The organism is Methylomonas aurea (genome assembly GCF_024505045.1).
Classification (GTDB): domain Bacteria; phylum Pseudomonadota; class Gammaproteobacteria; order Methylococcales; family Methylomonadaceae; genus Methylomonas; species Methylomonas aurea.
The window spans coordinates 57672-115342 of record NZ_JANIBM010000011.1; the positions used below are offsets into that span (position 1 = coordinate 57672).

Consider the following 57671-nt stretch of genomic DNA (forward strand, 5'->3'; position numbering starts at 1 on the left):
GGTGACCGTAATAGCGTTTGCGCGACAGGCGCATGACTTGGTAACCGGGGCCTTGCAACGGCAGCGTCGCCGCGCCGGCAATGCAGCCGGCAGTATAGCTGCCAATACTTTGCCCGCCATCGGCACTGGTGCTGGGGTGGCTGATCGCCGCCCAGGTGGCGGCCTCCGACCCGGCGGCAGCGGCCGGTATCGCTAGCGATGAGTTCAGGAAAAAACACAACAGGCCGACACGGTAGCGGGACGAATTTAGATGTTTCATGGGTAGGCGCAAAAATTGAGTCTATCGGTTTTGGGGTTTTACTGCGGCGAAGCGCCGGTTGGGCCTTCGCAAGCAATGATAAATCACGGCAGCGGGCAATTGCACAGCATTGCCCGTTTTATGCCGCCCGGTCCGCGGGTTAACAGGGCTCAGTCATCCGGTTAAAACCGTTTGCGGGCGGCGAGGGCGTGGTCGCCCAAGGCTTGCAGATTCTCCAAGCCGCGAATTTCGCAACGGCCGCCGCGGGCAGCGTAATCCATCCGGTATCCGTCGATGAATTCCATGACGGTGTGGTCGATTAAGTCGGCATCGCTCAGATCGAAGATCACGGTTTTGCCGTCGCCGAGCGCGGCCAGCTCGCTTTTTAACGCCAAGAAATTGGAGAACAACGCCGAGCCGTCGACTTTGACGGTCCATTGTTCGTTGCTGTCCGCTCGCAAGTGGTAAGACAGGCTCAACAGGTGGGCCAGCGGCACGCCGCGGCCCAGGTGCAGCAGAACCTTCGCGCCGATGCCGATCACTACTCCGGAGAGCAAGTTGCCGACCAGGATCGCGATGATCGTGATCAGAAATAAGGCCAATTGCTCCTTGCCCAAATCCATGCTTTTGGCGAAAACCTTGGGCGAAGCCAGGCGGTAGCCGGTATAGACCAGCAGCGCGGCCAGCGATGCCAGCGGTATGGCGCCGATCCAGCTCGGAAACAGCACGACGAATAACAACAAAAAACCGCCATGAAAGAAATTGGCCCAACGGCTGCGGGCGCCGGCATCGATATTGGCCGAGCTTCTGACAATTTCGGTAATCATCGGTAGACCGCCGAGCATGCCGGAGACCACGTTGCCGGCGCCGATCGCCGCCAATTCCCGGTTCAAGTCTGAGTAACGTCGGGCGGGATCGAGCTTGTCGACCGCGGCTGCGCTGAGCAGGGTCTCCAGGCTGCCGATCAGGCAAATGGCAATAACGCTTTCCCAAAACGCCCAACTCGCCAATTTGCCGAAATCGGGTTGTTGCAGGCTATCAGCCAGACTGGCCGGAAGCGCCACCAGAAAATCCGCGGCAAACGCGAGGTCCGGTGGCAATACGAAGGCGCGTTCGGGTTGCGGTTGGTCGAGCCCGAAGAGTTTGCCGAGCAACACGCCCACACCGATCACCACTATGGGTGCCGGAATTCGCCGAAACCAGCGATGCCGCAAATAGGGCCAGGCCAACAGCGTGACGATGCCGGCCAAGCCGATCAGCCCGGTGGTCGGGACAAAAAAGGTCAGGATTTGCGGTAACAGGCCGATGTTTGCCAGCAGGTCGCCGCCATGGGTTTGCAAGCCGGCGATGACCGGCAATTGCTTGACGATGATGATCAATCCGATCGCGGCAAGCATGCCGTGCGCCACCGAGGCCGGAAAAAGCCGGCCAAGCGGCCGGCCTTGAAATAGCCGAGTACGATTTGCAGCAGGCCGGCCACTACTACCGCCGCCAGCGTGTAACGGTAACCGGCCCAGTGGTCGCCGCCGCCCAAGCTTGCCACCGCATTGAAAATCACCACGATCAAACCGGCTGCCGGTCCGGTGATGGTCAATTGCGAACCGTTGATGCGGGATACCAGCAGTCCACCGACGATGGCGGCAATGATGCCCGACATCGGCGGAAATCCCGAGGCCGTGGCGATGCCGAGGCACAGCGGCAACGCAATCAGAAATACGGAAAAGCCGGCATATAGGTCGCTCAGCCGGTTTGCGGATGCAGACTCCTTCCCGGAACGATTTGCTTGATGAATTGGATTTGCCATGAATGCTCCGGAAATGAGAGGGCGGACCCGGTTGGGCAACCTTGAGAGGTCGCTCTTCGCTATGCGCTGAATCGGCGCAATGATAACCGGTTTTCTTCGACACCAGGCCGGCTTGGCCGATTCTGGCTAAGAATCGGCGATTCGGTCCTGTCGGGTTTTAATGTCGATTCGCCTTTATGTCGATTGGGCATTGAGGTTGTCCAAAGGCGGCTGGATTTTGGGTAGCGCGTTGTTTGCCCGCTTCCGGTTTTTTTGCGTCACGGCCGCCCTTGGTTATCGTCCGTCGGCGGCGGAAAATAAAAATCAGGCTAAAAAAGGCCGTTCGGGTAAAATGCGCCGTCCATTTTCGGCCCGCGCGGCTCGCGTGCCGGCCGTTGCCAATTCTTACTTTCCGCTGAAAACCACTTTTAATGAACATGCGCCTTATTGCCGGGATATTTTTTGTAATCGCCTGCTGGATTGCCGGGCCGTTGCAGGCTGCCGATTCCGCCAATTCCAGTTTCATTGTGTTGAATTACCACGATATTCTGGAGGAAGAAGAAAGAGTTCCGCCGTTCGACCGGATGGCGGTGAATAAGGATCATCTGAACGATCATTTCGCCTGGTTGAAAAATAACGGATACCGGGTGATCAGCATCCAGGATTTGCTGGATTGTACGCAAGGCAAAAAACAGTTGCCCAACAAAGCGGTGTTATTGACCTTCGACGACGGCTACCTAAGCTTCTATACCCGGGCAATGCCGCTGTTGAAGAAATATAAATACCCGGCCACACTGGCGGTGGTCGGCAGTTGGCTGGAACAGCACAATCATGCCGGCACCAACAAACCGTTGATGACGCCGGCCCAAATTCGCGAAGTGGCGAACAGTGGTCTGGTCGAAATTGCCTCCCACAGCTTCAACGCCCATCATGGTATCGTTGCCAATCCGCAGGGCAATGAACAAAGTACGATCACTACTCGGTTGTACAGCAGCGAATACGAGGAATACGAAAAAGACGAGGACTACCGGAAGCGGATTTTCCAGGAACTGGAGAAAAGTTCGGAACAATTGCTGCAGACTTTGGGCAAGCGGCCGCGGGTCATGGTCTGGCCTTACGGCGAATATAACGCGATTGCGCTGGAAGCAGCGAAAAACGCCGGCATGCCGCTGACCATGGGCCTGAACGACGGCGCAAATACGTTGGCGGACGCGGCGGTGATGAAGCGGATGATCATGACCGACGACCCGAACGCGGAGCGTTTTGCCACCATCGTCACCAAGTTGCGTACCGGCCGGGAATTGCGAGTAGCCCACGTCGATATGGATTACATTTATGACGAGGACGAGGAGCAGACCGAGAAAAATCTGGCCGCCGTCGTCGAGCGGATCAAAGCCAGCGGCGCCAATACCGTCTATCTGCAAGCCTTTTCCGACCCGGACGGCGATGGTAATGCCGATAAATTGTATTTCCCGAATCGGCACCTGCCGATGCGGCGGGATTTGTTCAATTATGTTTCCCTAAGGCTGAGAAAGGGTGCCGATGTCAAAGTCTACGCCTGGATGCCGATGATGGCGTATAAGGCCGACGTACCATTGAAATGGTACGTCAAGGAATGGCGCGACGGCGAACCGCAGTTGTCGCGCCACATTTATACCCGCCTGTCGCCGTTCAATCCGGAGGCTCGCCAGTTCGTCGGCGAGATTTATGAAGATCTGGCCAAATACTGTGACTTCAACGGCATTCTGTTCCACGACGACGGTATCTTGTCGGATTATGAGGACGTATCGCCGCTGGCGATGGAATTCACCAATAAGGTCTGGGGCTTGCCGGCCGAGTTCGATACCATTCATTCGTCCAGCGAGTTGCGCCTGCGCTGGGCTCAGCACAAGAATGAGTTGATGGGTCAATTCACCGATTATCTGACCAATAAGGTGCGTTTTTATCGGCCATACATCAAAACCGCGCGCAACTTTTACTCGTTGCCGTTGTTGAAGCCCTATAGCGAAGAATGGTACGCCCAATCGCTGGCCAGCTTTATGAAGCATTACGATTACGTGGCGATCGAGGCGATGCCTTTTATGGAGGACGCCGAGAATCCTAAGCAGTGGCTGGCGGAATTAGTCGAGAAGACCAATCAGTATCCCGGCGCGTTGGATAAAATGGTGTTCGAGCTGCAGGCGGTAAACTGGAAAACGCAACAGGACATCCCGATGTCGGTATTCACCGAACAGTTTCAGCTGTTGAAAAAATTGGGTGCCAAGCATATCGGTTATTACCCGGATAACGTCTTTCACGACCAGCCCAAACTGGCAGAGTTGAAAAAATATTTTCCTGTAGAGATCAAGGATTGAGTCGGCCGTGGACCAACTTTTAGCGCAACCTTGGGTACAACATCTGATCGATCTGTGGCTGATCGGGCGCGAACGGCTGGAAGAGGTGCCCTGGTGGCAATTCAACGAATGGCTTTCGCGCTTCGTGTTTTATTACCCGTTGTTGATGGCTTACGTCTGGATGCTGGGCGGCATCGTCTATTACATTCGCTGGGAACGTAACCGCGGCAACGTGTTGTCGGACTTGCCGGTGTTGGCGGAATATCCGCCGGTGTCGATTCTGATCCCGTGTTACAACGAGGGCGAGAACGTTCGCGAAACCATCGAATATCTGTTGCACCAACAATATCCCAATTACGAAATCATCGCCGTCAACGACGGCAGCAAGGACAATACCCTGGAAATCCTGCACGAACTGGCCGACCGGCATGCGCAAATTCGTGTCGTAAATCTGGCCAGCAACCAGGGTAAGGCGGTCGGTCTGCGCACTGCGGCGCTACTGGCCAACAGCGAAATTCTGATCGGTATCGACGGCGACGCCTTGTTGGCGCCGAACGCGACGGCGTGGATCGTCAAACATTTTCTGGAAGATCCGCACGTCGGCGCCGTGACGGGCAATCCGCGTATCCGCAACCGGTCAACCTTGTTGGGTAAGATTCAGGTCGGCGAGTTTTCGGCCATCGTCGGTATGATCAAACGTGCCCAACGGTCTTATGGACATGTGTTCACGATATCAGGAGTCATCGCCGGGTTCCGTAAGACTGCCTTGCACGATGTCGGCTACTGGAGTCCGGACATGGTGACCGAGGATATCGATATCAGTTGGAAAATGCAGTTGGCCGGCTGGGCGATCCGCTTCGAGCCCAATGCGCTGTGCTGGGTGTTGATGCCGGAAACTCTGAAAGGTTTGTGGAAACAACGCAGTCGCTGGGCGCAAGGCGGTGTCGAGGTGTTGCTGCGCTATTTCCGGCCGTTGCTGCGTTGGCGTTCGCGCGGCATGTGGCCTTTGTATTTGGAATGTTGCATCAGTTTGAGTTGGGCATTTTTGGTAGTTGCGATGCTGGCCTTGGTGCCGTTGGACTGGTTCAGCAGCGAGCCGCAGGAAGCCTTGGAAGACTTATCGCCGCACTGGACCAGCATGCTGCTGTGCGTGACCTGTCTGATCCAGTTTGCAGTCAGTTTGACGATAGACTCGGTCTATGAAAAGAAAAGCGGCGGCTCGGCCCAGCATTACTATTGGATGATCTGGTATCCGATCGTGTACTGGTTGATCAACGTCGGCACCACAATCAACGGTTGCATCAAGGCGTTACGGAAAAAGCGCGGCCAGCGCGCGGTTTGGGTGACTTTGGACAGAGGGTTGCGGCAAAAATGAAAGAGATCATTATCAACCAGCCGCATCTGCAAAGTTTTCAGCAAAAATGCGCTTCGGTCTTGATGGCTTTAATGAGCTGGGTGTTGTGGCTTTATTTTTTGTGGCCATTGTTCACTTTGACGGCTTGGCTGATGGGCTTGAAAAGCTTGTCGGACGAGATCCGCTGGTTCGGCGGTTACAAAACCTTGCTGGAACTACTAGAGCTCTACGGCGAGATCGTGCTGGCGATAGCGCTGTTCTGGCTGTGCTGGACCTTGTTTTTGTCCTGGCGGCATTCGGTGGTGGCGCCGAAACGGAGCGCTCCGGTCACCGACCAACAATTGGCGGTAGCATTTAAAGTCGATTTGGCCGAATTGCGCCAAGCCCGTCAGGGCAAGAAACTGACGGTTCATTTCGACGAACATGCCGGGATTACCGCTATTGGTAACGACTGACGGGGTTACCATATCGCGACTGCGTTTTTGGCGCGGTTGATGTTAAACTGCATGGGGCGTACTTAAGGACTTGGGATTATGCAACTGGCAATTACGGTATTGGGCGAGAAGTCCAACGGTTTTCTTGGGGAAGTTTTGTCGGCGTTAAGTGCCTGCCAATGTAACATTCTGGAACTGCGCACCTCCAATTTGACCGAGCTGACTGCCGCATACCTGTTGATCGACGGTAACTGGAACCATATCGCCAAGTTGGAAGGCATGCTGGATGCGATTAAAACCCGTTTGGAAATCCAGATGAACTTTCTGAGGCCGAGTCAGGAGCCGCAAGCGGTCGAAGGTGTGCCGTACACGCTGGAAACCATCTCCGTCGATAAAAGCGACATCCTGTTTGCCGTGACTTCCTTCCTGTTGGATCGGGGTATTTGTATCGAAGAAATCTCCGCCAGTCGCCACAATGCGGCTTTTTTCAATACGGCGGTATTTTCCACTAAATTCATCTTGTTGGTGCCGCCGTCGGTGCGGATTCTGTCCTTGCGCGAAGAGTTTCTGGATTTTTGCGACAGCTTGAACATCGACGCCATTCTCGAACCCGTCAAAAGGTGATTTCATGACAGCCATAGCCATCGGTGATACCGTTCCCGATTTCGAAGCAGCCGCTACCGGCGGCAAATCCGTCAAACTCAGCGATTATCGCGGTAAAAAAGTCGTGCTGTATTTTTACCCCAAGGACAATACGCCGGGTTGCACCCAGGAAGGGCAGGCTTTCCGCGACAATATCGGCCAATTCGAAGCATTGAACGCAGTGGTATTGGGCGTATCGCGCGATAGCGTCAAAGTGCACGAAGGCTTTAAATGTAAACAAGCGTTTCCATTTGATTTGCTGTCCGACCAGGACGAGAGTCTGTGCCATTTATTCGACGTTATCAGAACGAAGAACATGTACGGCAAGCAGGTGCAAGGGATTGAGCGCAGTACGTTTCTGATCGACGAAAACGGCGTCCTGGTCAAAGAATGGCGCAAGGTGCAGGTGAAGGTCCACGTAGCCGAAGTGCTGGATTTTCTCAAAACGGCTTGATCCAGGCGATCGTCCGTTGCCCACGGAGCACAGTCTTTTCATTTTCGCGGGCCTCATCGAGGCCCGCTTTCTTGTCTAACGCAGGCGCTATAGATTTTGGCTTTTCGAGCTTAGAGTCTTAAACCCTTCAGTTTGCTCGGGATTGTGAAATCCCGCTTATTTGGGCGATAATGCCCGGGCTAAATTTTCAATTGGACGACGTTTATGAACGAAATGCTGTCTGCGGGTATTGAGTTAATGCTGATCGGCATGGGCATGGTTTATGCTTTTCTGGCGATGCTGGTGGTTGCGATCACTGTCATGAGCAACCTGGTCCGGCACTATTTTCCGGAGGTTCCGACCAAATTTCCCGAACAGCCGGTTGTCCCCGGTAACGATAAAGCGGTGGTAGCCGCGATAACCGCCGCGGTTCTGCAGTATCGCAAAAAGCACAAGAACGGATAAATACCCAAAAGGTAAGGTCAGTTAAGACCCCAAAATGTCATTAGGAGATTAAAGAGTGGAAAAGGTGAACAAGCCCCTGGGAATTACTGAGGTGGTATTACGCGACGCCCATCAGTCAATTCTGGCAACCAGGCTGCGTATCGAAGACATGCTACCGATCTGCGATCAACTCGACCAGATCGGTTACTGGTCGATCGAATCCTGGGGAGGGGCGACCTTCGACGCTTGCATTCGCTATTTGGGCGAGGATCCGTGGGAGCGCCTGCGTTTACTGAAGAAAGCTATGCCCAATACGCCTCAGCAAATGTTATTCCGAGGCCAGAATATCCTGGGTTACCGCCATTACGCGGACGATGTGGTCGATAAATTCGTCGAGCGTTGCGTGGTCAACGGTATTGACGTATTCCGGATTTTCGATGCGATGAACGATATGCGCAATATCGAACGGGCCATCAAGGCGGTACTGAATACCGATGCCCATGCCCAAGGTACTATTTCGTACACGACCAGCCCGGTACACACCATCAAGAAATGGGTAGAGCAGGGCAAGCAGATCGAAGACTTGGGCGCCCATTCGATCTGTATCAAAGACATGGCGGGCTTGCTCACTCCTTACGACGCGTTCGACCTGATCGGCAAATTGAAAAAAGCCGTTACGATTCCGGTACATCTACATTGCCATGCGACCACCGGATTGAGCGTTGCGACCTGTATCAAGGCTGTCGAAGCGGGTGTGGACAATATCGATACCGCAATATCTTCGTTGAGTATGACCTACGGCCACACCCCAACCGAAACTATCGTCGCGGCATTGGCCGGGCAGAAACGCGATACCGGTCTGGATTTGGCCAGGCTGGAAAAAGTCGCGGCTTATTTCCGCGAGGTACGGAAAAAGTATGCACAGTTCGAAGGTAGCCTGAAAGGAGTGGATAGCCGGATCCTGGTGTCGCAAGTGCCGGGCGGCATGCTGACCAATATGGAAAGCCAGTTGAAGGAGCAAGGTGCTGCCGATCGTTTCGATGCAGTACTGCAAGAAATACCGCTGGTACGCAAAGATCTGGGCTATATTCCGTTGGTAACGCCGACTTCTCAAATCGTCGGTACTCAAGCGGTATTGAACGTTCTGGCCGGTGAGAGATACAAAACCATCAGTAAAGAAACGGCCGGTGTGTTACGGGGCGAATACGGTGCGACTCCGGCGCCCGTGGATAAGGAATTGCAAGCGCGGGTGTTGAACGGTGCAGAGCCGATCAGTTGCCGGCCGGCGGATTTACTGGAACCGGAGATGGACAAACTGATCGCCGACATCAAAGCGAAAGCGCAGGCCGAAGGTGTCAAGCTGGCCGAGAATGTCGAAGAAGATGCGCTGATCGACGGCCTATTCGCCCAAGTCGGTTGGAAATTTATCCAGAACCGGGGCAACCCGGCCGCGTTCGAACCGGTACCTGCCACCGAGCCAGCCCTTGTTTCCGCAGCGGCGGCAACTAAAGCGGCGGGCGAGGTCGAAACCTACACTGTCAACGTGGACGGCAAAAATTACCACGTTGCAATCGCGCCGGGGAACGGGGAGATTGTCGTCAAGCCGTCCTCGGCTTTGGAAAACGGACCGATGTTAGCATCGACTGCTCCGATCGTCAGCGGCAGCGGTGTCGTCGAGTCTCCGTTGGCCGGCGTTGTATTGAAAGTGAATGTCAACGTCGGCTCGCATTTATCCGAGGGCGATGTGGTGTTAATCATGGAAGCGATGAAAATGGAAACCGAGATTCGTGCCAAAGTCGCAGGTATCGTTAGTGCTGTCAATGTTCGACAAGGCGATTCGGTTGCGGTTGGTGACGTCCTGGTTACGTTGTAACCGACTAAGATTTAACTCGCACCGGTTGCCGCAATGTGGGAGCCGGATGCCTAATATAGAATTCGACGGCCAGTCGTAGCCGTGCTGTCGGCCAAATAAATCGAATAAATCAAGCCATGGAAAATCTCCGACTCTTGTGGGAAAGCACCGGTATTTACAACATTACCCAACCGCAAATCATCATGATGGGGGTGGGATTCCTGTTGTTATATCTGGCGATTAAAAAAGGCTTCGAACCGCTATTGCTGTTACCGATCGGTTTTGGCGCGGTACTCAGCAACATCCCGGTGGCCGGCATGGTCGACGAGGGCGGTATTCTTTATTACATGTATGGAGGTATCAAGGCGGGTGTATTTCCGCTATTGATATTCATGGGCGTCGGGGCGATGACCGATTTCGGGCCGATGCTAGCGAATCCGAAAACCCTATTTCTTGGCGCTGCCGCCCAGTTCGGCATTTTCGCCACATTATTTGGCGCGCTGGCCTTGAATGCAGTGCCGGGCATGGCATTTAGCTTGAAGGAAGCGGCGGCGATTGCCATCATCGGCGGCGCCGATGGCCCGACTGCAATTTACGTTGCCTCCAAACTGGCGCCGGAATTATTAGGCGCAATTGCCGTGGCCGCATACTCTTACATGGCTTTAGTGCCGCTGATCCAGCCGCCGATCATGAGGGCATTGACCAGCGAGGACGAGCGCCGTATCGAAATGCAGCAGCTGCGGACTGTCGGAAAGGCAGAGAAAGTGGTGTTTCCGCTAATGTTATTGATTTTGACAGCATTGTTGTTGCCGTCTGCCGCGCCGTTAGTCGGTATGTTTTGCCTCGGCAACTTGATGAATGCGACCGGCGTGGTCGATCGGCTGAGCAAAACCGCGCAGAACGAGTTGATCAATATCGTCACAATCTTTCTGGGCTTATCGGTCGGTTCCAAGCTTAGCGCAGAGGCGTTTTTGAAAGTACAGACCTTGGGCATCCTGGGCCTAGGCGCCGTCGCGTTTGCGATCGGTACTGCAAGCGGTGTGATCATGGCAAAGGTCATGAATCGTTTCAGTAGCACTCCGATTAATCCTTTGATCGGCGCGGCTGGTGTTTCCGCGGTGCCTATGGCGGCCCGCGTCGCCAACAAAATCGGTCTGGAAAGCAATCCGCACAATTTCCTGCTGATGCACGCGATGGGACCCAATGTCGCAGGCGTGATTGGCTCAGCGGTCGCGGCAGGGGTGTTGTTGAGTTTGGTGCGTTAGCTCTGTCAGGCGGGATCGAATTCAGGGAACCTCCAAAATTCATTTTTTTAAGGAGAGCTGGGCGAGGGAAATAAGCTGCCGATTTAATTCAAAATCATTCCTTTACCTGTATGTGCTTCCGGTATTTATGCCGGGGGTTGGGGGATGAAGCTTTTACTGGTTTTAAGAGATTCCCTAGAATGAGCGACCAGCTTAAGGACGCTAAGCGTACCAAAGTACTCTGGCTCACTTCGAGCTACCCCCGCAATGAAGACGATAGCGCTTCGATATTCCTGCGCTATTTGGCGGAAGCGCTCGCAAACCGAGAACTGGATTTGTTGGTTCTCGCTCCCGATCATCACGAAGTACGCCCGTTTCCCCAACCATACGGTTTGGTTTGTCGCCATTTCCGTTATTTTTTTCCGCGCCGTCTACAATTGTTAGCGTATGGCTCCGGAATCCTGCCAAACTTGAGCGCCGCACCGTGGTTATATTTGCAGGTGCCGTTTTTGATCGTGTCCATGTTCGTCGCTGCCGCACGGATATTGCTTAGCCAACGTCCCGCCTTGATTCATGCACATTGGATATTTCCGCAGGGTACTGTGGCAGTATTGTTGGGGAAGTTGTTTCGAATACCGGTGGTAGTAACTGCTCATGGTAGCGATGCTTTTTTACTAAAAGGAAGACTCCTCGGTTTATTGAAACGCTGGACGGTGAAACAATGCTCTATTTGGACGAGCAACACGCGGGCGACTTCCGGTGCCGTCGGATTCGACGAATTGTCTAAACCGCATATTATTCCAATGGGCGTTGACTATCGGCGTTTTGTGTTAGGTGATCGTAAGTCAATTGCAAAGCAACATAAATTAATTTTGTTGTTTGTTGGACGCTTGGTTGAAACTAAAGGAGTAGCTTATTTATTAAAAGCTTACGCCCTATTGTCCGAGGATTTGCGAGTTAGAACCGAGTTATGGATTATAGGCGATGGAGAGGAGATCGAACGATTAAAATTGTTAGCGATAAAATATAGAATAAGCGATAAGGTCTTTTTCTTGGGAAAGTTGCCGAATGACAAATTGCCTGATTATTACGCGGCAGCGGATATTTTTGTTTCCCCGTCTATGATCGAAGGACAAGGAGTGACATTTTTGGAGGCGCTGGCGAGTGGCGTGCCAATTATCTGCTCTAATGTTGGAGGTATTGGGGAAATTATAAAACATGGAGAAACAGGTTTGTTTGTGAGTCCCAATGATGTTGACGAGCTTTCGGAAGCGATTAATAGATTGATAACCGATAGAGAGTTTAGAATGAATTTGAGTAAAACCGGTAGAAAAATTGCTGAATCCTATGATTGGCAATGTGTTGCTGAACAATTCATCTCGTTGTATATCAGCATCTTGAATACCGCCGAATTTAGATCGTAGTGTTTTAGTTGATGAATATATATTTTCTATGCAAACGCTACTACACAAATAAAGACCTCATCAATGATCGGTTCGGTCGGCTCTATCAATTACCCAAACAGTTGTCTAGCTGCGGACATCGAATTGTAGTCAATGCCTTCGACTATCGAAATCGGACTGATTTATATGTCGCAGATAACGGGGTTTCATTTCAAACCATTCCAGTAAGTCCGGCTAATTTAATTGGCGCGATTTTGCGGACTTATTCGCATGTTAGGAATATAAATCCGGACGTGATTATCGCTAGTGGTGATATCTATATCGGATTGATTGGGCTTCTGCTGGCCCGAAGATTGGGGATAAAGTTTGTATACGATGTGTACGACTATTATCCGGCTTTTCGAATCAACAGATTGCCAGGATTGAAATCGGTATTTAATTATGTTGTCAGAAAATCCAGTCTGGTTACTTGTGCTAGTCAATCGTTGCAGCGCTGGGTCAAAAGTGGGGTTAATCAACGTACATTATTGATTGAGAATGGTGTTGATCGAAACGTATTTTCAGTCGGCGATCGCGTTGAAGCTAGGCTTAAACTAAACCTCCCTTTAAGCAAAGAGGTGATCGGTTATTTCGGCTCGATAAATTTGGCGAGGGGTCCACTTTTGATCGCCGCTTGCAGGCTCTTGAGGGAAACGAAACCCAACTTACATCTTGTGTTTGCCGGACGCGTAGATGGAGTTGAGTTCAACGAAAACTGGATTAAATACTACGGAGAATTACCTCAATCATCCGTACCAAATTTAATTAATGCTTGCGATGTTGTTGTCGTGCCATATGCTGGTGACCAGTTTAATTCTCTGTCAGGTGCTTGCAAAATCGCCGAATACCTTGCATGCGGTAAACCGGTAGTTGCTACAAGGGTATCTGACCATGCAGAAATATTCAAAGAGGCACCGACTTCACTATGCGAGCCTATTGCAGACGATATGGCTCGTGCTATTAAATCGCAACTAGAAAGCCCGAGAATTTTGCAATATCCCGCTATTCTGGATTGGCAATCGATCGGACGGAAACTTCATCAAGAGTTGGCTAAGCTTGTGCCATGAACAGGCTTTTCGTTGTCATCACAGACTTCAACGGATTTGCCCAGACACGTCGTTGCCTGGATGCCTTATATAAAAGCACATATAAAGACTTCACGGTGTTGGTGGTGGACCACGGCACAACAGAAGAGACGCGGATTGGATTGCAGAATGATTATCCCTGCGTGATTCGTTTACCGGGACCTTCAAGTCTTTGGTGGGCGGGAGCGAATAATTTAGGTATACGGTTCGCCATGGATAAGGGTGCAGATTTAATTATGCTGCTGAATAACGATTGTTATGTAACATCTGAAACTATTCAAAAATTGGTTGATATTTTGAGAAACAAATCCGGTGCAATTATTGCTCCGATACAGCGAGACTGGCCTACTGGACGCATTATCAGTATTAATCCTAGGCATAATTTTCTATTAGGATTTCCTACAATTGGAGGGCTAAAAAGTCCGGTTGGAGCCGGGCTAGGTGACGTTATACCGGTAGACCTGATTATAGGCGGCCGCGGTGTCATCATCCCTAAGCATATATTTGCGGAAATTGGTTTGTTCAACGAAGCCCAGTTGCCACATTATGGGGCCGATCATGATTTTTATATTCGAGTAGAGAAAAAATTTGCTTTATATGTGTCGCTAAAAGCCTGTGTTGATGTGGATCCCGCTCAAACCAGTTTGGCTGTTGATATATGTGAGATTGGCTTTAAAACGTTTATTCGAACTTTGATAGATCGAAGATCGCATAGAAATATATACGATATTTCTGTTTTGTTTAAACTCCATTATCCTCTGCCTCGTTTCTATTTAACTGGGGTTGTGTTTTATTATATTAGATATTTTTGTGTTTATTTTATTAATAGATATATATTGGCTAGATAAGGGTTTTTGTTTGTTTGATTCGGGAGAGATTTCTCAAGTCTACATGCTGGGTATAGGCGATGCCAAGAGTTTTTAGGGAGTTCAAAAACAATACTATCCTAAATCGATTTGTCAGGATTATTGGTGTCGATGGTTTTGTGAAGGTGTCAGGTTTTATTTTATTACCAATTTACCTAAAACTAATGACGCAAGAAGAGTATGCGGAATTTAGTTACGTAATGTCCGTGGTAAGTACTTTTGGTTTAATATTTAACTTTGGGCTTTATGTGCCTCAGGTGAAATTATATCAAGATGCTGATGGAAAAGAAAAGGGAAGTGTACTTTTTACTATTAATATTACCCTATTAGTTATGTTGGTCTTGGCTCTTGGGACTTTCTATATTTTTAATCTAGATAATTCTATAATAAATCTATTATTTTCATCTTCGGAGACTTATTTGAGACATAGGGTTCTAATATTAATCGGCTTGGTTGTCTCCGTTTTTTCGTGCATGTTAATTTATTTCTATATCGCGAATGAATTTATCTCAAAGGTACAGGCTTATAATGTATTAAGATTTTTAGTGGGAGTGTCTGTGGCGTTGTTTGGGCTATATTGTGTGTCGGGTAACAAGGCCGATGTGCGAATGAAATCTTATTTGTTTTCAGAAATAATCGTAATACTTTTATTTTTACGCCGTTATGTTAAGGAAATGAAATTAAAGTTTGATATCGATATAGCTATGAGATCATTGCAGTTAGGGGGGCCAATAATGATGTCAGCTATTCTAGGGATATTTGTTAATTTTAGCGACAAATTTTTTATCGAGAAATATTGCTCGTTAACAGATATGTCGGTTTATTATGTCTCTCTCACGTATGGTGGCATTATTACAGCTGTTTTTGCCGCATTTCAAAATGCCTGGCTGCCATTGTTTTTAAAAGAACGAGACGTAATGACTAATTTTTATAAAACAAAAAAAATGCTAAAAACTTTGTTTATTTCATTTATTTTTCTTTCTGTAGTCTTGTGGGTAATGCAGTATGTTTTTATATTGTACAGAATAATTGATGAAAAATATTATCGAGTTCTTATGATATCCCCATTTCAGATGATATCAAGTATGTTTTTAAGTCTTAGCGGTTTGCTAAGTAATTATACGATATATTGGAACATGACATATATTACTACTGTTTTTGGAATTGTCGTGTCTTTTATAGGGGTTCCTTTATACTTTTATGGTGCAAAACTTTATGGTATACAAGGAGTTTCAGTGGCAGGAGTGATTGCTGGTTTTTTATATTTTTCTTTTTATCTGTTATTTGTGTGTTCAAAAATAAATATTTTAGCTCGTCGTTAATTTATGTACTTAAATATATTAAATACGCATTACTGGCTTTTTTGTGTGATTATAAATTAAGTGTGGTTTGGTATTCCCTGCGATATGCATTCCCCGTTTTAAGGTTTTATCAAAATGAAAAGCGTGATCCCATTATTGATGAAAAGCCCTGGATGTCTTTTCCAGTTATTGAGCTTCTTGATAAAATATTGAAAAAAGACCAAATGGTTTTTGAGTATGGCTCTGGCGGAAGTACTCTCTTTTTTTCTAGGAGAGTGAAACTCGTAGTTTCTGTTGAGCATAATCGAGAATGGTATGAATTAGTTGAATCAGAGATAAAGGCAAGAAAATTAAGAAATGTAAAATACGAAATTATCCCTCCAACCAGTTACTCGGATTATTCTAGGGATTTGGCTTCGGTGGCAAGTTCATATGTTTCTGATGACAAAGCATCAGAGGGATTGCGTTTTAAAGACTATGCTGCGGCGATAGATTGCTATCCAGATAGCTATTTCGATCTTGTGGTGGTTGATGGTAGAGTCAGGCCATCCTGTATTCACCATGCACAAAATAAAGTAAAAAGGGGCGGCATTTTGTTGTTGGATCAATCGGAGCGTAAACATTATTCTAAAATTATTGGAGATTTAATGGGAACTGGTAACTGGAAAAAAAAATCTATTACGGGCCCGCTGGCCTATGGTTTACATTTTACTGAGGCTACTTTTTTTTATAGAAAATAATTATTGTGAAAAAAATCGCAAAAAAGATTCTTTCCCTTGCTTTTAACAGATTTCATCGTCCCGACTCTGAGGGCTTTATAGAGGTGTATGATGATATTTCGTGTAGAAGTATTTATCTCTATTGGCGAAATGATAGTTATATAGAGACAGAGATATATAGGCACGGTCTTTACGGTGGCTGGGAAAGGCAATCTTTAGCGCTATGGGCTTATTTGTCAAAGAGATCGAGATGCATATTGGATGTTGGTGCAAATACCGGAATATATAGTCTTATTTCAAAAAGTAATAGTCCTTTCGCTAAAATTATCGCTATAGAGCCAATTGATGTTAATTTTGAGGTGCTGCATAATAATATTATTAAGAATAATTTTTCGATAATTACCGAGAAAGTCGCATTGTCAAATTATCAAGGTAGTGCGACGATGTTTGCGTTGAAGAATAAGCTAAATTATATGACGCAGATTGATAAGAATAGGTACGCGCTTCATCCCGAAATTGCTAAAAACCATGAAATTTCGAAAATTTTAGTCGAAGTAAAATCCTTTGATTATTTTGCTTTTAAATACGACATTGAAGATATTGACTTGATTAAGGTGGATGTTGAAGGTAGTGAGCTTTCAGTCTTGGAAACCCTCTGGCCAATATTGTCGTCTAATTTGCCATCGATCATATTAGAAATAATAGGTAATGATAGTGCCGATCGGATCAACGAATTGCTTAGTACTCTTGATTATGATTATTTTTCAATTGATGAGATCGGTCGTAGAATAACAAAAGTCGATAGATTGTGGGATAATAATCATCAGAATTTTCTTATTTGCAAAGCGGAGATTTTAGAGTATTTAAAGGGCTTTGATGTTGTCATAGGCTAATTGTAGAGGTTATGAAAATAATGATTGTTTCCGAGTGGTATTCCGAGAATATGGGATATGCCGAGAATTTTCTGCCAAAAGCATTTGGCAAATTAGGCCACGAAGTTCATTTGGTCACTTCTGATTTGCAAGTGTATGCAACATCTCCCGATTATAATGAAGTGTATAGGCCTAAGCTTGGGGATGCTAGAGTCAAAGTTGGTATTTTTAAAAAGAACGATTTCACTTTGCACAGAAACAAGTCCTTTTTTTGTCGTCTCGGTATAGAAATCTTGGGGTTGGAAGAAAAGGTTAGGGAGGTGAAGCCTGACGTGATCTATTGCTTTGAAATATTACAAAGAACAACTTTGCTTCTAGCAAAGCTAAAAGTTAAATATAGATATCTTCTTTTTTGCGAAAGCCGATTACACAGTTCAATTTTTAATCCTCCAAGAAATTTATTTTATCAATTTAAGTTTTGGATAAATATAAAGCTAATGGGATTGCCTGTTATTATTGATAACGTGGATAAATTTTTTCCGATAGCTAATGATGTTTTTTATAATATTACTAAATACTACACAATAGCTCATGACAGGTGCGAGATTTCGAGTCTAGCGGTCGAAACCGATCTCTTTAACGCTACATATGATGATTTTAAAGTTAATCAACTAAGGCGTAACCTAGGGTTTTGTGAAGGTGACATCGTTTGTGTTTACACGGGCAGATTTACAGAGGAAAAGTCTCCGTTGATATTGGCCCTGGCGATACAATACTTGCATGAACGAGGCTATCAACGTTTTAAAGGCTTGTTCGTAGGTCGAGGTTCGCTTCAATATAACAGTAAGATTTCGCGTTGCACTGGATGTGTTGTTACTCCGTTTGTTTCTCCTGAATTTTTGCCTACTGTTTATCATGCATCTGATATTGGCGTTTGGCCTTTGCAGGAATCCAATAGTCAGTTGGATGCAATGGCTTGCGGCTTGCCGATTATTATTAATGATTCGGTATGGGATGATGACAAATTCGATGGTTGCGGGTTGAAATTTAAAAAAGGTGATGTTAAGGATTTGGCTGATAAAATACTCTCTCTATCTGGCAAGGAATTGAGGATTAGTATGGGGTGTGTTGGGTCTAGTAGAGTAATTAAGCACTATTCCTGGGAGGCCTTGGCGAAAAAAAAATTGAATAGTTTTTTGTCTTTAACGAGCTGTTGATTAGCACTTGGCAATCATATGAGTCGTGTTTAGAAAAATATTTTCCAATAACAAATATACTGTTAAGAAGCCTCTGATTAATTCATTTTTCAAGAAAAACAGAATCGCAAGTCATTGATTTAATTGATCTCAAAATGCCAGATAGCAAATTAATCAGAGGTTCCGTAACGTAAAGTTCGAAATCGATACTCTGCTTATTATTATACTCGTGAAAATTTCTTCATCATTTCGACAATGGTTTCCACCGATTCTTATCGATACAGTTAACAATATTTTTAGTAATACAATTACATTTAGTAGTCAAGTTAGTAGTTGGGATTTTGCGGTTCGAGACTGCGTTGGTTATGATGCAGCAAGCATATTAAATAACGTCTTAGATTCCACTCTTAAGGTAAAACAAGGTATAGCCTCATATGAACGGGACTCTGTGCTGTTTTACAAATGCGAATACGATTGGTCAATTTTATCGGGCTTAATGTTCGCATCCGCTAGAAATTCCGGACGGTTAAATGTGTTGGATTTTGGTGGCGCTCTAGGCAGCAGCTATTTTCAGCATAGAGATTTTCTAAATGAGTTATCTGAAGTTCGTTGGAATATAGTTGAGCAAGTCCATTTTGTGCAGGCTGGTAGGGACCATATTCAGGACCACATTTTGCGATTTTATTCATCTATACCGGAATGTTTAAGCGAAAACAGGCCTAATGCTATTTTTTTGTCCGGTGTATTGCAATACTTACCTGATCCGTTCGATATCTTAAAATCGCTGATGATCTCCGATGCAGACGTATTGATTATAGACAAAACTATAGTTAACGATTCGCAATCGGACAGGTTATATATCCAACATGTACCGGATTCTATCTATAAGGCATCTTATCCTTGCTGGTCTCTGTCGGAATCTAAGTTGATAAATGCTGTATCCAGTCATTATTCATTAAAAGCCGATTTTCCTAGCTTGAGTTTCCCTGTGCTTAAGCTTATCAAATCTGAATTCAAAGGTTACATTTTTCAACGGATAGTGCCGTGAAAGCTATTGCAAAAAGGATACTGGAGCAGCCCTCGTTCGTTGATAATCCTCCGGTTTTAGTTGATTTGGGGGCGTCGGGCCACCTTCCTAAGCAATGGGAGCTTATCGCTCCGTATTCTATTTGCGTCGGTTTTGATGCTGACACTAGGGAGTTTTCGGTATCGGAAACTGAAAAAAAGGAATGGAAAAAATTATTTTTGATAAACCGTCTGGTAGCGGATAGAGAAAGCGAAGAAATCAATTTTTATCTCACTAAATCGCCATATTGTTCAAGTTCATTGCGTCCCAATAATTTGGCTCTTCAACCCTGGGCATTTAGTTCGCTTTTTGAAATAGAGAAAGTTGATAAGCTTTCCTCGGTACTTTTGGCAGAATCCCTCAGCAAAGTTGGTATTGAATATATAGATTGGTATAAATCCGATACACAGGGAACGGATTTGCGTATTTTCGATTCTTTACCTAAATCTACTAAGGAAAAAATTCTTTTAGCCGAATTTGAGCCTGGAATTATTGATGCTTATTTCGGTGAAGATAAGCTGCATCAACTAATGGCTTATATGGAAGCGATGCCGTTCTGGATTTCTGGTATGGATATCAAGGGATCGCAGCGCATTGATTCATTAGATTTGCGGAATCTTGGTTTTTTGTCGCAGCGCAGCATAGGCTCATTTTTAAAGTCTGCACCTGGTTGGTGCGAGATTGCTTATATCAATACCATGGAAAGTCAAGATTTAACCAAGCGAGAGTGGTTGCTTGCTTGGTTATTTGCGTCCATCAAACAAGAACATGGTTTCGCATTATATGCGGCAAGGCTAGGTGCCAATAAATTCGATGACGAGTTTTTTGATGAGCTTTATGCTATATCCAGTCGTTATCTTTCACCCGGCTATATAAAATATGCCGCCGGAATGATCTGCAAAATTTCTAAGCGTATTAGGCGGAGTATTGCAGGTGCTTGATGGCTATTCAAACAAGCAAGTGTTAATTACGGGGGGGCTGGGTTTCATCGGCTCCAGTCTGGCGCGGAAACTTGTCGCTCTTGGCGCCAAAGTTACGCTGGTAGATAGCCTTATTCCGCAGTACGGCGGCAATCCTTTCAATATAAACGATATTCTCGATCAAGTTCTGGTGAATGTCTGCGATGTGCGGGACCCGTTCGCCATTGCGTATTTGCTCAGGGACAAGGACTATTTATTCAACTTGGCAGGGCAAACAAGCCATTTGGACTCCATGGCCGATCCGCAGACCGATCTGGATATTAACGCCCAAGCCCAACTGTCATTATTGGAAGCTTGCCGTAAGGTTAACACAGACTTGAAAATTGTATTTGCCAGTACTCGGCAAATCTATGGTAAGCCAGATTATTTGCCTGTCGATGAGAAACATCCGATTCGGCCAGTTGACGTAAACGGTATCAACAAACTGGCAGGGGAATGGTATCACCTGCTCTATAACAATGTGTACGGCATTCGCGCGTGCGCATTGCGCCTGACTAATACCTATGGCCCGGGCATGAGAGTAAAAGACGCACGGCAAACTTTCCTCGGGATTTGGGTGCGGCTGCTAATCGAGGGAAAGCCAATCAAGGTTTTTGGCGATGGGATGCAGTTGCGGGATTTCAATTATATCGATGACTGTGTGGACGCTCTGTTACTTGCCGGCGCCAGCGACGATTCGAACGGTAAGGTCTATAACCTGGGTAGCAACGAAGTGATTAGCTTGAAAGAACTGGCCGGATTAATGGTTAGTCTGGAATCTGGCGGCGCTTTTGAGTTGATTCCTTTTCCACCGGAGCGTAAGGCGATCGATATAGGCGATTATTACAGCGATTTTTCGTTAATTAGTCGCGAACTCGGCTGGCAACCCCGGATCGGTCTGAGGGATGGTTTGACTCGAACATTGGCCTACTATCGTGCCCATCATCGTCAATATTGGGACGAAACGTCATGATTTTGATGAACGATTTCAAAGCGGAACCGCCGGAGTTGCACCAGGCTATGCTTGGTGCGGCAAGTCGCGTACTGGAATCGGGGTGGTATGTGCTTGGCCGTGAAGTAGAGGTATTCGAAAGACAATGGGCGGCGGAATGCGGTGTCGCATATGGGGTAGGCGTAGGTAACGGCATGGACGCCATAGAGATCGCCCTGCGGTCACTAGGAATAGGGCCTGGTGACGAGGTCATCACCACACCTATGACGGCCTTTGCTACAGTACTGGCCATTGTCAGAGCGGGCGCTACTCCGGTGCTGGCGGATATCGATCGGCAAACCGCGTTGATGTCCATCGACAGTGCGCGACGCTGCATTACACTGCGAACCAAAGCAATCGTTTTGGTGCACCTCTACGGGCAAATTCGGGCGATGGATGCCTGGACAGAACTCTGTGCCGCTCGCGGTATCTTGCTGGTCGAAGATTGTGCTCAGGCCCATTTGGCGTCGCTCAACGGCAACATGGCAGGCAGTTTTGGCGCGGCCGGGGCGTTTAGCTTTTATCCCACCAAAAATCTTGGGGCTGTGGGCGATGCCGGCATGTTGGTGAGCGATGACGAGGCTCTGGCGCGGAAGGCCGCCAAGTTGCGCAATTATGGTCAAAGCGTACGTTATTACCATCCTGAGATGGGCTTAAATAGCCGGCTGGATGAAATGCAAGCCGCCATATTGGGCGAGCGGTTAAAGTGGCTCCCCGAATTTACGACTCGACGGCGGGAGATTGCCGACGCTTATTTATCCGGCATCGATAATCCTCTTGTCAAATGCATGGCTGTGCCGGAATCGCCGCAAGCCCATGTTTACCATCTGTTTGTCGTGAACTGCGCTCAGCGGGATAAATTGCAAGCCCATTTACGGACGCATCAGGTGCAAACCCATATCCACTATCCGATTCCTATCCACCAACAGGAGTCCTGCCTAAATATCGCCCGCGATCCGTTAGGTTTGGCAAACAGCGAGCACCATGCGGCAACATGCCTTTCCATCCCGTGCCATCCGCAGATGGCGGATGCGGAAGTCGACGTCGTCATCGCAGCTTTGAATTCCTTTTCAGGCGAGTAATGGAACACTATGTAACGTTGTTTGACAGTCTGTTTTTACCTCAGGGATTGGCTCTGCATCGTTCCATGCAACGCCATGCCGGCTCGTACACCCTGTGGATTTTGTGCATGGACGATGACGTTTTTGAGATGTTAGGGGTATTAAACCTGCCAAACGTGCGACTTCTACCACTGAGCAAGCTCGAAACCGATGAATTAATTCGAGTCAAAGCCAATCGCTCCAAGGGTGAGTATTGTTGGACATTGACTCCGTTTTCGCCGCGCTTTGTATTTGAGGCGGACCCATCTGTGCGACGGGTGACTTATTTGGACGCGGATTTATGGTTTCGTAAAAATCCAAGCCCGATATTCCGCGAGTTCGAAGCCTCCGGCAAGCAGGTATTGATTACCGATCATGCTTACGCACCCGAATACGACCGTTCTGAGACTTCCGGCCAGTATTGCGTGCAATTTGTAGTATTTAACCGAGAGGGTGGAGAGCCAGTCAGAGCGTGGTGGGAGGCCCGCTGCGTCGAGTGGTGCTATGCGCGAACGGAAGATGGAAAGTTCGGCGATCAGAAGTATCTGGACGACTGGCCGGAGCGATTTGCACAATACGTGCATGTTTTGGCCGACAAAGAACTGCTGCTAGCGCCCTGGAATGCCACTCGATTTCCATATGGCCGCGGGATTTGCTGGCACTTTCACGAGCTAAGAATTGTGCGTGGGTGGCTGGCGGGTCGATACGCCGTCGACTGTGGCTCTTATCCTCTGCCTAAGCCGGTTAAGCGTTTTATTTATCAGGAATATTTCAAGGATTTGCAGGCGGCGCTAGACACGATGCGCGGCTACGGCTGGCAGATAAGACCGCAGCGAACGCGCTCCATGACCACTAGCGTTATCGAATGTTTTGCGGGGTACTGGCAGCAAATCTGGAGAATCCGCGTGCATTGGCATCAGCCTCTGTAGCCCAAAAATTATTTTTGGGCTCGCTTGCGGCGCGCTTCGTGCTTTTTATTGGTTTTATCGAAACCGGTAAATTTGGTTCTAAACGCTTGAGTTTTGTTTGTTTTGGGCGTGACTTCAGCATCGCCTTTCGGCTGAAAACTCGGCACTAAATGCTGTTTTCCGTTGCCGATCAGATCCGCCCGTCCCATCTCTTTCAACGCTTCCCGCAATAGCGGCCAGTTTTTCGGGTCGTGGTAGCGCAAAAACGCTTTGTGCAGTTTGCGTTGCTTCATGCTGCGCGGGATCGGGATGTCCGGCACATTGCGGCCGATTTTGTGCAGAGTGTCCTTGCCGGAATGGTACATCGCGGTGGCGATCGACATTGGCGATGGCAGAAAGGCCTGGACCTGGTCGGCCCGAAAGCCGTTACGTTTCAACCATAACGCCAGATTCAGCATATCTCGGTCGGTGGTGCCGGGGTGAGCGGCTATGAAATACGGGATCAGGTATTGTTCTTTGCCGGCTTCCTTGGAGTATTTGTCGAACATCGCCTTGAAGCGGTCGTAAGTGCCCATGCCGGGTTTCATCATTTTCGACAGCGGGCCCTGTTCGGTGTGTTCCGGGGCGATTTTCAGATAGCCGCCGACGTGGTGGCTGACCAGTTCTTTCACATAAGCCGGCGTTTCCACGGCAATGTCGTAACGCAACCCGGAGGCGATGAAGATTTTCTTGATACCGGGCAGGGCGCGGGCGCGGCGGTACAGTTTGATCAACGGCGTCTGATCGGTGTTGAGATTTTGGCAGATGCCGGGGTAAACGCACGACGGTTTGCGGCAGGATGCTTCTATTTTCGGGTCCTTGCAAGCCAGACGCCACATGTTGGCGGTCGGTCCGCCCAGGTCGGAGATATTGCCGGTGAAGTTGGGCGAGGTATCGCGGATGGCTTCGATCTCGCGGATGATTGAATCTTCCGAACGGTTTTGAATGATGCAGCCTTCGTGTTCGGTGATGGAGCAAAAGCTGCAGCCGCCGAAACAGCCGCGCATGATCAGCACCGAGTGTTGGATCATTTCGAAGGCCGGAATATTGGCCTTGCCGTAGGCAGTATGCGGTAGCCGCGAATAGGGCAGGTCGAACACGCCGTCCATTTCCGGCGTGGTCAACGGCAGCGGCGGCGGATTGATCCACACCTCGCGGCTGTCGTGGCGCTGAATCAGGGCGCGGGCGTTGCCGGGGTTGGTTTCGCCGTGCATCACTCGCGAGGCGTGGGCATACAAAATAGGGTCGTCTTTGACCGCTTCGTAGCTCGGCAGGCGAATCACGGTTTGTGCCCGATTCTTGTTGGCGATAGGTTTGAACTGAATGATTTTCTCGTTATCGGCCAGACCGCTAGCGGCCGCTGCCGGCGCCGATTCGCAACTCGGCATTTCCTGATACGGATTTTGGTGCACGATGGCCTGGCCGGGCTGGTCGAAATGGGTCGAATCCTTTTCGATCCAGCCTTGCGGCACTTGTTTGACGAAATGCACGGTGCCGCGGATGCCCTTCAAATCGTGAATGCTTTCGCCCTTGGCTAGGCGATGAGCGATTTCGACGATTTGGCGCTCGGCGTTGCCGTAGACCAATAAATCGGCTTTCGAATCCAGCAGAATCGATTTGCGCACCTTGTCTGACCAGTAATCGTAATGGGCAATACGGCGCAGGCTGGCCTCGATGCCGCCGATGATGATCGGTACATTTTTATAGGCTTCCCGGCAACGGTGCGAGTAGACGTTGACCGCGCGATCCGGCCGCTTGCCTGCGGTACCGTCGGCGGTGTAGGCGTCGTTGGAGCGGATTTTTTTGTCGGAGGTATAGCGGTTGACCATCGAATCCATGTTGCCGCCGGTGACGCCGAAGAACAGCGTTGGCTGGCCGAGCTTGCGAAAATCGTCGGCGCTGTGCCAATCGGGTTGAGAAATGATGCCGACCCGAAAACCCTGCGCTTCCAGCACCCGGCCAATCACCGCCATGCCGAAGCTGGGATGGTCGACGTAGGCGTCTCCGGTTACCAAGATGATGTCGCAGGCGTCCCAGCCCAGCGCGTCCATCTCCGCGCGACTCATCGGCAACTCGGGAGCCGGACCGAAGCGGTGCGCCCAGTATTTTTTGTAGCCGAAAATGTTGGCGGCGTTATGGATCATGGTTGCAGAACTCGATGCAGAATGCTGGGATTATTGCGTTTAAAATCTTGTAAAAAAACCGGAAATTCCAGCTGGTATTGCTGTTCCAGTTGATTGGCTTTGGCGATCAGCCTTTTGAACTGGGGTTTCGGGAAGTTTTCGCCGAAAGCGAAGCCGATGATATTGCCGCGGTTGCGTACCGGCAAAAACAGCATGCGCCAGTTAAAAATCCGTCCCATGTGCCAGGAAACCTGCTGAAACATAGGCTTGTCGGTGCCCCATAAATTGATCACCAACACGCCGTCCTTTTTCAGCAGATTTCGGCAGTCGTCGAAGAAGCGTTGGCTGCCGACTTCCGGAGCCATGCCGCTATCGCTATAGGCATCGACCATGATCAAATCGTGAATCTCGGCCAGTTCCCGACTTTGGTTCCGAACATGATCCGCGCCGCAACCGATTTTGATTTTCAGGCGCGGATTGAACGGTAAGCCGAAATGGCTGCGCGCCACCTTCAGTACGCTGCTGCGGAACTCGACGACTTTCAGCCGGCATTCCGGAAACTGGTGCAGCATGAACTTGGCGATGGTGCCGCCGCCCAAGCCTATCATTAGCACATCGCGCGGGTTGTCGTTGAACAGCAGCAAAGCCATCATGGCCCGGGCGTAATAGGAGTGCAGGCGATTCGGGTCGGCAATCAACATGCTGCTTTGCCGGGCCGGCGAGCCGAAGTGCAGGGCGCGTTCGCCGTTGTTGTCGACTACTTCGATGACGCCCTCGTCGTCATGGCTTTGGTGGACTACCAAGCCTTCGTATTTGTACATGCTGTGGAGCAAACGGTAAAGAGGCGGCTATTTTCCTTGAAAATCCGCCGCTTGTCTTGCGAATCCTGCGAATTCCGGCCGGAAGCGGCCTCGAAGGTTAGCCAGCGCAGGTACTTGCGGATCGCACCGGATCGCCCTACAGTGGAGAGCCGGAAACCACTACCTCGAGGCTTTGTGATGAAAAGACTATTGCCGATACTCTTATTGATGGCGCCGGTTTTGGCGGCGGCAAACAATACCGACAGCCGGAGCGGCCAACCGGCCGTGAATCCGAAAATGCAACAAATGCTGGAAAAAATCCAGGCCATGCAAAATTGCATGAAAAATGTCGATAAATCCGCTCTGAAAGCCTTGGAGCAGCAAGCCAAGCAATTCAGCGCGGAGGTCAAGCAGTTGTGTGCAGTCGGACAACGCGATGAAGCTCAACAGCGGGCGATTGGCTTCGGCCGGGAAATTGCCGCCAACAAAGCCATGCAACTGACCAAAAAGTGCAGCGAGGGATTGAACGGTCTGGCGCCGGATCTGGCGGTTGCCGAGTCCTATGCGGAATCGGATAAAACCCGACATATTTGCGATCATTCCGAAAGCCGCTAGATCTAACCGGGGGCGGCGCACCGGGCCGGCCGATTAGGTGCGCTAGAGGCTACGCCGCTGCCTGTACGGATCGCGATTTTCCGGCGTCGTTGTTCAAGTTCGCCGGCATCGCGTAAAATCGCCATTCGACATCATGCCCGTATTGGAGAAAAATCATGAAATACCGTTTGTTTGCTTTGCTGATGCTTGCCGCCGGCATGGCGTGCGCCGAAGACGCCAAAGAAGAATGGAACGAAACCAGTTTAAGCAACGAAACCATCGAGAAAATCCAGAAAGCGCAATTCAACTACAAAAAATGCGTGGTCGATACGATGCAAAAACCCGACTTTGCCAAACTGGAAAGCCGTAATGCGACCGACGCCATCATTAAACTGTGCGAAGCGACTCTGGGCGAAATGCGCCAAGTCTATTTGGATGCGCAAGTACCCGGCGTTATCGCCGACCGCCATTTGAAAAAATTGCGCATCCAAGTCACGCGCAATCTGTTGCAAGAGCTGATGTACGCCGAAGCAGCAAAAAAATCCGGGATGCCGCAATAACAGCCGTACCGGCCGGCCGACGCCGCGCTGCCTGTGGCCGGCGCCAGGCGCGCAGCCGCTCCAGCGTCTAGCGCTTTGTTTCACTAACCCTGCATTGTTCATGAACACATACACCATAGATTTATCGTTACGTCCGACTACATTCGACCTGTGGCACGTTTGCCTGGCCGGAACCGTGGCCGTATTGGCTTTCATCTTGATTGCCGTATTGATTTCGGTTTTGCTCGGACTGCGCCGCTGTAAATCCGCGCCGCGAACTGTCGAACCGGTACCGGCCCCGCGACCCGAAATCAAAATCGTCGAGAAGATCGTAGAGGTGGAAAAAGTGGTTCAGGCGCCGGCTCCGGAACCGGTGGTATTGAAAGAAGCGACTCCGGACGCGGCCTTGCAGTTGCTAAGTCTGCTGCAGAAAGAAGCCCGTTTCATCGATTTCATCAAGGAAGATGTCAGCGCTTTTGCCGATGCCGATATCGGTGCCGCGGCGCGCATCGTGCATCAGGGGTGCAGCAAAGTGATCAACGAACATTTCAAATTGGCACCGGTCAGTCAGGATGCGGAAGGCAGCCGTGTGACCTTGAACAAAGGCTTCGACGCCGCCGCATTTCGTTTGACCGGCAATATCGTCGGCGAAGCGCCGTTCTCCGGCGTGCTGGTGCATAAAGGCTGGCAGGTCACCGAATTGCATTTGCCGAAACTGACCGAGGGCCACAACGCCAAAATCATTGCTGCGGCCGAGGTTGAATTATGACGGCCCGCTATTCGGTCGGTATCGATTTGGGTACCACGCATTGTGTGATGTCATATGTCGATTTGGCGGCTGGCGACGATAACTCTACGCTGGAAGTGTTTTATACGCCGCAACTGGTTTCGCCGGGCGTGATTGAGGATAAAGCCCAACTGGCCTCGTTCGCCTACATAGCCCATCCGGCGGAAATCGCCGAGGGCGCGTCGGCTTTGCCGTGGACCGCCAAACCCGAGCATCTGGTCGGCGAAATCGCCCGTAGCCTGGGCAGCAAGACCCCGATTCGGCTGGTTTCCAGCGCCAAGAGCTGGTTGTGCCATGCCGGCGTCGACTGCAAACAGGCGATTCTGCCGGTCGACGCGCCGGAAGACGTTGCCAAGATTTCGCCGTTCGCCGCCAGCAAAGCCTATTTGCAGCATTTGCGCGACGCCTGGAATCATCGTTTCCCGGATCAGCCGTTGCAGCAGCAGGACTTGACCATCACGGTGCCGGCATCGTTCGATCCGGCCGCACGGGAATTGACCGTGGAAGCTGCGCGGGAGGTAGGTCTGGGCCAAGCCGTATTGCTCGAGGAGCCGCAGGCGGCTTTGTACAGTTGGATCGAAAAAAGCGCTGGCGATTGGCGAAACCAAGTCAAAGTCGGCGACGTGATTTTGGTCGTCGATATCGGCGGCGGTACCACCGACTTGTCGTTGATCGCCGTAACCGAACAGGACGGGAATTTGCAATTGACCCGGGTGGCGGTCGGCGACCACATCCTGCTCGGCGGCGACAACATGGATTTGGCGCTGGCTTACACGGTAAAGGCCAAACTGGAAACCGACGGTGGCAAAAAATTGGAGCCATGGCAATTGCAGGCATTGACCCATGCCTGCCGCGAGGCCAAGGAAAAATTGTTTAACCAGCCCGATTTGGCCACTATGCCGCTCGCGGTTGCCGGGCGCGGGTCGTCGCTGATCGGCGGCACTTTGCGCAGCGAACTGACTCGGGACGAATTGAACCGGATCTTGGTGGATGGCTTTTTGCCTCATGCCCAAGCAACCGATAAACCGGTGTCGCGGCCGCGCAGCGGTCTGCGCAGCGTCGGCTTGCCGTATGCGCAGGATGCCGGCATTACCCGGCATCTGGCGGCCTTTCTGTCCAGGCAGCGCCAGGCGACCGACGAGTTCAGCGCAATCGCGCTGCCCGAACACGCCAGCTTCCTGCACCCGACCGCGTTGTTGTTCAATGGCGGCGTGTTGAAGGCCGGCGTGTTGGCGGAGCGGTTGTTGGCGGTATTGAACGGTTGGTTGCAGACCGAGCAGGCCGCTCCCGCCCGCTTGCTGCAAGGGGCCGATCTGGATTTGGCCGTCGCCCGCGGTGCCGCTTACTACGGTTTCGTGCGCCAAGGTAAAGGCGTACGGATCAAAGGCGGCACCGCCGCTGCCTATTACGTCGGCATCGAGAGTGCGATGCCGGCGGTACCCGGTTTGCCGCCAGCGATAGAGGCGCTGTGCATTGCGCCGTTCGGCATGGAAGAGGGCAGCGAACAGGAGTTGCCGCACGACGAATTCGGTTTGGTCATCGGCGAGCCGGTGCGTTTCCGTTTCTTCGGCTCGAAAACTCGGCGTGAGGATAAGGTTGGCGATCGTCTCGACGAATGGGGCGACGACGAATTGGAAGAATTGGACGAAATCGAAATTACCTTGCCGGTGGAAAATGGCCGCCAAGCCGGTGAAATCGTGCCGGTTCATTTATCGGCGGCGGTAACCGAAGTCGGTACACTGGAATTACGCGCCGTATCGCGGCGCGACCAGCAACGCTGGAAAATCGAGTTCGATGTCAGGGCCGGCGAAGTCTAATCTGTAATTTTTCTGCCCTAAAATAAAAAATAAGGCCGGAATTCCGGCCTTATTCATATCTGCCTCCAGCGCGGCAGAATTATTACCGGTAGTAAGGCTGCTGGTATTGCTGCTGTTGCGGATAGCCTTGCTGGTACGGTTGTTGTGGGTAACCCTGCTGCGGATATTGTTGCTGGTAAGGCTGATTTTGCTGCGGATACTGTTGATACGGCTGGTTTTGTTGCGGGTAACCCTGTTGCTGCTGCGGATAGCCCTGCTGTTGGTACGGCTGGTTCTGCTGCGGATACTGTTGGTTCGGTTGTGCGGCGCCGGCATTCTGGTTGGCTTTGATCGACAATTCCACTCGGCGGTTGATGGCCCGGTTGGCATCGCTGGTATTCGGCACTTTCGGCGAACTTTCGCCCATGCCCTGTTGCGAGATGCGCATCCGGTTCACGCCGCGGGACGATAGGAAATTGGCCACGCTAGTGGCGCGAGCCTCCGACAGGCGCTGGTTGTCGGCATCGGAGCCGACATCGTCGGTGTGGCCGGTGACCGAAAGCGTCGAATCGGGATAGTTGTTCAGCACCCGTGCCACCGGATCCAGTGCATTTTGCGCTTCCGCCGTCAAATCCGATTTGCCGAAGGCGAAAGTCACGTCGCTGGTGCTGGGCATATTCAATACCAATTGGTTTTCGGCCGTACGCTGGACTTCGATACCGGTACCTTGCAGCGATTGCTGCATTTCTTCCTGCTGTTTATCCATGTAATAACCGATACCGGCACCGACTGCGGCACCGGCCAATGCGCCCAAGCCGGCGTTTTTCCAGTCGTTGCCGCCGAACAGGGTACCGGCGCCGGCGCCGACCGCGGCGCCGATGCCGGCACCTTTGCCGAGATTGCTCATGCCGGACTGGCCGGTGTAGGGGTTGGTGGTGCAAGCGCCGAGCAACGCGGCACTTACGGAGATGGCAAGTAGTTTTTTATACATAGTTTCGTTCCTGGTTGTGATGCAAAAATCGTCGACGGCAGTTTGGCATGTCGCCGGTTGCCGGAAATTTAAACGCCGTTTTCTTAAATCGTTCTTAAAATCGGCGGACCTTTCCGACGCTTTATCGGCTCAAGGCAAAGGCGGCTGAGGTTCGCCGATTTCGTCGATCTGTACGCTCTGTCCCACGGCCAGGACGCCGGATTTATCGTGCAGCGCATTTTGCCCGAAATACACTTTATTTTGCCATTTGCGTAACCGGCTCAGTGTGGCCAACGGTTCTTTACCGCTGATTGCAGTTTCCGGGTCGATAGTCGGCACCGGGCAGCGCGCGCAGGGCTTGGGCAGGCGGAAGCCGATGCCGTTGATGCTGACGCGGCGCCATCGGTCTTCGGCGTAACTGTCGCAGCCGGAGACGACCAGATTGGGCCGGAAGCGCACCATTTCGTATTCCAATTGCATGGCTTGGTTCAAGGCCGCCAACGAGGCCTCGGAGACCAGCAAAAACGGAAAACCGTCGGAAAACGCGGTTTGGTCATCGATCGTCGCGTACTTCAGATCGACTTGACGGCGATCGCCCGCGGCTTGGTAAACCAGGCGGCAATCGGTTTGCAAAAACTCGCTGAGCCAAGCGTCGGCAGCGGCGCCACAGGCTTCGGCTCTGCAGCGGTCGTGCCAGACGGTAACCTCCAGGGTTTCATCGGTTTCGGCTTGCAGCGGTAACTCCAGTTCGGGGCGACCGGGCGCCGATAGAATCAAATGCTGGCCGGCGATCCGGGTTTTGATTAGCGCCATCTGCGGTAAACGCCGTTGGCTCAGAAACTGGCGCTCGCGGTCCACCAGCATCCATTTGCGGTCGTAAAGCAGACCTTTTTCATCGACCGGCCATTCCGAGACCGGAAAACCGGCCAGCGATTTGACCGGGTAGACGTAGATTTGGCTGAGTATCGGCATCGATAGAGGGTTAGCTGAAATTCAAGTCGGTTTGGGTGTGCAGCAGGTGTTCGGCCAATTCACTATTCAGACTGTCGAACTTGACGCCGTAGCGTTGGCTGCCGGCATCGTGGTGGACAATCGCGGCTTCGACCTGAAACCGCCTGCCGTCGGAAAACAGCAGAAACAGGCTGACCCGGCTTTTTTTTTTGATTTTCTGGTCGGTGACGATCGCGGCGCCGCGGCTGCTGATATCGCGCAACGATACCGGAAACAGGCGCGGAAACCAAAGGCTGTGAATTTTTACGGCCGCTTTGATGTCGTTGCGCAGATAGCGAACGGCGCTGCGTTTGTTGGACCACTCGCTATCAAGATCGATTTCTTGATCGAGAAAATCCATGGAGGAATCCGAATCAGACATAGCTTATGCCGCAAGGAAAGGGTGGCTAAGTATTGAACTTAAACCGGCAAAATTCAATAGAGCCGGTCCGATTATCGGTTGGGCTTGCCGGTGAATTATCGATAGAATGCCAGTATCGTTAAAGACTGTCGTAAAACATGAAAAAACTCAAACGCTTCGCAGTCGGTATGCTGCTGCTACCGTTTTATCTGAACCCGTCGGTTCAAGCCGCGGCCAAGGCCAAGCCGGCCGCGGCTGCCGCCAAAGCCCAACTGAAACCGGCCGCCGCTCCGGCCAAGCCGGCGCCGAAACAGATCGTCAAAATCGTATATTTCGCGCAGGAACAGGTTGCGCCGCCGGCGCTATCCAATCTGGATCCGTTTATCCCGAACAAAGGCCAAATCGGTGCCGAACTGGCGATCAGCGACAACAATACCACCGGCCAATTCACCGGCCAGTACTACGAACTGAAGAAAATTCTGGTCCCGGTGGGCAGCGATCCGTTAGCACTATTCGACAGTGTCGATGCCGATCTGGTGTTGCTGAATGTCGGCGCCGAGTACTTGAATAAACTGGCCGACCTGCCGGCCGCGAAAAATAAGTTGCTGTTCGACGTGGCTAATGGCGGCGACGAATTGCGCAATGCGGACTGCCGGCACAATGTGTTGCACATCCTGCCGAACCGCGCGATGCGTGCCGACGCCCTGGCGCAATACATGCTGAAGAAGCGCTGGCAGAACTGGTTCTTAGTGGTGGGGCCGGCTGCGGAGGACAAACTCTATGCCGCCGCGATCAAACGCGCGGCCAAACGCTTCGGCATGAAACTCGTCGCCGAAAAAGAATGGAACCAGGATTACGACGCCCGCCGCCCGGCCCAAGCCGACGTGCCGGCCTTCACCCAGGTCGACGATTACGATGTGCTGGTAATTGCCGACGAGCAGGGCCTGTTCGGCGAATATCTGGATTACCGGACCTGGAAACCGCGCCCGGTGATCGGAACCCAAGGCCTGACCGCGACAGCCTGGCACCGTACCCACGAACAATGGGGCGCCGTGCAGTTGCAAAACCGCTTCAAGGAGACGGCCGGCCGCTGGATGGAAGAACAGGATTATGCCGCTTACCTGGCGGTCCGAGCCATCGGCGAAGCCAGCATCCGCACCAAATCCAATCAGATGCCGGCGTTAAAAGAGTATATGTTGTCCGACGCCTTCGCCTTGCAAGGCTATAAAGGCATGCCGCTATCGTTCCGCAAATGGGACGGCCAGTTACGGCAACCGGTATTGCTGGCCGCGCCGCGATCTTTGGTGGCGGTGGCACCGATCGAAGGCTTTTTGCATCCCAAAACCGAGCTCGACACGCTCGGCTTCGACCAACCGGAAACGGGTTGCAAATGATCACGGTTTCGACAAATCGGATCAATTCGGCGAGGCGGTCGGCATGAGCGACAAAAGGCGGATGGAGATCAGCCAGTCGGCGATATCCGGCGCACTGGCGGTGGAGGAGCCTTCTGTCAAAGGCAAAGGCTTCCAGCAAAAGCCGTTCAAAATTCAAAGCCGTTACCAACCGGCCGGGGACCAGCCCGCAGCAATTCGGCAATTGGTGGAAGGCATCAACGACGGCGAAGTGCACCAAACCTTGCTCGGCGTGACCGGTTCCGGCAAAACCTTCACCATCGCCAACGTGATTCAGCAGACGCAGCGGCCGGCGATGATCATGGCGCCGAACAAGACCCTGGCGGCCCAGCTTTACGGCGAGATGAAGGAGTTCTTTCCGGAAAACAGCGTCGAGTACTTCGTCTCCTATTACGACTATTACCAGCCGGAAGCCTACATTCCGGCCTCCGATACCTTCATCGACAAAGACGCGTCGCTGAACGAACACATCGAGCAAATGCGCTTGTCGGCGACCAAAGCGTTGTTGGAGCGGCGCGATACCATCGTCGTCGCGACCGTGTCGGCGATTTACGGCTTGGGCGAGCCGGAATCCTATTTCCAGATGGTGTTGCATCTGGTGCGCGGCGATATGATCAAGCAGCGCGACATTCTGCGCCGGTTGGCGGAAATGCAATACACCCGCAACGATATCGAGCTGCGCCGCGCCACTTACCGGGTGCGCGGCGATGTGATCGACGTGTTTCCGGCCGAATCGGAAGAGCAGGCTTTGCGTATCGAACTGTTCGACGACGAGATCGAACGCCTGTCCATGTTCGACCCGTTGACCGGCGAGGTCACCCAACGCCTGGCCCGGTTCACGCTGTATCCGAAAAGCCATTACGTCACGCCGCGCGACCAATTGCTCAGCGCGGTCGAAAAAATCAAGTTGGAATTGGTCGAACGGCTGGCACAGTTGCGCGAAGACCATAAACTGGTCGAAGCCCAGCGGTTGGAACAGCGCACGCTGTTCGACATCGAAATGATCATGGAAGTCGGCTACTGCTCCGGCATCGAAAATTACTCGCGGCATTTGTCCAATCGCACCGAAGGCGAGTCGCCGCCGACCATGTTCGACTATCTACCGAAAGATGCTTTGGTCATCATCGACGAAAGCCACGTCACGGTGCCGCAGATCGGCGCGATGTACAAAGGCGACCGTTCGCGTAAGGAAACCTTGGTCGAATACGGGTTCAGATTGCCTTCGGCGCTGGATAACCGGCCGTTGCGTTTCGAAGAGTTCGAACGCATTTGCGGGCAGCGGATTTACGTATCGGCCACGCCGGGCGGTTACGAGAAGGAACATTCCGGCGCCGTGGTCGAGCAAGTGGTGCGTCCGACCGGCTTGGTCGATCCGATCGTGGAAGTGCGGCCGGCCACCAGCCAGGTCGATGACTTGCTGTCGGAGATCAACAAGCGGATTGCGGTGCAGGAACGGGTGTTGGTGACGACGTTGACCAAGCGCATGTCGGAAGATTTGACCGATTACCTGATGGAACACGGCATTAAGGTCAGGTATCTGCATTCGGATATCGAGACGGTGGAGCGGGTGGAAATCATCCGCGATTTGCGGCTGGGCGTGTTCGACGTATTGGTCGGCATCAACCTGTTGCGCGAGGGTCTGGATATCCCGGAAGTCTCGCTGGTGGCGATCCTGGATGCCGATAAAGAAGGCTTTTTGCGCTCGTTGACCTCGTTGATCCAAACCATCGGCCGCGCGGCGCGCAACGCCAACGGCAAAGTGATTTTGTACGGCGACAAAATCACCGGTTCGATGCAGCAGGCGATCGACGAAACCGAACGGCGGCGGGCGAAGCAGATCGAATTCAACAAGCAACACAACATCCAGCCGCGCACCGTATTCAAATCGGTTACCGATATCTTGGAACTGGCAATTCCGGGGTCCGGCGGATCGATCAGCACTGCCCGCGCCAAAGTGGCGGAACCGGCCGGCAATTACAAGGCGTTGACGCCGAAGCAAGCCGCCAAGACCCTCAAGCAATTGGAAGAAAAAATGTACCAGCATGCCAAGAATCTGGAGTTCGAGGATGCTGCCCGCATCCGCGACCAAATCAAGCTGTTGCAGGCGGAAATGGCGGTCTGAAACGGTGCCGGCATCTGCGGACAAATTGCCGCTATCGTCTAAACTTTGAACTTAGCTGAACCCCAGCCTTTGTGCGTCGGGTAAAACAGCGCCAGATTTCTCGGTAGCGAGATTGCCAAGAATGGTTAGAACTTCAAGTCCAACAAAATGATTGCCGCCAAACACTTGCTCACCGATAACGTCAGATTACTGAAAAGCGAGGTTTCCAAAACGACCTACCAGGGAGTGGCGATTGCCGTTCTGGCCGTTATTTGCGGATTGTTGGCGTTGAGTTTTTATTACACCGGCGAAATCTCGCTGTCTGGAATCATCCGCGCCCAAACCGAGAATTACGGCCTGTGGGTGTTGGAGTGCCTGCCGTTCCTGTTCGGGTTCTGGGGGCAATATTCCAGTGCGGTGATTGCCTATCAGGCCGGGGCGATGATCTTCGACCAGACTCAGGAGCTGCGCAACCGGGCGGAAACGCTGGAGAAACAGGTCAGTTACTCTTCCACGCACGATGCGGTGACCGACTTGCCGAACCGGATTCTATTCTACGATCGGGTGGAACAGGCGATACACGCCGCCAACAACCAGGGCAAAATGCTGTCGGTATTATTGGTCGAGGTCGCCAATTTTAAGGAAGTCTATGACACTCTAGGCCGCAACAGCAGCGACATGATTTTGCGCCAAATTGCCACCCGCCTGCAGAGCGTGGTGATGGGCAGCGACAGCGTAGCCCGCATCGACAGCAATATTTTCAGCTTGTTGCTGCCCGCTACCGAAAACGAAGCTGCGGCGCTGAGTCTGGCCAAGAACATTCAAGCGGCGCTGGATCCGGCGTTCAAAGTCGAGCGCTTGAGTTTGTCTATCCACACCAATATCGGCATCGTCAATTTTCCGGAACACGGCGACGACGTCGATACGCTGGTGCAGAAAGCAGGCGTGGCTTTGTTTATGGCCGCCAAATCCCATGAAGGTTACACGATTTACGCGCCATCCTACGACGACCACAGCCCGCGTCGGCTGACGCTGATGAGCGAGCTGCGCCAGGCCATCGAAAAGGAACAGCTGATGATTTACTACCAGCCCAAGGTATCGGTCAAGTCCGGCAAAATCTACGGCGTCGAAGGTCTGGTGCGCTGGGCCCATCCCAAACACGGTTTTATCGCCCCGGACGAGTTCATTCCGATGGCGGAACGTACCCGCGTCATCAAGCATCTGACCTTATGGATGCTGAAGCGCGCATTCCGCGATTGTGCGGAGTGGCGGCGGCAAGGTTTGGATTTGGTGGTATCGGTCAATCTGTCGACCAAGGACTTGCACGATCCGGATTTGCCGGACGTGATGGCTGGTGTCGCGGCGGCGGCCAACATCAAACCGTCCTGGATGATGCTGGAGATCACCGAAAGCTCGATCATGAACGATCCGGAGCGCGCCATGGAAACCATCCAGCGCCTGCACGAGATGGGCTATAAGCTATCGATCGACGATTTCGGTACCGGCTATTCCTCGCTGGCCTACTTAAAAAAGATGCCGCTCAGCGAACTGAAGATCGACAAATCCTTTGTTTATGACCTGTTGCAAAGCGACAACGACGCCGTGATCGTCAAAGCGACGATTAATCTGGCTCACAATCTCGGCTTGCAAGTGGTCGCCGAGGGTGTCGAAGCCGGCGAGGTACTGGACCGACTGTCCAGCTATAGCTGCGATATCGCTCAGGGTTATTGGTTCAGCAAACCCAAACCGTTCAACGATTTCAACCTGTGGTTGCAACAGAGTCCCCATAACCCCTAGCGTTAGTCCGAATACTTAAGGAGAAAACCGAAAATGTCTACAGCTTGGGCCGGAGGTGCCGACGCGATAGCCGAACGCATGGAAAAAATGACCGAATTGTTCGTTGCCGAAACCCGCAAAGCCATTTATACCGGCGAGTCCGCCTCCGACTGCGAAGAATGCGGCGAACCGATTCCTGAAGCGCGGCGTGCGGCGATACCCTGCAAATACTGTTTGCCGTGCCAAACCAGCCTGGAACAGACAGGCAAAAATCCGCTAAAGATTCGCTAACTGAACCGGCTAGCGGCATTACGATTGCGGCTGTCGGCCAAGTGCCATCGGCGGGCGACTCAGCATTCTACTGCCAGGGCGGGACCGGGATCGCGTAACCAATGCGCTGAAAGGTCTCGACCAGTTCGAAACCGAGCTCGACGCAATATTGGGCGATAGCCGCTTTCGCCCATGCCGATACGGCAGCGTCTCGAGCGACGTCGACGACATCGAACCTGTGCCTGCGGCCGAGTGCTTCAGCCATAGTTTCGATTCCGGCCACGGAACGGCCGCAACCGATCACGCGGTGGCCCAGACCGCAAATTTTTTGGCCATAGCCCGGCCCAGGCCGCGAGTAACGCCAGTGATGACGATAGTCTTGGCTTCAATCATGCGTTTTCCCGAAAGTTTCATTGAGCTGTTTCGGCGTCTACCGGCAGTTCTATACGTAGCGTAGTGCCGCTGCCAACCCGGCTGCGAACTTTAATGTCGCCGCCGTGTTTTTTGACGATGCCGTAGGAAATCGTCAAGCCCAGGCCGGTACCCTTGCCGACCGGTTTGGTGGTGTAAAAGGCATCGAAAATACGGCCCAGCTGCTCCTCGGTCATTCCGCAGCCGGTGTCGCCGATTTCGATCCAAACCCGGCCGTCGCCGCAGCCGGTGGCGACCGTGATCACGCCGTGTTTTTCGATCGCATAGGCGGCGTTGACCAGTAAATTGACGAATACCTGATTTAACTGCCGCGGCAGGCAGTTGACCAGAGGTACGTCGCCATATCGTTTGACGATTTCCGCCTTGTATTTCAATTCGTTGTAAACGATGTTCAATGCGCTATCCAGACCGGCGTGCAAATCGGCCCACTGCCAATCATCCTTATTGTGTTGCGGATGGGAAAATTCTTTCAGGTCTTGAACGATTTTGGTAACCCGGTTGATTCCGTCCAGCGATTCTTCGAGCAACTCCGGCGCATCGTGACGCAGATAATCGAGGTCGATCCGGCGCTTGACGGCGTCGATGCCGGCCATCAGCCAAGCGTCCGCAACGGCCGACTCGGCCTTTTCGTAAGCGCCGGCCAATTCCAATAAGTCGGCGATATAGCGCTTCAGGGTATTCAAGTTGGACTTGACGAATCCGACCGGGTTGTTGATTTCGTGAGCCACCCCGGCTGCGAGCTGGCCGATGGACGACATTTTCTCCGATTGCAGCAACTGGGCCTGGATATCTTGCAGCTTATGGTTGGTCGCCTCGAGTTGCCGATTTTGCATGACCATGAACTGCATGACGTCCTGTGTTTGTTTCACCAATTGCCATTGCCTGACCATGGCATGTACCACTTGGCGCACGACCAAGTCGGAAAACGGTTGCTGCAAAATCAGCAACTGGTCGCTTTCTCCCAGTTTTTCGGCGATCTGCGGCCAATCCAGTTCCGGATCGGCGTTGCAGAGTACGGCGTTCAAGCCGGAATCCACCTCCCACAAACGTTTTATCAGCGCCACTCCGCTTGCCTGCCGCAACGGATGCAGTACAAACACCAAGTTGAAGGGGCTGTTGTTGGACAAGCCTTCGGCGATCAATTGTTCCGCAAGTGCGGGCGTATCGGCACAACGGACCGCATAATTCGGTTGTCCCGGAATTTTGCTGCTATCGGCGACTTCTGTCAGATTGAATAGCCGGTTAAGGCGAATTGCCAGTTCGGTATCGGTAGCGACCACCAATATCGCCGGCCGGTCGGCGTCGATTACCAGGATTTTCGATAAGTTGTCGTCGTCATTCATTTCGTCGCCTAACATCGGCCGATCTTGAGAAATAATCCTTCGTAATCTGCGGCCTTGCCACTGATTACAATGAGCAAAGCATAGCGCAAGCCGCAATGGCGTCCGTCGCGCGGGCGCAACTCGCTAAGTTTTACGGAAAGGTTAGGCCGATCCCTGCTAATGGTCACGATTCCATCCTCGAAATCCGCCGAATTATCAGCCCGGCCAGCATGTACTCGATGTCGGTCGGCGATGTTGGCGTGTTGTTGGCTTTGAATCTGGCTTGGGCGGTGTAAATGTATCGAAAAAAAACGGTTGGTGCGTCCGATGGCCTGAGGGAAGGAGCGCGCGGTCGCTATGTTTAGCCTCGATCGGCGCGAGTCTAATCGATTGATCGGACTTTGCGAGTTTTTTCGCCGGTTTGCCTTGAGCTTGGCGGAAGGTTGGTCGAGCTTGGACAAACGCAACCGGTTAGTACGGATCGATCAGACGCTCACTGATAGAACAAGCCTACCTACAAACCTATCGTAACTAAAGAATTTTCCGAGTTCTTGTCGCGGCGCTACGGTGGAGCCGGCGAGACCGCTTGTTGATCGTTCGCGTCCGGCATTTCGGGGATCGGTGCCGCAATCTCGGTTTCGTTCAGAAAGCGATTGATTTGGGTATCGGTATCGGCCAGGGTTTGTTGTAGCCAGGGCTCGTCGACGATGCGGTCGTTGGTTTTCAATATGCCGGCGGAATAGTCGAATCCGGCCTGGATACCGTCGGCGCTGGCCTTGGCGATGCCCATTTGCAGCCACTGGTTTTTCTGTTCCTCGCCGATCGCGTTACCGGTAACGCTGACTTGGCCCGAGGACTGCAGCATTTTTGCCAGTTGGATGTCGGCATCGGGGTCGGCATTGGCTTTGACTTCTATCGTCAATTGGCCGTTCAAGCCGCTTTGCTCGCCGGCATTGCCGACGTTGCCGCTCAGTTTGGTAATGCCGGTGGAAAAACCGCGGTTGATGGCCTGTTTCAACGCCTTGCGGTAGCGTTTGTTTTCCTCCAGCGTCAGATTCCGGAAAGTTTTGGATTCCTTGGCAAGGTTGGCCAGAGTTTTCACGCTGTCGGCATAGAGCCCGCGCACGGCGATTTCCACCGCCAAATCCCGGGCGGAGTAACCCATCGTGTCCAGTCCGCCCAGCGCGTAAAGGATCTTGGCATCGATCCGGTCGCCGTTTCGCACCGTTTCGCTAGCGACTGCCAGACGTTCGCCGCTAGCGTTGCTGGTGGCGACTTTATCGATGGTAAAACTGGAACTGCCCAGTCCCTGTTCCAGGTCCCGCAGATTGAGCTGCAGGCCGACGCCTTGCAGGTCCAGCGCATTGCCGCCGCCGCGTGCAGTGAAGCGCGGCGCTTGCAAGCTCAGGTTCAAGCTCTGTTCGCCGGCCTCGACATGGCCGGTTAACGGCTCCAGGCGCCAACTTTCGTCGCCGGCCTCGCCGGAGAATTCCGCCGAAGCAATCTCGGAAAACAGCGTGCCGGAGAACGCCGAATGGCCGCTGCCGCTTAATTGCAAACCGGCGCCGCCGTGGCCGGATTCCGGGCGCTGGCGCAAGGTCCAATTGAAGCGCATCACCGAGCCGGGCAGGATCAAGTGGTTGATGTTGTATTGCACGTCGGCGACGACCCAGTATTTGCCGCTGGGGTCGGTATCGCACAAATCGCCGACTTGCAGTTCCAACGTGCCGCTGGCCGACAGCAAACCCGATTGCTGCTGTAAATTGTTCACGCGCAGGCCGCAATCGGTCGCGGTCTTTTGCACCCGCTCCGCCAATTCGCGTTCGGCGTTGCGGCCGAGATAAACGCTGGCGCCCAGCCACACAGCCGCGAACAGGGCGATGCCGCCCGCGACCCGGATCAGAGAGTTTTGTGCCATCTTCGCTACTCCAAACAGTTGGATATGCGTTCCAGTCTAGCAAAACGCAGCGATTCTCGACCTGCGCCGCGGTGCGAGAAAAGTATCCGGCTGTCCGTCGCTAAGCCAATTCGATATCCAGGCGCCGCAGCATGCCTTGGCGTAACGCCGCAGCGGCCTCGGCGTCCAGATAAGCGCCGTCCAGCTTTGCCTCGCTGCCGTCGCGGAAATATAAGCGGTACCGCTGCGGCTTGACCGGGTGCGGACCGAAACAATCACGCCGTTGCGGATTCAGGTAAACCACCAGCGTGGCGCCGAACAAGGCGCAGGCGGCACTGGCCACCGGCAAGGTTTCTTCGCCAGCAAAGGGCGCCGCGCTGCGCTCGCAGTCGGAAAACAACCTGGCCGCCAGTACCGGTTCCGGTTGGAAACGCAGCTCGCCGTCCACAACGCGGAACGGCGCATCGCCGAAAAACAGATAGGTCCAAAGTTGCAGCAGTTCCACCGTCGAACCGGACAAGCGGGCGACGCAGCCGCGGCCGTGCTGGCGCGGATCGACGCTGAAGCCGCTGCTGACCAGAAAGCTGGAATTTTCCAGCGGATTGCGCTTGTACTCCTCGGCATCCCGAAACGCCACCAACAAACGCTCGATGTCGGCATAAAACTCGGCGACCAGACCGGCGCGCAGCATTTCCAACACAAACTTGTAATGCATGTGCAGGAAGATCGAGCCGTTTTCCAGCCAGCCGTAATTGAATACGCCGATCCGGCCCAGATCCAGCGCCTGGTCGCCCAGCGCAGCATTGAGCCGGTACATGCCCAATTTGCGGTCGTACAGCTCGGAATTGCGCGCGGCCAGATACAGGCGTCTGGCCGATTCGCGATCGGCAATCCGTAGTGCGTGAACAAAGCCTTCCAGAAACGGCGGCAGCGCCACCGGAAGGAAACGGGTAATTTCGACGCTGCCGTCCGCCTGCTCGTGGTAGTCGCCGGCACGGAAGGCGTAATAAGTGGTGATGCCGGCGTCGGATTCGGCTTTGGCTACCGCGGCGGCCAGATAAGCCGAGGCTTTGCCGAAGAAGCCGCGCAGCCGGTCCGGACTCAGCGCTGTTTCGGCGCCGGTGAAGCCGATGAACACGTCTCGGCGGTAGGCTTCCTTCAAGGCGCCGCTTTGGTGCCAGAACGCGTGCGGCGTCAGCTCGGGCATGTCGAGTAAGCGGTCCAGCCCGGCGACGAAAGCGGCCAGCTCGGCCGGAAGCGCTATCTCGGCGGCGTTTATCGCGGCGAATAACGGCAAGCTAAAATCGACCAGCCGTTTCAGTTCGATGGTTTCGTTGACCGCCGAGCCGAGAATGCCGGGCAAGCCGTTCAACGCGTCGCACCAACCGGGCCGGTCGGCTTCCATCTCGATGCCGATCCCGGCCGGGTCCAGCGTCGCCAGCTTGTTTGCCACCAAGGTGACGATTTTGCCCAACAAGGTGGTGTGGACGATGGCGCCACGGCCTTGCTCGGCGCGCACCTGGTAACGCCGGCCGCTACGCGACTCGATCAAGGATTTTTTCTCGGCGCTGAATTGCACGGCGCCGTATTGGCGCAGGCCGTCGCCGGTAAGCCGGTATTTTTGCGCGCGCGGGGCGACGTAATGGGTCGGATCGAAAAAGGTGTAATCGGCTTCCAGCAACAGCGCAGGCAGCCGGTCGGGGAAGATCGCCCGGTAGTTGACCAGCAGGTCGACCAGATACGTCCAATGGTCGGACCAATAACCGCGGTCGAATTCGGCGTCCGCCACTTCCCGCGCTGCGGCGAGAATGGCGCCGATCATTTCGTCAGCCGCGTCATGGCCGGCCAACAGCTGCCAGAGTTCGGCGTATTTGAATTCGGTTTCGAGTAAAGCCTCCAGTCCCGGAATTTCGGCAAAATATGCCGCGAAATCCTGGGGCGCAGCGACGGCGAAACGCCAGTTGCGCAACGCGCAGGGGTTATAGCCGTCCGGCTGGATCAGATTGAAAAAGTAACGGATGTTTTGCCCGCCCAATCCCGGCTCGAAAAACAGATCGACGCGGCGGTTCTGCAATACGTCGCGAAAGTCGCCGTTGCCTTCCGAATAGGGCGTGTCCTGCAACAGGAAGTCGTTATAGTCGCGTTCCAGATCGCCGTGTTTGCGGCCGAACAAATACAACAGCTTGCTGCCCGGAACCGCCGTCGGAAAGCCGCCGCGCAAACCGTTATCCAGATAGCATTGGCGGACGTGGCCATCGAACAAGGGCAGGGCGGTGGCGGTAAAGGCTTTGCGGCCGATTCGGTCGATCAACGCCCGGTTAGCTTCGCGTTTGGCGGCGAAATACTCGTCTCGATAGGCGGCCTGCGCCACGAAACGCTGATATTCCGCCACCGATTCGGCGTGGCCGTAGACCGCATAAAACACCTGGCTTGTTCCGGGCGGAAGTTCCAGCGTCAAGGTTTGAAATGCCGCCGGCGTCTGGTTGGCGGCGACCTGGTTTTCTAAATCCAGCGGCGCATCGCTAAAGAAGCGTTCCGCGCTGGAAAAATCGCCGGCCAGCCCGAATACGCGTTCCGGATCGACGATCACCGGGTTACGCCGGCCGGCGCTGCAGCCGAAAAAGAAATTACCGCCGTCGACCGGTTCCACTTGCGGTGAATCGGTCGGCCAGACTTTCAGCCGGTAAAACGGTAGAGCGTCGTCGACGCCTTCTACGCGCATGAAGGCTTCCGAGGTGCGGCTCATGAATTTCAAGATCCATTGGTTCATCGCGTACGGCAAGACTTGCGGCAAGCCGTCGACGATTTCGATGCGCAGGGTTCGGCTGGAAATATTGCCGATTTCCACCCGACGCACCAGGCCGGCGACGTTGGCCTCCGGCAGTGTGAACATATCGGCGCGGACGCTGAAACCGAGGCCGGGATTGATCTCTTCGACCCCGACTTCGTGCGGCGTCACGCTTAACCGCTGTACCACGTCCGCTCCGGCGCCGCGTTGGAACGGTTCGTAATGGCGGCTGGTTTGGCCGTCGGAAACTTTCAGAAAGGTGCGGAAGCCGCGGGACGGCGTCAGTTGGTAAGCCTTGTCGGCCGGAAAGAACTCCAGAAAGGCGCCGTCTTTGTTGCGGACGCCGAAACTGGCGATGGCCTGGCCGCGGTTGACGTAAAACGCCCACGCCGGTCGGCCGGATACGCCGGCGATGCCGGGCAGAAAACTGGCAAATGCAGCGCAGTCGTTGTATTGCTCGACGACAAAGCGTTCGTCGTCGGCGAAGTAGTAGCGGGGCTGAGCCATGGTCTCTCCAAAATGGGCGGCAAACGGGCCGGTTGCGGCGGGTTAGGGTTGCAGCCGGACGATGCGGCCCTCGACCTGCTGAGTTATCGTGCGCTGCGGCAAGTTGGCGATTGCCGCTTCCACGGTTTGGCGGAAGCCGATTGCCGTGCCGTCGTCTAGCCGGCGCGGACTGGTTTTGCCTTCGCCTTTGCCGAATATCGCATAGTCGTCGCTGGAACCGTGTTCCCAAATGAAATCGGTGCTGGCGACGCTATAGGTTTTCTGCAAATCCAGCGCTTGGTCTTGTTTGGCGCCGCGCGGCCTGATCCGCACGTCGCCGGCGTCTACCCGATACTTGAAGCCGCCGTCGGCTTGGGGCTCCGCGCGGTAGCCGAAGCGGATGCCGGAGACTTGCAGAAAACGGCCGTCGCCCAAATGGGTTTTCGACACCGAATTATTCAACACCTCCAGCAGTTGCTGGCCGGTCAATTCGAAGCTGACCAACTTGTTGTCGTAGTAAAACAAGCCTTCCATGTCGTACAGCGTGACCGGTCCGGGCGGGATGTTGTCGTTGATGCGGATGCCGCCGCCGTTGGTGAAGGCGATGTCGGTGCGCATGCGTTCCCGCATCGTGTCGGCCAGGAAGTTGCCGAGTGCGGTTTCCCGGCCGCGCACTGCCGGTTCCACCCCTTCCAGCAGATGTTCGGTATAACCCAACACCTGCTTCAGGTCTTTGCCTTGTTGCTGAAATACGCCGGCCAGCCGTTGCAACTGGCGGTCGACTTCGGCCGCGACCAATGGGTCTTTGGCGATGCTTTGGTCCAGATCGACTTTGCGGTGGCTGCTGCTGAACTTGCCGTCGGCGAGGTAAATGTCGTGGACGATGGCGCTTTTATTGTCGGCGTCGGCCTTGGTGATCCAGGTGTTGCCGATCTGTTGTTCGATAAAAAAGTGCTCGTGGCCGCCGACGATCAGGTTCACTTCTGGATATTCCCGCGCCAGCCATTGGTCCTGGTCGAAATCCTGGTGGGTGAGGGCGACGATAGCCGTTGCCCCCTGGCTTTGCAAGCGGTCCAAGGCGTTGCGGATGGCGGTACGCCTGGCCGGCAGATCGTAGGCGAATTCGACATAAGCTTGTTTGCGGCTGTCAAGGGTGATGCCGAAGAAGCCGACCTTGATGCCGGCGATGTCTTTGACGCAAACGTCGTGCACCTGAGGCACCCTTTGGTTGAAGGGTTCTGCGGCCGCGCTGTCGCTGAATTTGAAGCGGGTGTTGGACGAAATCCAGCTAAAGTCCGATTGCACGATCCGCCGCAGCAACAGCCCGGCGTCCGGCGTATCGAATTCGTGATTGCCGAACACCGCCATCATGTCGTGATCGAACGCGGCCGGCGCGCCGTCCAGCAAGTTCATGACCTGGACCATCGCATCGGCCTGCAGGTATTTGCTCATCACCGACGGAAACAAAAAATCGCCGCCGTGTAACAGCAGCACCGGAGTGGTATCGGCCTGCAACTGACGGCGCAGGGTACGCAAACGGGCAAAACCGCCGACGTTACCGTTCTCCAGACCTTCGATTTTGTAGGAGTCGTTGACTTGCAGAATCCGGAAATGCGCGCTTGGCGCCGGCTCCGCTCCGGCAGGCGTATCGGAGGTGGATACCGCGCTGCAAGCCGCAAGCGAGGCGACGACGGTTGCGAGTAGCAGCGATTTTGTCGGCCACATAAAGGTATCCTCCGCGGAGCAGGTTAATGTTGCCGATCAAGATAGCAGCGAATCGGAATTAACCCAAAAACTGATGGGTTTGTTGGGAGGTTAAGCCCGCCATTTGCTGGAGAGCTAACCTGCCGATTTTCGTGGCTTAAGTGGCAGGTATTGCTATTGCCCAAGGCAAACCGACCGAGCCTGCGCTCTGTTGGCTAAGCGCGCTGAAACGAGATCGATGCTACTCTTGCGGCGAATCAATTTGAATGTTTGATAGTGGAGGCTGAAATTTATGGGGACTGCATGCTTATGATAAATGGAAAAAATCTTGGCGAAGGATGCTCAACACTCGCCGCTAGATTGAAGAGTCGACTCGAAAGGCCCTTTGTCATTGTCATTTTGCTGCTTGCGTCGCAAGCGCCGAGCACGACGTTGGCAGCAGGTCCGTCAACTTCAAGTTCCGATGCCAAACCGCCTACAGGGTTGGATACATCAGTTCCCGATTCGGTCTCGCAATACCCAAACCCGCCGGCTGCCTCGGTTAGCTCGGTGGAAAATGCCGACTGGCCGAAAAACCGCTATGCGAAATGTCGCGCTCAACCCAGCATGGTGTGTCTATTCGAACAGGTGGCCGAAAATCTTCCTTATGATTCACCTGATGGGCTTGCTCACCGCAATGGGTTTAGTCTTACGGCACTGGCATTAGGGGTTCCTGAGTGGGCACGGAAAACACATTTATTAGATACCAATAGCAACTATAACCGTTATTCCTGGCTTGCCGAACCGACCAGTCTTTTGGCACGGGCGCAATGGGCGTTGGGATTAAATTCAGAGGCTCAACGTTCGGCAACGCAGGCCTTCGACATTGCGTTTACCAAGCGAAAAGGCACCTCCAGAGCAACTTATCTGACAGACATGGAATCCGTCTTGCCGTTGTTTTTAGTCGGCGATAGCCCGGTGAGCGCCGATAAGGCGATGAGTTATTTCAATTTTGCCAAGACCGAACAAGTGCCAAATGCGTTTAGAATTCTGGAAAACGCCGCTATCGCACAGGCAAGACACGGTAACATTCAAGAGGCAGCGCAGTTGGCGGAAATTTTATCTGCGGAGGCGAACGCCGGCACCGTTTCTCTTTCCGGTCTGCGCGTGTTCAAAGACAAACAGCCCGGTCTTTATACCTCCGTTATGCTAGCCCTGGCCGAAGGCCGGCTCGACCGTGGCGACACTGCCGCTGCCCGTGAAGCATTGGGCGAATTGGAACAAAGCGAGCCCTATTTTCTAAAGGAAACTCAACTCGCCGCGCGTGCAGGTGTGTTGTATGCCAGATTGGGTGAAACTGACAAGGCCGTTGGCGCCGTGAGAAACATAACCCGACCAATTTTTCAAAGCGGGATGGACGGCGTTGCGGTTGCGCTATGTAAAGCCAACCGATATGACGCAGGACAAGCTTTAGCCGAGAAAATAGTCGAACTTGAAAAAGCGATGGGATTCAAGATCATTTCGTCCATAACTAAAGCCAAACTGGCAAAGATAGCGTTTTTCTGCGGAAATCCGGAAAAAGCCAAAACCGATTTTGTCGATGCATTGACCATAGCCAATGACTTTCATTGCTCTACAGACAGTTGCACTAAAGAGTACCGATACATAAAGAATATGAAGCTCGATGTTCTGGCTACCGGCTGGCTGGAGCCGATTTGGCAACGCGGTCGCTTCGAAGATCCGCTTATCAGCTTAAAAATTGCCGTGCAACGCGCCGAACAGGGTGATGCACTGGCCGCACTGGCTCGCCTGGACGAGTTAGCAGCGATATACCCAGGAAACCACGGCGATGGTTTTCCTCATTTGTTTGCATTAGCCAAAGCGCAAGTATTGGCCGTACTCGGCCGCAACAGCGAGATGGAAACCGAACTCGCCACAGCGCGGAGCATCGCGGTCAACTACGACCATCACCGGAGGCGTGCGCGTGGTTTGCTGGAGATAGCGGAAACACTGCTTAAACTAAAACAAACCGATAAGGCACAGGTATATGCCAAGGAAGCGGCTAACGAGCTGGCGAAGAATATGTCGACAGGCCAAGGCCAATTCGTATATAGCACGCCGGGCGATGAAGGTATCGTCAAATTACTCGCCCAAACCGGAGCTGACACCGATGCGTTGCACACGGCGTGGTCATTTCTGGAACCTGATCGCCATGGTCAATTGGTGGATCAGAAGCAACCTCGCCAGAAGGTCTTAACCGAAATTGCCTTGGCGCAATTTAAACAAGAGCCGAATACGCAGCTTCTCGAGGCGATTTCTAAAATCGAGTCGCTTAGTGATCGTATGAACAGTTGGCGGCAGGCGCTGACTATCGCCGCGAGCCTAGAAAACGACGAAGGACAAGATTTTGTCAAATCAGCCCTGAGAGGCGAGTTGCAGAATTTACCAGAGTCGCTGAAGGCCAGCATGAAGCCCTCGGACCGCCGGCAAGCGATACATTCGAGCGCCACGCTTTTGCAAGCGCATACGCTGGTAATTGACGAAGCCCAGAAATTATCAGTGATACAAGAGCTTGCCGAATCGGCTCGCGCGATGACCGAAAACCAATATGGCGCCAAAGCCTTATGCGAATTGGCTTACACCGCTCATGCCATTCGACAGCCAGCGTTAGCAAGTGCTTGGTTTGAAGAAGCAAAAACTCGCGCGGACAAAAAATACTATTCATATAACTTTCCCATTGAAGAATCGCCGCTAGGAGCCTGCGCTTATTGGGCGAAGACTGCGGGAAATACAGAGCTGGCAAACACGCTCGCGGCGGAACTGCAGAAGCTAATGCCCGAAAAGCTGGACAATATTGCTTCTCAAATTCACACCTTGCTGAACGTTGCGATCGCCTACGCCGAATACGAAAAAGGCGAGATTTTCTGGGCGGAATATGGCCGATAAATTCGTTTGGTGTTGCAGCGTGTATTCAGCAACTGCGGTCCGAACTTCGGCTTTGGACAGCGCTTGATCGCATCGATTTTTCGATTATCAGCAGGGAAGTTTGGGCAGACAGCGTGTTTCGCTTTTTCAAACCAGCTAATCATCGTTTCGGCCAATACCCCGAATAGTCAATGTTTTTGTAGTTAGGCTGGCTATGTTCGAATAGCAGAAAGGCTTTTTTATCGGTCGTTTGATAACAAGTTGATTGCCTTAGCCGGTTGAAGGAGTCCGTACCCCGTTTCATAGTCGTAGCCCGGCGTGCTCATGTCCAAGGCACTACGCCGCAATAGATCGTATAGTTGAATCGGCTTTAAAACTTGGCCGTTTCGCGCCTCGGCTTGCAATAGCAAAGCCGCCACGGCAGCTGCATGGGGTGCGGCGGCCGAGGTGCCGGTGAAATTGGGCTTACCGTCTTTTTCCAGGTCCGGCCGGGTTTTGGAAAAGAAGCTGGTATTGACGTTGGTGGGCGCGACGGCATCGACATGTCTGCGGACGATGGGCTCGGCTAAACGCTGGCCTTGGTTGTCGAACAAAACCGGCAGGCCACCGGGAGAAGAATAGTAACTCGGCGCTGGCGGCTTTTTGCCATGGCCGGCTTCTATGGCGCCGACACTGAACACGCTTGCCGCATTGGCGTGACCGAATGCGGAAGTGACGGTTTTCGGTGCGTTGCGGTACTCGTCGATGCTGGGGTGTTCGCTGGGTAGCGAGCTGCCGCTCAGGATGTATTTCAGCAAGCCGGGCGCGGGACCGGCCACTTTCAAAATGCTCAAGCCGACGGTTTTTCGATGGCGGTTGCCTTTGTTGTCGAAACCGACAACTTCGACAGGGTCGCCGCCCAGATTATCGGTCGAGCCGCCGATGACCCAGGTTCGCGCGACTCGCTTGCAGGCCGGGTCGTCGTAAACCACCACATCCAGGTCGCTGGCCGAGCCGTTGCCGCCGCCAATCGACTTGGCCGGCTGGTCCCATTGCAAACTTAAAATGGTAAACGCGTCGGCGCCAACGGTGATGGTTTGGCAAGTATCGGTTTCACGTGGGTTGGGATTGAAGTCGTGGGCGACGCCGTGTTTCTCGCCCAAGGGATAAGTGCCGCTATCGGAAAACACCGACTGATAGCTGTTTAGGCCGGCGTTACCCGCCGACGAGAATACAGCGATGCCGCGCTCGGCTACTAAGCGGTCGATGGCTTGCGATGCCGGACCGTCCTGAAACATCGGTTCGCTAAAATAGATCGCATCGTCGACAATGATCTGCGCGCCGTGATCAGCTACCCGATTCAAGGCTTGCGTCAAATCCGCCGGATTGTCGCCCATGGCATGAAACAGCAAACTGGCGCCGGGCGCCAGATCGTGTATCACTTCCAGCATTGCCCTGCCTTCGTCTAGCGTCTTTTCGCCTTGGCAATCGGCTTCTTTCAATACCGTCACGGTTGCTGGCAATTCGCCATTGGCCTGGCCAATTTCGGCGCCGCCCAGGCAATTAAAGCTGTCGCTGATGACGGCGACGGTGATGCCCGCGCCGTTCAAGTCGTAAATGTTTCTCGCCAGATCGGCACCAATCAGAGTGTCGCCTTGAGTGACTGCCTTAGTCGTCGTAGCTGCCTGTACATCATTGATCAAATGGCCTGGTAGCCCGAGTAACATTGCGGCCGTAAACCCGCAACCAATCCCTGCTTTAACTTGTGTTATCGACATCTCCCAATTCGCTACTGTTCAGCCAGCTACCGATACTAACATGCTGCTAGTGGCATCATCGATTATGGCGTAACGTTTCAAATGTAATGAAATCGGAGATGTTGTTGATTCACGAAGGAATCTTTTCGCTAAGGCGCGGGGAAGCGCAAAAGCCAACACCATCCTGATGACCGGGAGCGCAACGTTCTACCAACCGGCCGTCTTGAAACGGGTCTTACTTTTCCGTTTGCCCATGCCGCCAGGCCTCGACGGCGAATTCGGCGAGTTCTCCGGCCAATTCGGCGATAAAGCGTAGTGCCGAGTAGGCAATTGCGGCTATCATCAGTGCAAGGATTAATTTCATCTCGTCCTCCGGTATGCCGAACCGGTAACTTGGCCCGGCAGCGCTAGGAGGATTGGGCGCGAGTGCGAAAAGTTCCAAGGCCGATTTTCGGCGCTAGCGGCTTGGCCCACGCGCGATTGCCGGACAGAAACCCTTATCTTTCGGAGGCAGCGATGCAGCTCGTCAAAACACTGAGTGCGGCCGTGATGCTGGCTGCAGCCGCACCGCTGTCGGCCGAACCGGTCAAATGCGTGGTGGCAGGCAAAACGCTGTATACCGACGACGCCAAAAAATGCGCCAAAGGCGAAGTCAAACCGATCAACGGCGCCTTGGTGATTACCGAACTGCCGGCCGCCAAGTCCGCCGGTAAATCCGCGCCGATTTCGGCGCCGGCTAGCTCCGATTCGTTGCTGGACTCGTTGTTGCAGCGGCTGGGGATTACGCAACAGGAAGTCGCAGCCGGTTGGAAAACCGTCGACGAGGCGCGCCAACGCGGCGAGTGGCAGGCGCCGGAGATGCCGGAAGATGCGCGTTAACCGGAGGCGAATGCATCGGTTATCAGCTAGCCGCTATTTACTTGGCGGCTCTGCGGGGAAGCCTGTGCCGAATCGTATCCGCTGTATCGGCTTGGTCATGGCGCTGGCCGGACAGGCTTTAGCCGGGGAATACCATTTGACGATTGCCGAGAAGCGAGTCGATCTCATCGGCCAGCCGCAGACCGCGATTCTGGCGGACGACGGTCTGCCGGGGCCGACTTTGCACTGGCGCGAAGGCGAACAGGTGGTGTTGCATGTCGAAAACCGGCTATCGGAACCGACTTCGATCCATTGGCACGGCCTCGAGTTGCCGTATCGGATGGACGGCGTGCCGGGTATCAGTTTCGAGGGTATCGCGCCCGGTAGCCGCTTTACTTACCAATTCCCGGTCAAGCAGAGCGGCACCTATTGGTACCACGGCCATTCCGGCATGCAGGAGCAGCAGGGCTTGTTCGGGGCATTGATCATCGATCCGGCGCAGCCGCAGCCGCCTACCGATCGCGATTACGTGGTGATACTGTCGGACTGGCCGCAGGCAGACCCTTACCGCACGCTGGCTCGGCTGAAAAAGCAGAGCGATTACTACAATTTTCAGAAGCGTACGCTTGCCGATTTCTTTGCCGACATCGAACGGCTCGGGTTTGGAGAAACCGTCAACAACCGGTTGGCCTGGGGAGCAATGCGGATGGACCCGACCGATCTGGCCGACGTCAACGGTTCGACTTACCGTTTCCTGATTAACGGCCGCACCCCGCAAATGCAACCGCATTTTTTATTCAACCCCGGTGAAAGAGTGCGGCTGCGTTTCATTAATGCCTCGGCGATGACCTATTTCGATGTGCGTATTCCGGGTTTGGCGATGCAGGTCGTAGCCGCCGACGGCCAAAACCTGCAGCCTTTGAACGTTAACGCCTTCCGGATTGCGGTTGCCGAAACCTACGACGTCGTGGTGCAACCCAACGCCGAACAAGCCTACAGTATCTTCGCCGAGGCGATGGACCGCAGCGGTTACGCTCACGCCAGCCTGTCGCCGCGGGCGGATTGGTTGGCGCCGGTTCCGCCGCCGACGCCGCGGACCTTATTGACGCTGGCGGATATGGGCGGCGCCCATGCCGGGCACGCAGTGCAGGGCGATAATTATCTCGAACATGCCGAACATGCCGAACATGCCGAACATGCCGAACACGCCGAACACGCCGAACACGCCGAACACGCCGAACACGACGGCCATGCGCCGCAGGCTAACGAGAGTCCCGAGGCAGGCCGGGCAACAGAACATACCGCCGATGCCGGCCACCATCACGCCGCCATGTCGCCGGAAATTCCGTCGTACCAGACACTCGATTACCGCAATTTGCGCGCTCGAACCGCCACGCCGCTTGCCAAACCGGATCGGGAAGTCGAGCTGCGGCTGACCGGCGACATGCGGCGCTACATCTGGTCGTTTAACGACGTCAAATACGCCGATGCCGAACCGATTCGGGTCAAATTAGGCGAAGTGGTCCGCTTCCGTTACGTCAATCAGACCATGATGAACCATCCGATCCATATCCACGGCTTGTGGCAATACTTGGATATCGGCGCCGGCGCATACAATCCGAAAAAGCACGTTATCAACGTCAGGCCGGGGACCATCGCGGTGGTCGACGTGCCGGCAGACGCGGTAGGCGAATGGGCGTTTCATTGCCATTTGCTGTACCACATGGATACCGGCATGTTTCGTAAATTGATCGTCGAGCCGAATCATGATTGATCGGCGCAGAGCGATAGCCACAATCATCGGCCTGCTGTGGCTGAACTGCCGAGCCGATGACGGCCACATGCTGTTCAACCGCTTCCTGGCCGAACGCCTGGAATACGAAAGTAACGGCGGACTGCATCTGGCGAAATGGGATATACAGAACTGGTTCGGCAACGACGACCACAAGCTCTGGTTGAAATCGGAAGGCGACTATTCGGCCGATCAGGACATTTTCGGCCGGGCCGATTTACAGGTGCTGTACAGCCGCAACGTCGATAGTTTCTGGGATTTTCAAATCGGCGCCCGTCGCGCGTTCGAGCCGGAGCGCACTTTCGACGCGGTGATCGGGTTTCAGGGCTTGGCGCCGTATTTTTTTGAAGTGGACAGCGCGCTGTTCGTCACCGAGAAGGGGAACGTACTGGGTCGATTGACTGTCAGTTATGAGCTGTTGCTGAGCCAGCGCCTGATCCTGCAGCCGCGCATCGGTTTGAATGTGGCGGCGGAAGATTTGCAATCGCGCGGTGTCAAAGCCGGGGTGACCGAATTCGAGGCCGGTTTGCGGCTGCGTTACGAAATCGAACGCGAATTTGCGCCTTATCTCGGGGTCGATTACGTCGAAGAGCAGTCGCTGCGAGAACATCAGCACAGCGTCAGAGCCGTTGCCGGTTTCCGGTTCTGGTATTAGCAAGGTGCTGCTAAGGGGCTGAACCAGTGCTTGCATTTGATTGTCTGATCGGATTAGGACGATAACCCACAACGGGGAAGTGGCTAATCAATACTTTCAGGAGAGCCACCATGACAAATTCGAACTTCGTCGCCATCGCTATTTTTTTAATCACTACCGCTTTCGCCACCACGGCGTTTAGCGAAATCAAACCAGTCCCAAGTCCGGTGTCCGCAGCGTATTCGCCGGATAACACGCTGCAAACTTTCAGCAAAACCGTTCACGGCGGCGTGCAGCACGTGGTCGCCAAGTCTGGCGCGGACGCCAAGGTGATCAGTGCCATCCAAGCCCATCTGCGGCAGTTGGCGGGTGCTTTCGCCAGCGGCGATTTCTCGGCGAGCGAGCGAATGCACGGCGCCGCCATGCCGGGCTTGGCAACGCTGAAAAGCGCGAAACCGGACGAGGTTCGCTACGAATACCGGGCTTTACCGAACGGCGCCCAGATCCATTACAGCAGCGAATACCCGCAATTGGTGCAGGCATTGCACGAGTGGTTCGATGCCCAAACCCAAGCCCACGGCGCCACGGAGGTACCGGGACATCAACAGCACCACTCTACGCCGGCACAGTAATTCTGCTGTGTCCGATAGTCTCCAGGCACGCCGGCTCGGTGTGCCTGGCTAAAGCGCCCCGCCGGCACCTGTCGTTATATGTCTGCCGCCGGAGCTCTGGAGCCGGCCGATCGTCTGATTTTGGCGATCGAAAGCAGCCGCTCGGCCATAACCAGAAAACCGACAGTTAAGCCCCGTTAGACATTGCTTTGAAACTGCTAGAGAATTTGAGCAGCACTCGAAAAATCTGTGATCGTAGCGACAGAAAAAAAGGCAAAGATTTGTCATGCGGCCGTATTAGGTCCAAATTACTAGCGTAACAAATGTAGGTTTATTGGAATTGCCACCGATTCCTGTTGCCGCTCATTAAGCTGCGGTAATTTCGGAGTCGTATCTTATTCACGCTGCCTCAGACTTAGTTTTAACTTAGAAACTAACGTACGCTTGCACGGCCTTGGAGTTTACGAAATTGGAACAGTTCACACACACGCAAAAGTTCGTGCGCCTCAAACTCGGAATATCGATTGCTATTCTAATCGGGCCAATCGGCGTTCATGGTGCGGAGTCGATACCGGAAGCCGGCTCCATTCTGAGAAATATCAGACCAGAGCCCGTTCTGCCGCAAAGTTCCAACGTGCCGTTCGAAATTACCGAACAGCCGGCGCCGGTCGGCGATAGCGACATCCGGATTTTGGTAAAAAGCTGGAAAATTACCGGTGCTTCGTTAATCCCCGAAGCCGAATTGCAAGAATTTTTAAAGACTTACATTGGCAAGGCGCTGAGTCTGACAGACTTGCGCGTTATCACTCGCGATATCGCCACTTACTATCAGAAGCGCGGTTTTTTTGCCCGGGCGGTTCTGCCGGCGCAACAGATCCAAGACGGTATCGTCGAGATTTTGATCCGCGAAGCCAAATTGGGCAAAGTCGAGGTTGACGACCCGGCGGAAACCTATCGCAATGATTTGGCCAAAGAGACCATGCTGGCCGCCCAACCAGCAGGCGAGGCGCTACGCTTGACGGATTTGCAACGCGGCATTTTGTTGCTGAATGATCTGAGCGGCGGTACGGTTTCTTCGACGTTAAAAGCCGGTTCCGCCGTTGGCGAGTCCGATCTACGATTGAAGATAGATCCATCCAATCTGATCAGCGGAAGCCTGGATTACAGCAATACCGGCGTACGGTCGGTCGGGATGAACCAATTCGGCGGAACTTTGAACTTAAACAATCCGTTCCGGTTGGGCGATGCGGCATCCCTCCGTATACAGGGTGGAAGCGGTAATGTTTATGGTCGCGTCGCTTATTCAATTCCGGTTGGCTACAACGGACTGAGAGTCGGAGTTGCTGCGTCGGGTCTGGACTATATGTTGGGAGAACCATTCAAATCCCTAGAAGCCGAAGGCTCCGCCTGGACCGGCGGCACGTTCGCTACCTATCCGATTATACGCAGCGTCGATGCCAATCTTTACGTAGCAGCCGGATTCGACGACCGCAATTACTACAATACCAGCTTGGGCAGCAAGGTTAGCGATAAGGAAATTCAAAGCGGGTATCTAGGCATTAGCGGCGACTACCTTGATAGTTGGCTGGGGGGCGGCGTGTCGTTACTCGGCGTAACGATGGTCGCAGGTAATCTGGATTTGTCGGGCAGCCCCAGCGATCAGTCGTTCAACCGAAATACCGCGCAAGCTGGCGGCGCTTACCAAAAGTTTTCGCTGAACTTCTCGCGGTTGCAAAGCCTGACCGATACGTTACGTTTTTATGCCGGTTTCAATGGCCAGTTAGCGACAAAAAATCTCGACTCGTCGGAAAAATTCAGTCTGGGCGGGCCTTTCGGCGTTAGAGCCTACCCGGTCAACGAAGCCCTGGGCGACGAAGGGTATCTGATGAATTTCGAATTGCGCTATGAAGTCTACGAACATGTCGAATTGGTCGGTTTTATCGATCACGGCGGCATCACGTTACATAACGATCCGTGGCCGGATGCCAACTCCGGCGTACCCAGCCATTACACCTTAAGCGGCGGTGGTATTGGCATCAACTGGGTAGTGCCAGGAAATTTTGTCATCCGCGGCAGTATGGCTCAACGCATCGGAGTAAACCCCGCACGATCCGTCGACGGGACCGATTCGGATGGTACCAACAAGACGCCGCACTTCTGGGTCAGTCTCAGCAAATCGTTTTAAATGGCGTTGAAAACGCTCTGCATTTTCTCAAACCAATTCAAGTAAACCATTGAAAACAGAACTATTGTTTTACAAGCGTATCGTCAGATTGGACCCTAGCGTTCACGATAAGCTAAGAATATCTCCCGCCGATGACTTTAGCTTTGCCGGCAACAGCAATTCGGTACCGGTTATTCTGCAAGAGTTTGCGGAATCGGCGAAAGAGTATCCGATCGCCTTTGCCAAAGCGGCTGACGGCCAGTTCGTTCCGGTTGCGGTGCTGGGACTGGCCGACGGCGAGAATCTGTTTGTCGACGAGTCCGGGCTGTGGGATGCGCGTTACGTTCCGGCATTTGTGCGCCGTTATCCGTTCGTTCCGGCGGAGTCGAACGAAGACAAACAATTGATCGTCTGTTTCGACGACAGTTGCCCGCGCTTCAACCCGCTCAGCGGAGAACCATTGCTTATCGCTGGGCAGCCTTCAGCCTATCTGGGCCAAATTATCGGATTTTTACGCGAATAC

Annotated in this window: 50 protein-coding genes and 1 pseudogene (2 of these 51 cut by a window edge); 36 read left to right on the forward strand and 15 right to left on the reverse strand. The window is 53.1% G+C overall.

Features of this window, described 5'->3' with window-relative positions; translation table 11 throughout:
• From mepA to NP603_RS11270, 3 genes and pseudogenes are all read right to left on the reverse strand, one after another.
• Positions 1–259: the beginning of a penicillin-insensitive murein endopeptidase gene (gene mepA, locus NP603_RS11255; protein ID WP_256610978.1), read on the reverse strand. The gene continues 620 nt to the left of window position 1, outside the view; only the first 259 of its 879 coding nucleotides appear in the window; its start codon is at positions 257–259; its stop codon lies beyond the left edge, outside the window.
• 161 nt (positions 260–420) lie between these two features.
• Positions 421–2042, reverse strand: a pseudogene (locus tag NP603_RS11260) (SulP family inorganic anion transporter).
• Between the two features lie 157 nt (positions 2043–2199).
• Entirely contained in the window at positions 2200–2547 is a 348-nt protein-coding gene (locus tag NP603_RS11270) for a hypothetical protein (RefSeq protein WP_256610981.1), read from the reverse strand.
• A gap of 1 nt (position 2548) precedes the next feature.
• Here NP603_RS11270 and pgaB point away from each other — a divergent pair, with 1 nt between their 5' ends.
• From pgaB to NP603_RS11370, 20 genes are all read left to right on the forward strand, one after another.
• Entirely contained in the window at positions 2549–4375 is a 1827-nt protein-coding gene (gene pgaB, locus NP603_RS11275) for a poly-beta-1,6-N-acetyl-D-glucosamine N-deacetylase PgaB (RefSeq protein WP_256610982.1), read from the forward strand.
• 7 nt (positions 4376–4382) lie between these two features.
• Positions 4383–5729: a poly-beta-1,6-N-acetyl-D-glucosamine synthase gene (gene pgaC / locus NP603_RS11280; RefSeq protein WP_256610983.1), complete on the forward strand. Its 1347-nt coding sequence runs from the start codon at positions 4383–4385 to the stop codon at positions 5727–5729.
• Complete coding sequence (pgaD, locus tag NP603_RS11285; protein WP_256610984.1) at positions 5726–6163, forward strand: poly-beta-1,6-N-acetyl-D-glucosamine biosynthesis protein PgaD; 438 nt, start codon at positions 5726–5728, stop codon at positions 6161–6163. Before pgaC ends, pgaD begins: the two co-directional genes overlap by 4 nt.
• Before the next feature lie 78 nt (positions 6164–6241).
• On the forward strand, positions 6242–6766 hold the full coding sequence (locus tag NP603_RS11290) for a glycine cleavage system transcriptional repressor (protein ID WP_256610985.1): 525 nt from the start codon (positions 6242–6244) through the stop codon (positions 6764–6766).
• 4 nt (positions 6767–6770) lie between these two features.
• On the forward strand, positions 6771–7238 hold the full coding sequence (locus tag NP603_RS11295) for a peroxiredoxin (RefSeq protein ID WP_256610986.1): 468 nt from the start codon (positions 6771–6773) through the stop codon (positions 7236–7238).
• A gap of 204 nt (positions 7239–7442) precedes the next feature.
• Entirely contained in the window at positions 7443–7682 is a 240-nt protein-coding gene (locus tag NP603_RS11300) for an OadG family protein (RefSeq protein ID WP_256610987.1), read from the forward strand.
• A 55-nt stretch (positions 7683–7737) separates the two neighbouring features.
• Positions 7738–9534, forward strand: coding sequence for a sodium-extruding oxaloacetate decarboxylase subunit alpha (gene oadA / locus NP603_RS11305; RefSeq protein ID WP_256610988.1), 1797 nt, complete (start codon positions 7738–7740; stop codon positions 9532–9534).
• A gap of 116 nt (positions 9535–9650) precedes the next feature.
• Positions 9651–10778 (forward strand): sodium ion-translocating decarboxylase subunit beta, encoded by a 1128-nt coding sequence (locus tag NP603_RS11310; protein WP_256610989.1) that lies wholly within the window; start codon positions 9651–9653, stop codon positions 10776–10778.
• Between the two features lie 179 nt (positions 10779–10957).
• Complete coding sequence (locus NP603_RS11315) at positions 10958–12181, forward strand: glycosyltransferase (RefSeq protein ID WP_256610990.1); 1224 nt, start codon at positions 10958–10960, stop codon at positions 12179–12181.
• 11 nt (positions 12182–12192) lie between these two features.
• On the forward strand, positions 12193–13266 hold the full coding sequence (locus NP603_RS11320) for a glycosyltransferase (RefSeq protein WP_256610991.1): 1074 nt from the start codon (positions 12193–12195) through the stop codon (positions 13264–13266).
• Positions 13263–14132 carry a glycosyltransferase family 2 protein gene (locus NP603_RS11325; protein ID WP_256610992.1) on the forward strand — a complete coding sequence of 290 codons (870 nt, stop codon included), beginning with the start codon at positions 13263–13265 and terminating at the stop codon, positions 14130–14132. Before NP603_RS11320 ends, NP603_RS11325 begins: the two co-directional genes overlap by 4 nt.
• 59 nt (positions 14133–14191) lie before the next feature.
• The gene (locus NP603_RS11330; RefSeq protein ID WP_256610993.1) at positions 14192–15472 is read left to right on the forward strand and encodes a lipopolysaccharide biosynthesis protein; all 1281 of its coding nucleotides are present in this window, start codon (positions 14192–14194) and stop codon (positions 15470–15472) included.
• Positions 15439–16191 carry a hypothetical protein gene (locus tag NP603_RS11335; protein ID WP_256610994.1) on the forward strand — a complete coding sequence of 251 codons (753 nt, stop codon included), beginning with the start codon at positions 15439–15441 and terminating at the stop codon, positions 16189–16191. Before NP603_RS11330 ends, NP603_RS11335 begins: the two co-directional genes overlap by 34 nt.
• Positions 16192–16196: 5 nt before the next feature.
• Positions 16197–17063: an FkbM family methyltransferase gene (locus tag NP603_RS11340; RefSeq protein ID WP_256610995.1), complete on the forward strand. Its 867-nt coding sequence runs from the start codon at positions 16197–16199 to the stop codon at positions 17061–17063.
• A gap of 11 nt (positions 17064–17074) precedes the next feature.
• Positions 17075–18259, forward strand: coding sequence for a glycosyltransferase family 4 protein (locus NP603_RS11345; protein ID WP_256610996.1), 1185 nt, complete (start codon positions 17075–17077; stop codon positions 18257–18259).
• Positions 18260–18467: 208 nt separating this feature from the next.
• Positions 18468–19286 carry a methyltransferase, TIGR04325 family gene (locus NP603_RS11350; RefSeq protein WP_256610997.1) on the forward strand — a complete coding sequence of 273 codons (819 nt, stop codon included), beginning with the start codon at positions 18468–18470 and terminating at the stop codon, positions 19284–19286.
• Positions 19283–20245: a hypothetical protein gene (locus NP603_RS11355; RefSeq protein WP_256610998.1), complete on the forward strand. Its 963-nt coding sequence runs from the start codon at positions 19283–19285 to the stop codon at positions 20243–20245. Before NP603_RS11350 ends, NP603_RS11355 begins: the two co-directional genes overlap by 4 nt.
• Positions 20238–21236 (forward strand): NAD-dependent epimerase/dehydratase family protein, encoded by a 999-nt coding sequence (locus NP603_RS11360; protein WP_256610999.1) that lies wholly within the window; start codon positions 20238–20240, stop codon positions 21234–21236. The genes NP603_RS11355 and NP603_RS11360 overlap by 8 nt, the downstream gene beginning before the upstream one ends.
• Entirely contained in the window at positions 21233–22336 is a 1104-nt protein-coding gene (locus tag NP603_RS11365; RefSeq protein ID WP_256611000.1) for a DegT/DnrJ/EryC1/StrS family aminotransferase, read from the forward strand. The genes NP603_RS11360 and NP603_RS11365 overlap by 4 nt, the downstream gene beginning before the upstream one ends.
• Positions 22336–23283 carry a hypothetical protein gene (locus NP603_RS11370; protein WP_256611001.1) on the forward strand — a complete coding sequence of 316 codons (948 nt, stop codon included), beginning with the start codon at positions 22336–22338 and terminating at the stop codon, positions 23281–23283. Before NP603_RS11365 ends, NP603_RS11370 begins: the two co-directional genes overlap by 1 nt.
• 8 nt (positions 23284–23291) lie before the next feature.
• Here the strand turns inward: NP603_RS11370 and NP603_RS11375 are convergent, their stop codons facing one another.
• Together NP603_RS11375 and NP603_RS11380 are read right to left on the reverse strand one after the other, a co-directional pair.
• Positions 23292–25445 carry a YgiQ family radical SAM protein gene (locus NP603_RS11375; RefSeq protein ID WP_256611002.1) on the reverse strand — a complete coding sequence of 718 codons (2154 nt, stop codon included), beginning with the start codon at positions 25443–25445 and terminating at the stop codon, positions 23292–23294.
• Positions 25442–26245 carry a spermine/spermidine synthase domain-containing protein gene (locus NP603_RS11380; protein ID WP_256611003.1) on the reverse strand — a complete coding sequence of 268 codons (804 nt, stop codon included), beginning with the start codon at positions 26243–26245 and terminating at the stop codon, positions 25442–25444. Before NP603_RS11380 ends, NP603_RS11375 begins: the two co-directional genes overlap by 4 nt.
• A 177-nt stretch (positions 26246–26422) precedes the next feature.
• Between NP603_RS11380 and NP603_RS11385 the strand changes: the two genes are divergently transcribed.
• The 4 genes from NP603_RS11385 (at position 26423) to NP603_RS11400 (ending at position 29961) form a co-directional block, all read left to right on the forward strand.
• A complete protein-coding gene (locus NP603_RS11385; protein ID WP_256611004.1) occupies positions 26423–26839 on the forward strand; it encodes a hypothetical protein in 417 nt (138 codons plus the stop codon).
• A 155-nt stretch (positions 26840–26994) separates the two neighbouring features.
• Positions 26995–27378, forward strand: a complete 384-nt coding sequence (locus tag NP603_RS11390) for a hypothetical protein (RefSeq protein WP_256611005.1) — start codon at positions 26995–26997, stop codon at positions 27376–27378.
• A 100-nt stretch (positions 27379–27478) separates the two neighbouring features.
• Positions 27479–28126, forward strand: a complete 648-nt coding sequence (locus NP603_RS11395) for a DUF2760 domain-containing protein (RefSeq protein WP_256611006.1) — start codon at positions 27479–27481, stop codon at positions 28124–28126.
• The gene (locus tag NP603_RS11400) at positions 28123–29961 is read left to right on the forward strand and encodes an Hsp70 family protein (RefSeq protein WP_256611007.1); all 1839 of its coding nucleotides are present in this window, start codon (positions 28123–28125) and stop codon (positions 29959–29961) included. The genes NP603_RS11395 and NP603_RS11400 overlap by 4 nt, the downstream gene beginning before the upstream one ends.
• Before the next feature lie 82 nt (positions 29962–30043).
• On the opposite strand, the gene NP603_RS11405 is transcribed toward NP603_RS11400, so the two are convergent.
• From NP603_RS11405 to NP603_RS11415, 3 genes are all read right to left on the reverse strand, one after another.
• Positions 30044–30931, reverse strand: coding sequence for a YiaD family glycine zipper/OmpA-like lipoprotein (locus NP603_RS11405; protein WP_256611008.1), 888 nt, complete (start codon positions 30929–30931; stop codon positions 30044–30046).
• 129 nt (positions 30932–31060) lie between these two features.
• The gene (locus NP603_RS11410) at positions 31061–31882 is read right to left on the reverse strand and encodes an MOSC domain-containing protein (protein ID WP_256611009.1); all 822 of its coding nucleotides are present in this window, start codon (positions 31880–31882) and stop codon (positions 31061–31063) included.
• 10 nt (positions 31883–31892) lie between these two features.
• The gene (locus NP603_RS11415; protein WP_256611010.1) at positions 31893–32282 is read right to left on the reverse strand and encodes a PilZ domain-containing protein; all 390 of its coding nucleotides are present in this window, start codon (positions 32280–32282) and stop codon (positions 31893–31895) included.
• Positions 32283–32419: 137 nt separating this feature from the next.
• Between NP603_RS11415 and pedA1 the strand changes: the two genes are divergently transcribed.
• From pedA1 to NP603_RS11435, 4 genes are all read left to right on the forward strand, one after another.
• Positions 32420–33655: a lanthanide ABC transporter ABC transporter substrate-binding protein PedA1 gene (pedA1, locus tag NP603_RS11420; protein WP_256611011.1), complete on the forward strand. Its 1236-nt coding sequence runs from the start codon at positions 32420–32422 to the stop codon at positions 33653–33655.
• A 43-nt stretch (positions 33656–33698) separates the two neighbouring features.
• Positions 33699–35795, forward strand: coding sequence for an excinuclease ABC subunit UvrB (gene uvrB, locus NP603_RS11425; RefSeq protein ID WP_256611012.1), 2097 nt, complete (start codon positions 33699–33701; stop codon positions 35793–35795).
• A gap of 147 nt (positions 35796–35942) precedes the next feature.
• A complete protein-coding gene (locus tag NP603_RS11430; RefSeq protein WP_256611013.1) occupies positions 35943–37571 on the forward strand; it encodes a putative bifunctional diguanylate cyclase/phosphodiesterase in 1629 nt (542 codons plus the stop codon).
• A 33-nt stretch (positions 37572–37604) separates the two neighbouring features.
• Complete coding sequence (locus tag NP603_RS11435) at positions 37605–37841, forward strand: TraR/DksA C4-type zinc finger protein (protein ID WP_256611014.1); 237 nt, start codon at positions 37605–37607, stop codon at positions 37839–37841.
• A 67-nt stretch (positions 37842–37908) separates the two neighbouring features.
• On the opposite strand, the gene NP603_RS11440 is transcribed toward NP603_RS11435, so the two are convergent.
• Positions 37909–38085: a hypothetical protein gene (locus tag NP603_RS11440; RefSeq protein ID WP_256611015.1), complete on the reverse strand. Its 177-nt coding sequence runs from the start codon at positions 38083–38085 to the stop codon at positions 37909–37911.
• Positions 38086–38230: 145 nt separating this feature from the next.
• Positions 38231–39610, reverse strand: a complete 1380-nt coding sequence (locus NP603_RS11445; protein ID WP_256611016.1) for an ATP-binding protein — start codon at positions 39608–39610, stop codon at positions 38231–38233.
• 80 nt (positions 39611–39690) lie between these two features.
• On the opposite strand from NP603_RS11445, the gene NP603_RS11450 reads away from it, so the two are divergent.
• Positions 39691–39870 (forward strand): hypothetical protein, encoded by a 180-nt coding sequence (locus tag NP603_RS11450; protein WP_256611017.1) that lies wholly within the window; start codon positions 39691–39693, stop codon positions 39868–39870.
• Positions 39871–40136: 266 nt separating this feature from the next.
• Here the strand turns inward: NP603_RS11450 and NP603_RS11455 are convergent, their stop codons facing one another.
• The 3 genes from NP603_RS11455 to NP603_RS11465 all read right to left on the reverse strand — a co-directional run bounded on the left by NP603_RS11455 (position 40137) and on the right by NP603_RS11465 (position 46470).
• Positions 40137–41492, reverse strand: a complete 1356-nt coding sequence (locus NP603_RS11455) for a DUF945 family protein (RefSeq protein ID WP_256611018.1) — start codon at positions 41490–41492, stop codon at positions 40137–40139.
• A 100-nt stretch (positions 41493–41592) separates the two neighbouring features.
• Positions 41593–44766 carry a hypothetical protein gene (locus NP603_RS11460; RefSeq protein WP_256611019.1) on the reverse strand — a complete coding sequence of 1058 codons (3174 nt, stop codon included), beginning with the start codon at positions 44764–44766 and terminating at the stop codon, positions 41593–41595.
• A gap of 42 nt (positions 44767–44808) precedes the next feature.
• Positions 44809–46470, reverse strand: coding sequence for a bifunctional metallophosphatase/5'-nucleotidase (locus NP603_RS11465; RefSeq protein WP_256611020.1), 1662 nt, complete (start codon positions 46468–46470; stop codon positions 44809–44811).
• 282 nt (positions 46471–46752) lie between these two features.
• Between NP603_RS11465 and NP603_RS11470 the strand changes: the two genes are divergently transcribed.
• A complete protein-coding gene (locus tag NP603_RS11470) occupies positions 46753–49374 on the forward strand; it encodes a hypothetical protein (RefSeq protein ID WP_256611021.1) in 2622 nt (873 codons plus the stop codon).
• A gap of 218 nt (positions 49375–49592) precedes the next feature.
• Here the strand turns inward: NP603_RS11470 and NP603_RS11475 are convergent, their stop codons facing one another.
• Positions 49593–51059, reverse strand: a complete 1467-nt coding sequence (locus NP603_RS11475; protein WP_256611022.1) for a S8 family peptidase — start codon at positions 51057–51059, stop codon at positions 49593–49595.
• A gap of 265 nt (positions 51060–51324) precedes the next feature.
• On the reverse strand, positions 51325–51453 hold the full coding sequence (locus tag NP603_RS11480) for a hypothetical protein (RefSeq protein WP_256611023.1): 129 nt from the start codon (positions 51451–51453) through the stop codon (positions 51325–51327).
• A gap of 152 nt (positions 51454–51605) precedes the next feature.
• On the opposite strand from NP603_RS11480, the gene NP603_RS11485 reads away from it, so the two are divergent.
• The 6 genes from NP603_RS11485 to NP603_RS11510 form a co-directional block, all read left to right on the forward strand.
• Positions 51606–51968 carry a hypothetical protein gene (locus NP603_RS11485; protein ID WP_256611024.1) on the forward strand — a complete coding sequence of 121 codons (363 nt, stop codon included), beginning with the start codon at positions 51606–51608 and terminating at the stop codon, positions 51966–51968.
• 64 nt (positions 51969–52032) lie between these two features.
• A complete protein-coding gene (locus tag NP603_RS11490) occupies positions 52033–53721 on the forward strand; it encodes a copper resistance system multicopper oxidase (protein WP_256611025.1) in 1689 nt (562 codons plus the stop codon).
• Positions 53714–54394 (forward strand): copper resistance protein B, encoded by a 681-nt coding sequence (locus NP603_RS11495; protein WP_256611026.1) that lies wholly within the window; start codon positions 53714–53716, stop codon positions 54392–54394. Before NP603_RS11490 ends, NP603_RS11495 begins: the two co-directional genes overlap by 8 nt.
• 110 nt (positions 54395–54504) lie before the next feature.
• Positions 54505–55005 (forward strand): aspartate carbamoyltransferase, encoded by a 501-nt coding sequence (locus tag NP603_RS11500; RefSeq protein ID WP_256611027.1) that lies wholly within the window; start codon positions 54505–54507, stop codon positions 55003–55005.
• Positions 55006–55618: 613 nt separating this feature from the next.
• The gene (locus NP603_RS11505; protein WP_256611028.1) at positions 55619–57169 is read left to right on the forward strand and encodes a ShlB/FhaC/HecB family hemolysin secretion/activation protein; all 1551 of its coding nucleotides are present in this window, start codon (positions 55619–55621) and stop codon (positions 57167–57169) included.
• A gap of 49 nt (positions 57170–57218) precedes the next feature.
• On the forward strand, positions 57219–57671 hold the 5' portion of the coding sequence (locus NP603_RS11510) for a SapC family protein (protein WP_256611029.1). The gene runs 285 nt beyond the window's last position; only the first 453 of its 738 coding nucleotides appear in the window; the start codon lies at positions 57219–57221; the stop codon falls past the right edge of the window.

Excerpts from the sequence above, each read along its gene's own strand:
- NP603_RS11400 (WP_256611007.1), top strand. The coding sequence starts at position 28,123 with ATGACGGCCCGCTATTCGGTCGGTATCGATTTGGGTACCACGCATTGT.
- NP603_RS11455 (WP_256611018.1), bottom strand. The coding sequence starts at position 41,492 with ATGGCACAAAACTCTCTGATCCGGGTCGCGGGCGGCATCGCCCTGTTC.
- NP603_RS11470 (WP_256611021.1), top strand. The coding sequence starts at position 46,753 with ATGCTTATGATAAATGGAAAAAATCTTGGCGAAGGATGCTCAACACTC.
- NP603_RS11365 (WP_256611000.1), top strand. The coding sequence starts at position 21,233 with ATGATTTTGATGAACGATTTCAAAGCGGAACCGCCGGAGTTGCACCAG.
- NP603_RS11270 (WP_256610981.1), bottom strand. The coding sequence starts at position 2,547 with ATGAAACTGGAATTGGCGGAATCGGCAGCCTGCAACGGCCCGGCAATC.
- NP603_RS11370 (WP_256611001.1), top strand. The coding sequence starts at position 22,336 with ATGGAACACTATGTAACGTTGTTTGACAGTCTGTTTTTACCTCAGGGA.
- uvrB (WP_256611012.1), top strand. The coding sequence starts at position 33,699 with ATGAGCGACAAAAGGCGGATGGAGATCAGCCAGTCGGCGATATCCGGC.
- NP603_RS11315 (WP_256610990.1), top strand. The coding sequence starts at position 10,958 with ATGAGCGACCAGCTTAAGGACGCTAAGCGTACCAAAGTACTCTGGCTC.
- NP603_RS11295 (WP_256610986.1), top strand. The coding sequence starts at position 6,771 with ATGACAGCCATAGCCATCGGTGATACCGTTCCCGATTTCGAAGCAGCC.
- NP603_RS11380 (WP_256611003.1), bottom strand. The coding sequence starts at position 26,245 with ATGTACAAATACGAAGGCTTGGTAGTCCACCAAAGCCATGACGACGAG.
- NP603_RS11450 (WP_256611017.1), top strand. The coding sequence starts at position 39,691 with ATGGCGTCCGTCGCGCGGGCGCAACTCGCTAAGTTTTACGGAAAGGTT.
- NP603_RS11410 (WP_256611009.1), bottom strand. The coding sequence starts at position 31,882 with ATGCCGATACTCAGCCAAATCTACGTCTACCCGGTCAAATCGCTGGCC.
- NP603_RS11465 (WP_256611020.1), bottom strand. The coding sequence starts at position 46,470 with ATGTGGCCGACAAAATCGCTGCTACTCGCAACCGTCGTCGCCTCGCTT.
- NP603_RS11480 (WP_256611023.1), bottom strand. The coding sequence starts at position 51,453 with ATGAAATTAATCCTTGCACTGATGATAGCCGCAATTGCCTACTCGGCA.
- NP603_RS11320 (WP_256610991.1), top strand. The coding sequence starts at position 12,193 with ATGAATATATATTTTCTATGCAAACGCTACTACACAAATAAAGACCTC.
- NP603_RS11390 (WP_256611005.1), top strand. The coding sequence starts at position 26,995 with ATGAAATACCGTTTGTTTGCTTTGCTGATGCTTGCCGCCGGCATGGCG.
- NP603_RS11500 (WP_256611027.1), top strand. The coding sequence starts at position 54,505 with ATGACAAATTCGAACTTCGTCGCCATCGCTATTTTTTTAATCACTACC.
- NP603_RS11395 (WP_256611006.1), top strand. The coding sequence starts at position 27,479 with ATGAACACATACACCATAGATTTATCGTTACGTCCGACTACATTCGAC.
- NP603_RS11415 (WP_256611010.1), bottom strand. The coding sequence starts at position 32,282 with ATGTCTGATTCGGATTCCTCCATGGATTTTCTCGATCAAGAAATCGAT.
- NP603_RS11405 (WP_256611008.1), bottom strand. The coding sequence starts at position 30,931 with ATGTATAAAAAACTACTTGCCATCTCCGTAAGTGCCGCGTTGCTCGGC.
- NP603_RS11345 (WP_256610996.1), top strand. The coding sequence starts at position 17,075 with ATGAAAATAATGATTGTTTCCGAGTGGTATTCCGAGAATATGGGATAT.
- NP603_RS11460 (WP_256611019.1), bottom strand. The coding sequence starts at position 44,766 with ATGGCTCAGCCCCGCTACTACTTCGCCGACGACGAACGCTTTGTCGTC.
- NP603_RS11485 (WP_256611024.1), top strand. The coding sequence starts at position 51,606 with ATGCAGCTCGTCAAAACACTGAGTGCGGCCGTGATGCTGGCTGCAGCC.
- NP603_RS11385 (WP_256611004.1), top strand. The coding sequence starts at position 26,423 with ATGAAAAGACTATTGCCGATACTCTTATTGATGGCGCCGGTTTTGGCG.
- NP603_RS11325 (WP_256610992.1), top strand. The coding sequence starts at position 13,263 with ATGAACAGGCTTTTCGTTGTCATCACAGACTTCAACGGATTTGCCCAG.
- NP603_RS11475 (WP_256611022.1), bottom strand. The coding sequence starts at position 51,059 with ATGTTACTCGGGCTACCAGGCCATTTGATCAATGATGTACAGGCAGCT.
- NP603_RS11310 (WP_256610989.1), top strand. The coding sequence starts at position 9,651 with ATGGAAAATCTCCGACTCTTGTGGGAAAGCACCGGTATTTACAACATT.
- NP603_RS11300 (WP_256610987.1), top strand. The coding sequence starts at position 7,443 with ATGAACGAAATGCTGTCTGCGGGTATTGAGTTAATGCTGATCGGCATG.
- NP603_RS11375 (WP_256611002.1), bottom strand. The coding sequence starts at position 25,445 with ATGATCCATAACGCCGCCAACATTTTCGGCTACAAAAAATACTGGGCG.
- NP603_RS11290 (WP_256610985.1), top strand. The coding sequence starts at position 6,242 with ATGCAACTGGCAATTACGGTATTGGGCGAGAAGTCCAACGGTTTTCTT.
- NP603_RS11445 (WP_256611016.1), bottom strand. The coding sequence starts at position 39,610 with ATGTTAGGCGACGAAATGAATGACGACGACAACTTATCGAAAATCCTG.
- pedA1 (WP_256611011.1), top strand. The coding sequence starts at position 32,420 with ATGAAAAAACTCAAACGCTTCGCAGTCGGTATGCTGCTGCTACCGTTT.
- NP603_RS11330 (WP_256610993.1), top strand. The coding sequence starts at position 14,192 with ATGCCAAGAGTTTTTAGGGAGTTCAAAAACAATACTATCCTAAATCGA.
- NP603_RS11435 (WP_256611014.1), top strand. The coding sequence starts at position 37,605 with ATGTCTACAGCTTGGGCCGGAGGTGCCGACGCGATAGCCGAACGCATG.
- pgaD (WP_256610984.1), top strand. The coding sequence starts at position 5,726 with ATGAAAGAGATCATTATCAACCAGCCGCATCTGCAAAGTTTTCAGCAA.
- NP603_RS11430 (WP_256611013.1), top strand. The coding sequence starts at position 35,943 with ATGATTGCCGCCAAACACTTGCTCACCGATAACGTCAGATTACTGAAA.
- NP603_RS11495 (WP_256611026.1), top strand. The coding sequence starts at position 53,714 with ATGATTGATCGGCGCAGAGCGATAGCCACAATCATCGGCCTGCTGTGG.
- NP603_RS11440 (WP_256611015.1), bottom strand. The coding sequence starts at position 38,085 with ATGGCTGAAGCACTCGGCCGCAGGCACAGGTTCGATGTCGTCGACGTC.